Genomic DNA, 57,671 nt, shown 5'->3' on the forward strand with positions numbered 1-57,671 from the left:
AAGGTTTTTTCTTTTCTATAATTAAGTCGCATTTAAGCGGATCTATAACTTCTACGTTATGCTTGCGCTTTTTTGCAGCTTCAATAAGGCGTGCTGTAGAGTAAAGATTAGAGTTTCTAGATAATATCTTTAGATTCATAAGGCTTTTTGAGCGTGAGACACATCGGTCAATTCGGTGTCAACAATAAATTTTTTGGTGAGAAATTTACGACCGATCAACACCGGGAACCGCATATCTTCACGAGAACTTAGGGTAAGCGAAATTTTATATACTTTTTGAAATAAGCGAATATTACTTTGTACCACATAACGGTATTGAATCTCTCCATTACTGCTTTTAACAGCGGTAATATCATACGACTCAAATCTCATTTCTTTTCCATTATATTCCGGATGCTTGGGATCTAGAAAAGTACAAAGCAACACATTTTCTTCTTCACGTATATGGTTGCAATGAATAGACGAGGTGTAGGCGCCGGTGTCGATCTTAATATCGATATCTGCTATGCCCAGTGCAGGAAAGTCTGCGCGGTCTGTACGGCCTATTACTACTTTTTCCATATTCTGCAATTTACTAAAAGCATATTTCTTTTTTTGCAGTACCTTATTTAAAACTAGGTTAAACAATTTATCATTCAGTAATAAAGAGCTACAATTGGTCTGTAAATATACTATGTTCTTGGCAGCGCCAAAGGGTTTAATATGCTGAGGCCTAACCTGAAATAAAAATTTGTTCTTTACTGAAGCCTTAATCGCTTGATTTGAGATGATTGCCTAAGGCTTTACTTAGGTTCTGTAAAGGCAGGTTAATAAATTTTTTTAGCGCGGGATAAGCCGTAAATTTGGTTGGTATGGAAACCCCTGATTTAGAAATACAGCTTAAAACCTTGCCCAGCAGCCCCGGCGTTTATCAATATTATGATAAAAAGGGAAAACTGCTCTATGTAGGTAAAGCAAAGAATTTGAAGAAGCGTGTTTCTTCTTATTTCAATAAAAAGCACGACAACGCCCGCACACATATGCTGGTCAAGAAGATCGTTACCATAAAGCATATTGTGGTCAACAGTGAGACTGATGCACTCTTGCTGGAAAATAATATGATAAAAAATTATCAGCCTAAGTATAATGTGATGCTTAAGGATGATAAAAGTTATCCTTGGATTTGTATCAAAAATGAGCGTTTTCCCAGGGTTTTTCCCACACGCCGACTTATAAAAGACGGTAGTGAGTACTACGGACCTTACACGAGTATGAAAACGGTGCACACCTTACTCGATTTGATCAAAGGCCTCTACCCGTTGCGCACCTGCAATTACGATTTATCTAAAGAAAAGATAGAATCTGGCAAGTACAAGGTGTGTTTAGAGTATCATTTGGGCAATTGTCTGGGACCTTGCGAGGATAAAATCTCGGCAAAAACCTATCACGATAACATAGATGCGATTCGGGATATTGTAAAGGGAAATTTTAAAGATTCGTTGTATCGCTTCAGATCACAAATGAAAGCACACGCCGAAGCGATGGAATTTGAAGATGCGCAGCGTATCAAAGAAAAGATCGAGGTGCTTGAAGGCTACCAAGCCAAAAGTACGGTGGTGAATCCGTCGATCAATAATGTAGATGTATTTAGTATCGTTTCTGATGAGGGCTATGGCTACGTCAACTTTTTACAGCTATCGCACGGGGCGATCATTAGATCACATACGCTAGAACTGAAAAAGAAATTAGACGAGTCTAATGCAGAACTTTTGGCTATAGGAATCATCGAGATCAGGCAGCGCTTTAACTCGCAATCCTCAGAAATTTATGTGCCTTTTGATCTTGATTTGGGAGATGGCATTCGGGTAACAGTGCCTAAGCTTGGAGACAAAAAACGCATTGTAGAACTCTCTGAGCGTAACGCGAAGTACTTCAGAATGGAGCGTTTTAAACAGACGAAAATCGTAGATCCTGACCGCCACGTCAACCGCCTTATGGCACAGATGAAGTCAGATTTGCGCCTTTCGGTTGAGCCACGTCATATTGAATGTTTTGATAACTCTAATATTCAGGGAACAAATCCTGTTGCGGCCTGTGTGGTCTTCAAAGATGGAAAACCCAGCAAAAAAGATTATCGTAAATTTAATATTAAGACTGTAACAGGTCCTGATGATTTTGCGTCTATGGAAGAGGTGGTTTTTAGAAGATACCGAAGATTATTGAATGAAGATGAACCTCTACCACAATTGATCATCGTTGATGGTGGTAAAGGGCAACTATCGTCTGGAGTAAAGGCTTTAGAAGCCTTAGGTTTACGCGGAAAGATCGCGATCATTGGGATTGCAAAGCGTCTCGAAGAATTGTTTTACCCGGGAGATTCAATACCGCTGTATCTTGATAAGAAAAGTGAAACCTTAAAAGTAATACAGCAATTGCGTAATGAAGCGCACCGCTTTGGGATCACATTTCATAGAAATCAACGCAGTAAAGCGGCAATAAATACCGAACTTGAGACTATTCCCGGAATAGGAGAAAAAACGGTTATTGAATTGTTGCGACATTTTAGATCGGTGAGTAAGGTAAAAAAAGCTTCAGCAGCGGCTTTAAGCGAAGTCATCGGGCCGGCAAAGGCAAAAATTATAATCAATCATTATCAGCAATCTGCAAATGAAAATTAACTACAGTCTACTACTCATTTTTCTGTTGCATTGGGCGGTTCAAGCTCAAGACAGCACGACTGTAGATTTTTCAAAGATTCCGCAAGGCGAAAATTTAAAAGTAGGTCTTGTGCTTAGTGGAGGCGGAGCAAAGGGTCTGGCGCATATAGGCGTGCTTAAAGAAATTGAAGCCGCCGGAATCAAAATAGGTTACATAGGCGGCACCAGTATGGGAGCGATTATCGGAGGCTTGTATGCCGCCGGTTACAACGCACACCAATTAGATTCGATCTTTGAATCTGTAGATTTTGAAAAGCTTATTCAAGACGATTTGCCGCGTAGTGCACAATCTTTTCACGAGCGTGCAGATCGTGAGCGTTATGCGATCGCGCTTCCTTTTGAAAAATTCAAGATCTCTTTTCCTTCAGCATTATCAAAGGGTCAAAACATCTATAATCTGTTTACACAACTTACGCATCACGTTCAAGAAACCGATGATTTCACAAAATTGTCTATTCCGTTTTTTTGTGTCGCAACAGATGCAGAGAAAGGACAGGCGATTGTATTAGATAAAGGCTGCTTGCCCGAAGCAATAACCGCCAGTGGTGCGCTGCCGTCGCTATTCAGCCCTGTGGTTTTAGATGATAAAATTCTCATTGATGGGGGTGTGGTTAATAATTATCCGGTTGAAGAATTGAGAAAGCGAGGCGCTAATTTTATAATTGGTGTAGACGTTCAAGATGGGTTGCGCGATAAAGACGAGTTGAAGAGCGCTCCAGAAATGCTGCTTCAAATCAATAATTACCGCACGATCGAAGCGATGCGTGATAAGGTTGAACAAACAGATATTTACATCAAGCCTAACATCGATGGGTATACCGTGGTTGATTTTGACCGTGGGGCAGAAATCATTCAGGGCGGTCAGGATAAAGCCGAAGAATATGATTCAGCGTTTAAAAAATTAGCGCGTTTACAAGGTTCGGCGTATAAAAAACCAAATCTTAAACTGAAAACTCAAGATACGCTCCGCATTAAAAGTGTGGCGATCAATGGGAATAGATACTACACCCGCTCTTATATTTTAGGGAAATTGAAGATCAAGACTCCGGCAAAAATCACGTACACACAGCTTTTTGACGGAATCAACAATCTGGCGGCGACTAACAACTTTCAGCGTATTAATCATCGTCTAGAAAAATATGATGATGGTCAAAGTCATCTAGTACTTGATTTGGCTGAGCGTGAAGCTACTACGTTTGTGAAAGCTGGGATTCATTATGATGATATTTATAAAAGTGCAGCGCTTATCAATGTGACCAAGAAGCGCCTGCTCTTTAAAAATGATATCGCCTCTTTTGATCTGGCGCTTGGGGATAACATTCGCTATAATTTTGATTACTATAGTGATAACGGTTTTTATATCGGGTTTGGGTTGCGTTCTCGCTACAATAGTTTTGACAGTCGCGTTGATGCACGATTTGTTGAAGCGTTAAATAACCTGCCTTTAGAAAACTTCAATACACTCGCAGTAGATTATACCGACTTTACCAATCAGGTTTATTTACAAACGTTATTTCAAAAACAGTTTTCGCTTAGCTTAGGACTTGAGCATAAGTTTTTAAAAATCGATACTGAAAGTATTCGGCTAGAGAATGATAATACCGGTAAGATCTATTTTGATAACAGCCATTATTACAGCACCTACGGTAGTTTGTTGTTAGATTCGTTTGACAACAAATACTTCCCCACTTCAGGTTGGTATTTTAACGGAGATTTTCATTTATACCTTTTTTCTTCAGACTACAATGACAATTTTGAAGAGTTCTCTATTGGTAAAGCAGAGCTGAAATATGCCAAAACATTAGCGCCTAAATTCACAATGCTTTTAAGTGCCGAAGGAGGTTTTAGAATTGGTGCGACCGAAAGCACGACTTTAAACTTTGTTCTGGGCGGTTGGGGTAATGATTTTGTAAACAATCTTATTCCGTTTTACGGTTACGATTTAATAAGTAGAACCGGAGACGGACTATTAAAGTCTGAGATTACCTTTGATTATAATTTTTACCGTAAGAACCATTTAAACTTTGGAGCCAACTTTGCTAATCTTGAAAATGACTTATTCACTTCAGGAAATTGGTTAAGCTCACCTGATTTTACAGGCTATTATGTGGGCTATGGTCTGGAAACTTTGGTAGGCCCATTACAGACTAAAATTTCGTATTCTCCAGAAATTGAAAAAGTATTCTGGAACTTCAGTTTAGGATTTTGGTTTTAAGAAAATATTAGTCACATTGGCTGTTGTTTTTACGATATTTGTGAAAAACTATATCGTTTTCGAAGAATGATTTAAAATGATCAATTCTTGAAACTAAAAATTAAATGCTATGCCTTTCTATCATAAGCTGGGTAAAATTCCACATAAACGACATACGCAATTTAGAAAGCCAGACGGAAGCTTGTATTATGAGCAGCTTTTTGGGACCATCGGTTTTGATGGGATGTACAGCAATATGTACCACGAGCAGCGACCTACTCAAGTTAAAGAAATCAAAGGGAGCAAAAATATTAAGCCAAAGGTTGCCAAAGCCAATCACATTCAATCGTATCGCTTCAGAGGTTTTGAGATCAAGCCCGAAGGTGATTATCTAGAAAGTCGAAAACCGGTTTTAACCAATAGCGATTGCACGATTATTTTGGCCGCGCCAAAGAACAAAACACAAGACTATTTTTATAAAAACAGTGATGCAGACGAACTTATTTTTGTGCATCGCGGTAGTGGGAAATTCCGCAGTCATTTAGGGAATCTCGATTTTAAATACGGTGATTATTTATTGATTCCGCGGGGAACGATTTACAAATTAGATTTTGATACTGAGGATAATAGGCTCTTTATCGTTGAGTCTAGAAGACCCATTTACACGCCTAAACGCTACCGAAACTGGTTTGGCCAATTACTCGAGCATTCTCCTTTTTGCGAGCGAGACTTGCGCAGACCGTACGAATTGGAAACCAATAACGAATCGGGTGAATTTTTAATGAAAATCAAAAAGCAAGACGACCTTTTTGATATGGTCTATGCTTCGCATCCTTTTGATGTGGTTGGATATGACGGGTACAATTATCCCTATGCATTTTCAATACACGATTTTGAACCTATTACGGGCCGTGTGCATCAACCACCACCGGTGCATCAAACCTTCGAGACCGATGCTTTTGTGGTGTGCAGTTTTTGTCCGCGTAAATACGATTATCACCCAGAGAGTATTCCGGCACCGTACAATCACAGCAACATCGACAGCGATGAGGTGTTGTATTATGTTGATGGTGATTTTATGAGCCGAAACGATATCGAAGCGGGGCATATTTCGTTGCATCCGGCGGGCATTCCGCACGGGCCGCATCCGGGAGCCACAGAGCGCAGCATCGGCAAAACAGAAACCGAAGAGCTTGCGGTTATGGTTGACACTTTTAAACCCTTACAGATCTGTGAAGATGCGATGCCAATTGCAGATGAAACCTATTACAAATCGTGGCTCGAGCATTAATTTTTAAATGAGTATTAGGAGCTATTTCCTGCTTTCCGCTGTATCTTTTTAATGCTTTCGCCTTTAGGCTCAACCATTAAAAAGGATGCCGCTGCAATCAGGGCTAAAACATAAAACAATGAGTAAAGAATTGAAATCAGTCGACTACGGACTGGAAAAAATATTTGACGGAGCGCAAGACTTTTTGCCGCTTTTAGGAACCGATTATGTAGAATTCTATGTGGGTAATGCCAAGCAGGCTGCTCATTTTTATAAAACCGCTTTTGGTTTTCAATCTGAAGCTTACAGCGGTCTCGAAACCGGAAAAAAAGATCGGGTAAGCTATGTGCTGCGCCAAGACAAAATACGCTTGGTGCTTACTTCTCCTTTAGGAAGTGCGTCACCTATAAATGAGCATATTGTAAAGCACGGCGATGGGGTAAAAGTAGTTGCGCTTTGGGTAGAAGATGCACGCAGCGCCTTTGAAGAAACCACAAAACGTGGCGCAAAACCGTTTATGGAACCCGAAGTAGAAAAAGATGAGCACGGCGAAGTCGTACGTTCCGGGATTTATACCTATGGTGAGACCGTGCATATGTTTGTTGAGCGTAAAAACTATAACGGACAGTTTCTGCCGGGCTTTCGCAAGTGGGAATCAGATTATAATCCGGAGCCTACCGGTTTAAAATACATTGACCATATGGTGGGCAATGTTGGTTGGGGCGAGATGAACACCTGGGTAAAATGGTATGAGGATGTGATGGGATTTGTAAACTTCCTGACCTTTGACGACAAGCAAATCACTACCGAATATTCAGCATTGATGAGTAAGGTGATGAGCAACGGTAACGGAAGAATAAAATTCCCGATCAATGAGCCGGCAGAAGGGATTAAAAAATCACAGATCGAGGAGTATCTCGATTTTTACGAAGGTCCGGGAGTGCAGCATTTGGCTGTTGCTACCGATGATATTGTAAAAACTGTGGCTGCTTTAAAAGCCCGTGGTGTAGAGTTTCTTCCACCACCTCCGCAAGCCTATTATGATGATATTCCGCGTCGTTTGGGGGCACATATGGACACAATGAAAGAAGATCTTAATAAACTTCAAGAACTTTCAATTCTGGTAGACGCAGATGAAGAAGGTTATTTGCTTCAGATTTTCACTAAGCCGCTTCAAGATCGTCCCACACTGTTTTTTGAGATCATTCAACGTATGGGCGCAAAAGGTTTTGGTGCCGGTAACTTTAAAGCACTTTTTGAATCTATTGAACGGGAGCAAGCACAGCGCGGTACGCTTTAACTTTTGGAGAATAAATAGTGTGAGGAGCATCAGGGCAATCCTGTCAGGCATCCCCAAAGCGATCGAGATAAATCCTTAGATGCTGCCAATAAAATTTCAAAATCCCTGTTTGTATTCAAGCAGGGATTTTTAGCTTTTGCTACTTTTGGAACAACTCTTGTAAAAGCATGATATACAACGTCTTTGTTGTGCTTTAAACTAATGTCGCTATGAAAAATAAATACTTGATATTGTTAATGCTTTTAATCGCAGGATCAACTTTTGCGCAGGAGGCTGCGTTTAAAGATGGAGAGTGGTTTCGCTTTCGAATTAGTTATAGCGGCTGGTGGAAAGCCGGTGAAGCTACGCTTTCTGTTGACAATGAAACGCTGAAGGGTAAGCCGGTTTACCATGTAAAAGGCAAGGGAGTGACCACGGGAATGACCAAGCTCTTTTTTGGGGTTGAAGATTATTACGAGACCTATATCGACAAGCAAACCACCTTGCCGTATCGTTTTATCAGGAAGATTGATGAAGGTGGACATACAAAAGATAAGATCATTGATTTTGACCAGCAGGCTCGTGTCGCTACGGTTAATGATAAAAAGCATAATGAAATAAAAACCTTTCAGACAGAACCCAACATTCACGATATGGTTTCTAGCTTCTATCATTTAAGAAATGCGATAGATGCAAGCACCTTAAAAGAAGGAGATGAGACCGTGATCAACATGTTCTTTGATCAGGAAAATTTCAAGTTCAAACTCAAGTTTTTAGGCCGTGAGGTGGTGAAGACCAAATTTGGTAAAGTAAAAGCACTTGTTTTTAGGCCGTATGTGCAAGCAGGACGTGTTTTTAAAGAGAAAGAAAGTCTCACTGTTTGGATTAGCGACGACCAAAATAAAATACCTTTGCAAATCAAAGCAGATTTAGCGGTAGGCTCTTTAAAAGCAGATATTGACGCTTATAAAGGTTTAAAGCATCCATTCTATATTATACAAGATTAATGTCGTTTAAAAGCAATCCTGAAATCAATCTACAATTAGAAGCGCTTAAAGATAAATTTGATGCCATGGGGCAAAACCTGGAGCATCAACTAGAAGGCTTTGCTCACAGTAAACCTATCAATTATTGGGATTATATTCAGGTTGATTCGCTATTGAGTTTGCAAAATCAGCGCACATTACTTCCTGATGAGATGGTGTTTATTATGTATCATCAGATCAATGAGTTGCTGTTTAAGATGATCTTATGGGAGCTAGAACAAGTAGCTTATGAGCAAGACCTCACCACCGCTTTTTTTTCAGAAAAACTAAACCGCATCAGCAGGTATTTTGATATGCTCACCTCTTCGTTCAACATCATGCGCGAAGGGATGAATATGGAGCAGTATCTCAAATTTAGAAGAACCTTGAGTCCGGCAAGTGGTTTTCAAAGCGCGCAATATCGCTATATCGAGTTTGCCTCTACAGAGCTCACCAATCTTATTGATGCTCGCTTTCGCGAAAGCTTTACAGCTACCAAAGCATCAACGATCGATTATGACGAGGTTTTTGAACATCTATACTGGCAAGCTGCCGGCAAAGACTTCAAAACAGGAGAAAAAACCTATACGTTAAAAGCGTTCGAATTAAAATATAAGGAGGACTTCATTCGTTTTCTAAAACAATACAAAACCCTAAATTTGTGGACCAGATTTAAATCCTTACCACTTTCTGATCAAAAGGATGCAACATTGCTTGAAGCGATGCGTCACTACGATTATACGGTAAATATTAAATGGGTTCTGTCGCATTACCGCACGGCTTTGCATTATTTAAATCAAGGTGAAGAACCCTTAGAAGCCACAGGAGGAAGTGATTGGGTGAAGTATATGCACCCCAAATATCAGAAACGCATTTTCTTTCCAGAGCTATGGTCTGAAAAAGAGCGTGCCGAATGGGGGCAAAATGAATAAACAGAAATCATAAATTTTCAACATACCCTAAATTGAAAAAACTAAGTATCGTACTCGTTGCCTTGCTCACATTGATGAGTTGTGCAGATGATGAAACTAAAGAAAAGGAACCGGTTAAAGAGAAGGTAGTAAAGCCAGTGAATAAACGCTTTGGCTATGTGCTTGATGATTATGAGGTGGTTTCAGACACGGTTCAATCTGGAGATAGTTTTGGTCAGATCCTTTTTGAAAATGGTATTGATTACGGGACGATTCAACAAATAACAGATTCAGTTAAAAATACGTTTGATACCCGTAAAATTGTTGTGGGTAAACCTTATACGCTTTTAAAAAGTAAAGATTCTACAAACCAAGCTCAGGTCTTTATTTATGAGCAAAACAAGATCGATTATGTGGTGCTCGATTTTGCTGATGAGGTGGTAAAAGCAGCAGCAAAAAAACGTCCTGTAACGATTAAAGAACGTGTAGCACACGGTGTGATCAACGATAACTTATCTACCACTTTTGATGATTTGGGTGTTAATATTCTGGTAGCCTACGGGATGGCAGATATTTATGCCTGGACCATTGATTTCTTTAGGCTGCAACCCGGAGATAAATTTAAAGTGGTCTATACTGAAAAGTATATTAATGATACGATTCCGGCAGGTTTTGGAGAGATCAAGGCGAGTTGGTTTGAACACAAAGGAAAGCCTATTTATGCCTTTGCTTTTCAAAACGATTCGATAAGCGGTGGGCAGCGCGATTATTACGATCAGGATGCAGATAACCTGCGTCGTGCTTTTTTAAAGAGTCCGTTGAAGTTTGGTCGTATTTCTTCTCGCTATAATTTAAGACGTCGAATTGCCTATTACGGGAACCGAATCCGTCCGCATAAAGGAACCGATTTTGCCGCGCCTGTAGGAACGCCAATTATGGCTACTTCAGACGGTACCATAATCGCATCAGAATATAGAGGTGGTAATGGTAATTATGTCAAGATCAGGCATAACGGAACCTACGATACGCAATACCTGCATATGAGTAAACGAGCGGTAAGTAGAGGTGACTTTGTAAGACAAGGGGATGTGATAGGTTATATCGGGATGACGGGTAATACCAGTGGTCCGCACGTATGCTATCGCTTTTGGAAAAACGGGAAACAAGTAGATCCATTTGCTATAGACCTGCCTACATCGGCACCTTTAGAAGAACAATATCAGCCACAATATTTTGAATACATCGCGCCTATTAAAGCGCAATTAGATGCAATAACCTTCCAAAAATCAACATAAAATGCAAAAAGTAAATCCTACTCAGACTAAAGCCTGGAAAGCACTTCAGGCACATTTTGAAGACATCAAAGATGTCGAGATGAAAAACCTCTTTGAAGATCAATCAAGGGCAGAAGCTTTCACGTTAAAGTGGGAGGATTTTTATGTTGACTATAGTAAAAACAGAATCACAGAAGAGACCAAGTCGTTGTTGCTAGACTTGGCTAAAGAGATGAATCTTGAAGAAGCGAAAGCTGCTTATTTTGGTGGAGCCGAAATAAATGAGACCGAAGGTCGTGCGGTAATGCATACTGCTTTGCGTCAACCGACAGATGCAAGTGTTGAGATAGACGGAGAAGATGTGATTCCTGAGGTCAACGAAGTAAAAGAAAAAATTAAGGGCTTTTGTGATACTGTTATCAGTGGTGCGCATAAAGGCTACACAGGCAAAGCAATTACCGATGTAGTCAACATTGGTATTGGTGGTTCAGATCTTGGGCCTGTTATGGTTGCTGAAGCTTTAGCCTATTACCACAATCACCTTAAGGTGCATTTTATCTCTAATGTAGATGGTGATCACGTTCACGAATCTTTAAAAAACCTAAATCCTGAAACCACACTTTTTGTAATCGTTTCAAAAACGTTCACTACTCAAGAAACGCTTTCTAATGCGACTACTGCAAGAAAATGGTTTTTAAGTAAAGTTGCTGGAGCTGTCGAAGATGGTGAGGCTGTAGCAAAACACTTTGTGGCTGTTTCAACAAATGAAACTGCTGTTAAGGATTTTGGTATCGATCCTAACAACGTGTTCACAATGTGGGACTGGGTTGGTGGTCGTTTCTCATTATGGAGTTCGGTTGGGCTTTCTATTGCATTGGCTGTTGGCTATAACAACTTTGAAAGTATGCTTGCCGGAGCCCACAAGGCAGATGAGCATTTTAAAAACACGCCATTAGATGAGAATATTTCTGTGATGATGGCGCTTGTTACGGTGTGGTACAATAATTTCTTTGGTGCCGAAAGTGAAGCGATTATTCCGTACACGCAATACTTACACCGTTTCCCAGCATATTTGCAACAAGCGATAATGGAGAGTAATGGTAAAAGTGTTGACCGTGACGGAAATCACGTAGATTATCAAACCGGTCAGATCGTTTGGGGTGAACCAGGAACCAATTCGCAGCACGCATTCTTTCAATTGATTCATCAAGGGACTAAAATTATCCCAACGCATTTTATTGGGTATAAAGAATCATTGCACGGAGATGTAGATCACCATAACAAGTTGATGGCCAACTTTTTTGCACAAACTGAAGCATTGATGAATGGGAAAACCGAATCAGAAGCCAAGGCCGAGTTGGAAGCTTCAGGTATGGATGCAGCTGCTATTGAAAAGCTTGTCCCGTTCAAGGTTTTTGACGGAAATAAGCCTACAACAACCATTCTTATTGATAAGCTAACACCAAAAAGTTTAGGTACTTTGATTGCGTTATATGAGCATAAGATCTTCACTGAAGGAATCCTTTGGAATATTTTTAGCTACGATCAATGGGGTGTTGAGTTGGGTAAACAATTAGCAAAAAATGTGCTAAGTGATTTAAATTCAGATAGTATCGCTTCTCATGATGCATCAACAACCGCTTTGATTCAAGCCTTCAAAAAATAAATTCGGCTGCTTATTTAGATTTAGTTTTTTAACTGTTAAAAGTTAAAATAGAATAGTTAAGGGTTAAATTTTGACATTTCATGTCGAGATCTAATCCTTAACATTGCGTTAATATTTAATTAGGTCTTTATTAAGACTTTTGCGCAAAATCTAAATTTAAACAAGCACAATGAAAAAAATTACAAGTTCACTAACACTTGTGTTTCTTTTGCTTACAGCTTTCATGCAAGCTCAAGGAACTATTCGTGGTACTGTAGTAGACGGTGAAAACGGAACGCCGCTACCTGGAGTAAACGTTGTTGTTGAAGGAACAACTAACGGAGTATCAACAGACTTTGATGGAGTTTTTGAGATCCAGGTTGTTGAGAACACAGGTTCACTGCGTGTTTCTTACGTAGGTTTTAAGCCGTCAACACTGGCTTTTGATTTATCTGGTAAAAAAGTTATTGATTTAGGGACCATCAATCTAGAGATGGATTCTGATGCTCTTGACGAGGTAATCGTTAAGGCATACTCTTTAGCTATCGACCGTAAAACTCCTGTTGCGGTTTCTACTATTAAAGCTGAGACTATTCAGAATGAATTAGGAAGTCAGGAATTTCCTGAGATCCTTAAAACTACTCCTGGTGTTTATGTAACCAGAGGTGGTGGTGGTTTTGGAGATGCAGAACTTCGTATACGTGGTTTCAACTCAGAAAACGTTGCGGTAATGATCAACGGTATTCCGGTAAACGATATGGAAAACGGTCGTGTATACTGGAGTAACTGGGCTGGTCTTTCTGATGTAGCGAGCTCTATGCAGGTGCAAAGAGGTCTTGGTGCAGCGATGATTGGTCTTCCTTCTATTGGGGGTACTGTTAACATCGTAACAAAATCTACCGATATCGAAAAAGGTGGAAACGTAATGATGGCTACTGGTAACGATGGTTATACTAAGTACGGTTTTAAACTTTCTACCGGTTTATTAGAAAATGATTGGGCTGCTACTGTAAGTCTTTCAAGAACTACTGGAGAGCAATTTGTAGATGCAACTACCATTGACGCATACTCTTACTTCTTAAACGTTGCTAAGAAAATTGGTGAGAATCACGAATTGTCTTTTACAGCTTTTGGTGCTCCACAGCGTCACGGACAGCGTCAAAATAGATTGTTAATTGATGATTTTAGAAGAAGTGATCGTGGTATTCGTACTAACACAGACTATGGTTATAAAAATGGTCAGTTAGTAAATATTGAAGATAACTTCTATCACAAGCCTCAAATGTCATTAAATCACTATTGGACCATTAATGATATTTCCTCACTTACAACAGCGGTTTACTATTCATTTGGTACCGGTGGTGGTGGTGGTACTGCAGGAACTAACAAATTTGGTAAGTATGATACAGACTATCGTACTCAAGAGTTTGGTCCTGTAAACCTTGATAAGATCATTGCAGAGAATAAAGCTTTAGGTCAGGCAACAAGTGCTGAGACTTTCTTGAGAGCTTCTAGAAACAATCACCAATGGTATGGTGCGCTTTCTACTTACAATACCGAATTAACAGAATATATTGATTTAACTGCTGGTATTGATTTACGTTTTTACCAGGGAGATCACTACACAGAGTTAACAGATCTATTAGGTGGTGCATTCTATGTAGATGATAATGATGTTAATAATCCTAACAAAGTAGTACGTGTTGGAGATAAGTACAACTACAATGACACAGGTTATACTAACTGGCAAGGTTTATTTGCTCAGGCAGAGTATAACAAGGATGCGATTTCTGCAGTAATTTCTATTGCAGGAAACAATACTTCATACAAAAGAGAGGATTACTTCAAGTATACTCCAGACGATCCGTTAAGAGAAACAGATTGGGTAAACTTTACTGCTTTCAGTACTAAAGGTGGTTTAAACTATCGTCTTGATGAAAAGCATAATGTTTTTGCTAACGTAGGTTACTTTGAGCGTGCACCATTTAGTAATGCTGTATTCTTGAATAACACTAACGTAACTAATGAAGATGCAGTTAATCAAAAGATTTTCAGTGCTGAATTAGGATATGGATTCAGAGGAGATAACTTTAGAGCAGACTTGAATGTGTATCGTACACAATGGATGGATAGAACCTATACGATCTCAAGAACTGCAAACAACATTCAGTACACTGCAAACATTTTAGGTATAGACGCATTGCACCAAGGTGTTGAATTAGAATTACAGTACCGTCCTACCGAAACTTTGACGTTAACTGGTATGGCTTCTTTAGGAGACTGGCAATGGGCTAATGATGTGAATAATGTGCAGGTTTTTGATGATCAGCAAAACCCAATTGGAGATCCAATCGATATTTATCTCGATGGTGTAAAAGTGGGTAACTCTGCACAAACTACCTTTGCTGTTGGTGCTGATTATGCGGTGCTTGCTTCTACAACAGTTAGAGCTTCTTTTAACTATGCTGCTGATTATTACGCAGATTATGATGTTACAGGTCGTAGCGTACAAGGACTTCCTCAAACTTGGGAAATGCCAGATTACGGAGTGTTTGATTTAGGTTTAACACACAGATTCAATTTTGGTGGTTTCAATACACAAATCAATGCTAACGTATTTAACGTATTAGGAACTGAGTATATTTCTGATGCTCAAGACGGTGATGGTTCTGTAGCAGAAACAGCATTAGTATATTATGGTCCTGGTAGAACGTACACTATCGGAGCAACAATTAATTTCTAAAAAAATTAAGATGAAAAAATTAAATTATTTATTTACCGCAATCATCTTGGCTGTCTTAGCCATTGGTTGTGATCCTGTAGAGGATATAAATGAGCGCTTAGCGGCTAATGAGCCGGGAATCAGCACAGTGTTAGATTATACATTAACAGATGATGACTACGAAGATCTGGAGCTTAATTTTGGTAACTTCAGTAGTATGGATGATGCCCGTGCATTAATCCCGCAAGTATTAGATAATAACTTTCCTGTATTAGGAGAAGGTTCTTTAGCTAATGTAACTTTTGCTATTTATGATCCTATTCGTGTAGAGAACTACACTGTGGTTGCAGCAGACTATGAAGCTGTTGGTCTTTCCAATGCTTATTTTTCTGGCTTAGGTGAAATTCAAGATTTTCTTGATTATCAATATCCTCAAGCAGAGAATGGTGACTACGTTAGCTTAACCTATCAAGTACTTGCTGATGAAATTCAATATACTATAAACGCAGATGACTTTGATCTTATTGGAGAAGAACTGGCTGCTGCTTACCCTGATCCTGCATCTAGTGCAGCTCAGTACAGCAACTTTGATCGTAGAGAGACTCGTGATGCGTATTGGGACAATGATATGATCTTAGAGGCTATTAATGTTGTTTTAAGTGACAACTTTGATGATGTTACTGGTCAAAAATACAATGTTTCTTATGCAATATATGACGGTAGTTCTGGTACAGAAAGTATGACTGTACAATTTGACGGTAATGCATATGTAGCTGTAGGTGGCGTTTCTTACGAGTTAGATGCTGCAGATTTTGATCTTATTGGGACTGAATTTGCAACAGCTTATCCTGATCCTGCATCTAGTGCAGCGCAATACAGCAACTTTGAAAGAAGAGACGGTCGTGATGCTTACTGGAGCGATGCTATGATTTTAGAAGCAGTTAGTTTTATCATCGATACACAATATCCTGATGCAGAGGAAGGAGATCAGTTCCAAGTTACTTATGCAACATATACAGGAGCTGCTGGTTCAGAAGTGCTTTCGGTAGTTAAAGAAGGAGATGCTTACGTTGTTGATGACACCGCGTCAGTTTCTACTATTGAAGCTACTACAGTTTATGCATTCACTAACGGAAACTGGAATGAGCCATTTGCATTAGATGCTGAAGACTATACAGAAATGGGACAATCATATCCAAACTTTGATGATGAGGACGAAGCAATTTATAAGTTAGAGATTTTCTTAGGTAGAGAATTCCCTTATGCTGAGGAAGGTGACTTTGTTGCTGTAGCTTATGCATTTTATGATGGTTCTACTTCAACTGAGTATGCAAACTTCGTTTTTGAAGATGGTACTTTTGTAAACATTCCAAGTGTTATTGAGACTTCTTTACAATTTGGTAATGACGGTACAACTTGGGTTCCAGATAATACTATTGCATATAGCTTAACAGCTGCCGATTATGCATTTATCGTAGCAGAGCTTGAAGATGAGTATCCGGCTCAAACTGCTAGTATGGCAAACTACGGAAACTTAGATCGTCGTAGTGGTAATGCTGCATATTGGTCTGATGATATGATTCTTGAGGCAATGAACTTATTGCTTGATGAGCTTAACCCTTCTGCAGAAGAAGGTCAGAAGTATGCTGTTACCTTTGACATTTATAACGGTTCTAACACAACCGAAACCTTCTTGTTAATCAAAACAGACGGAGTTTGGGTTTTACAATAACCTATAATAGATAATAAGTTAAACCTCCTACCCAAAGTAGGAGGTTTTCTTTTCTATACCTATATTGAAATACAATAAAATAGAATTATGAAAAAGAATGTTACCCCTAAATTTCCATGGAGATTTTTAAGTCTTTTATCGCTGATTCTTGTTTTAGGATGTAGCGGAGGAGACGACACTACCGTAACTCCTGAGCCAGAACCTGAACCAGAGGTGAACGCGCCTGTTGCTGCTGACGATGCCTATACTATTGGAGAAAATGAAGTATTGACTATTACAGATCTTTTAGAGAACGATACCATTTTTGACTTTGGTCGTGTTTCAGAAATTGATGCTGAGTCTTCAGAAGGTGGAAGCATTCTAGACAATAGAGATGGCACATTTACCTATACACCGCCATCAAATTTTACAGGAGAAGATACTTTCAGTTATACGCTATGTGATTCTGAAACACCTGTGAATTGTTCTTCTGCAACTGTGACAATCACTGTTACTGGAGCAGATCCCGTTGCTGTTGACGATAGCTATGAGGTGACCGAAAATACTACCTTTAGAATCAATAATTATCTCGAAAATGATGAATTGCTTGACAATGCAGAAGTAACTGAGCTTGACTTAACAAATACCCTTGGGACTGCTGTGATTAATGAGAATGGTTCGATCTCGTATACTGCCCCTAATGCATATGCAGGAGAAGATACGTTTACGTATACTATTTGCGATGATGATGAAACCCCGGTTTGTTCAACCGCTACTATTACCATCACTGTTATAGACGAAGGAACGCCGGTAGCTGTAGACGATGAATTTGTGTTTAGACAAGAAAATCAAACATTAACCTTAGAAGGTTTTACTGAAAATGACGATTTGATTGATGACGCCGTAGTAACCGAAATCAGTTATTCGGGATCTGGCGCTGCAACGCTTAATGAAGATGGTACGATCACCTATACTTCAACTACAGATTTTATAGGGGAGGATACCATTACCTACACGTTGTGCGATGATGATGACACACCGTCTTGTGTAACTGCAACAATAACTATTAAGCTTGTAGATGGTCTTGATGTTAATATTCCTGCGGCGCTAGAATATTATTATGGAGATTTGGCGCTTACTACAGATGAAGACTTGAATTTCACTGTGCTGCGTACGCTTACGCAGGATATGCATACCACAATTCTTACGTATTTTGAGCGTCATGAATATTTGTATGATGCAGATGAAGATTTAGATAATCCTGCAAATGTGATCTTGATGTACTCGGGCGAAAGCAGAGATCGTAGAGAATATACTTCGGGAAGTAATCCTCATACCCCGCAAACCTTCAATACCGAACATATTTTTCCGCAGTCGCGTTTAGATAGTGAAGATGCAGTGACCGATTTACATCATTTACGATCGGCAGACGATGCTATAAATTCGCTTCGTTTGAATTATCCATATACAGATGGTAGTGGTCAATACGAGCTTGTAAACGGAAATTCTTGGTTCCCGGGAGATGAGTGGAAGGGAGATGTAGCGCGTATGGTGTTGTATCTTAATGTACGTTATGGAGAAGATTATACTAAAGTGGGTACGTTAGATCTATTCCTGAAATGGAATCGTGAAGATCCGGTTTCTGACTTTGAGCGTCAGCGAAACGAAGTGATTGAAGGAGCTCAGGGCGTTCGTAATCCATTTATAGATAACCCGTATCTTGCGACCTTGATCTGGGGAGGAAATCCTGCCGAAAACACTTGGGAGTAGGTGAATATTATCTTATAATTTTAAAACCCTTTTCAGCTTTGAAAAGGGTTTTTGCTTTTAACGCTTAAGATTTGAATGGCTTTTAATGCAAAAAGTTATCTTTGAGATTCAAAAATCAGACTATGTATAATACCATTCAATTTGTACACTCGTATTGGGCTTATTTAGTGCTCGCAGTACTTACCATAACTACCATCAACTCTTTAGTTTCTTACTTCGGAAATAAAGAGTTTAGCGCACGTGATTTTCGATTAGCCTTATTTACGTTGATCGTAACACATATTCAACTGCTTATTGGTATCGTGCTTTATTTTGTGTCTCCTTTAGGAGCAAAAGCGATAGCTTCTCAAGGAATGAGCGCAGCGATGAGCGATCCTAATTTACGTTTGTATGTTGTAGAGCATCCGCTGGCAATGATCATCACGATTGTTTTTGTAACGGTAGGTTACAGCAAGCATAAAAAGAAATTGACCTCAAAGCCTAAGTTTAAACTCTTAGCTATATTCTATACGCTAGGACTTCTTGTAATGCTTACCAGAATTCCTTGGTCAAACTGGTTTTAAATTAGATTCAAGACCTAAGTATTTAGATAAAAAAATCCCTTGATTAGTCGGCAAATCAAGGGATTTTTAATTTTGTCTAACGTCTACCTAGCGATTCATCCAGTCTTCGATCTCTTCAACTTCTAAAGGAATGTTATGCATTAAGTTGAAAGGTACACCATTTTCCTGAATAACCACATCGTCTTCCAGGCGAATTCCAAATCCTTCTTCAGGGATATAAATACCCGGTTCTACCGTAAATACGTTATTCGCTTGCATAGGTTCGTGAAGCAGTCCATAATCGTGTGTGTCTAGACCGATATGGTGTGACGTGCCGTGCATAAAATATTTTTTATAAGCCGGCCAGTCTTTGTTCTCATTTTGAACATCAGCTTTATCTAGTAAGCCAAGCCCTAACAATTCTAAAGTCATTAATTTTCCTACCTCTTCGTGATAAGGTCCCCAAAGTGTTCCCGGAGTGAGCATTTTTGTAGCTTCCTTTTTAACGCGTAAAACCGCATTGTAGACTTCCTTTTGACGATCGGTAAATCTTCCTGAAACAGGAATAGTACGGGTCATATCACTGCTGTAATTCGCATATTCAGCACCAATATCGAGCAGGATTAAGTCTCCCGCTTTGCATTTGGCATTATTCACCACATAATGCAACACATTTGCGTTATTTCCTGAAGCTACAATTGGAGTGTATGCAAAACCTTTGGAGCGATTTCGCAAGAATTCGTGCATAAATTCGGCCTCGATCTCATACTCCATAACCCCAGGTTTGGTGAACTGCAACACACGTTTAAAACCTTTTTCGGTAATGTTGCAGGCTTGCTGCATAATGTCGAGCTCGATCGGATCTTTTACCGAGCGTAAACGCTGTAAAATTGGGTTGCTCTTTGCTACACTATGCGCAGGGTATTGTTCTTTTATTTTTTTATTGAAACGAGCTTCTCGTGTTTCGGTCTCAACATTAGCGCGATAGTGCTCGTTGGTGTTGATGTAAATAGTTTCAGCTTGGGTCATAAGTTCGTAAAAAACTTTATCCCATTCCTGAAGCCAGTACACCGTTTCTACGCCGCTTACTTCTAGTGCTTTTTCTTTAGTCAATTTTTCGCCTTCCCAGACTGCAATATGCTCATTCGTTTCTTTTAGGAATAAAATTTCGCGGTGCTTTGCTTTTGGGCAATCCGGAAAAAGAACTAGTATGCTCTCCTCTTGATCAACGCCGCTCAGGTAGAATAAATCTCTATTTTGCTGAAAAGGCATTGTGCTGTCTGCGCCTATCGGATAAATGTCGTTGCTGTTAAAAACGGCAAGGCTGTTTGGCTTCATGGCATCCATAAAACCTTTACGGTTTTTAATAAACAGTTGGCGATCTATAAGGTCGTATTTCATATCTAAATTGAGTTTTTTCAAAGGTAAAAGAAATTAAACCGATGCTGAAATAAACTGAAGCACATCCCCTCCAAACCTCCCCTTCTAAGGGGAGGCAAGACAAAGTTTTGTGTACAGACTACTTTGTTTTTGAAGGTTTTGTTAATTTTAGAAATGGCTAATAAGATCATTCCATATCGAAAAGACCTGAAACCTTTAGCAAGGCTTCTAAGAAAAAATCAAACAGAGGCAGAAAAGCATTTATGGGGTGCGTTGCGTCGAAAGGCATTAGGTGTTGAATTCCATCGGCAAGTTCCTATTCTTGATTACATAGTAGATTTTTATTGTCACGATATAGGGTTAGCTATTGAAGTTGATGGAAGCATACACAACACTCAGTTTCTGGAAGATTCCAAAAGAGCTGAGGAAATAGAGTATTATGGGGTTGTATTCTTGCGATTTACAAATGAGGAAGTTCTCAGTAACGTAAAAAATGTTGCTGATACAATAAGGAATGAAATAGAGCAATTACGTTGATAATGTTAAGCTGTATTTCCCTCCCTTTGAAGGGAGGGTCAGGGAGGGATGTTTTCATTTAATTTACTTAGCAATTCTTTAACTAAATGGTTATTTTTAGAAGCATAAAACCTTTCTCTATGCAAACACGATTATTTTTCTCCATTTTTCTTTTCAGTATTTGTTTGTCTTACGCGCAGCAGCCTGCAACAGGAGCGCAACAGGTAGAAGCCTCTCTTGAGACCAAAGACCAAATGCTGGCAAATTCCATTGTAAAAAATGTTCCGTTTACTAACGTTGGCCCAACAATTATGAGTGGTCGCGTGGTTGATATTGAAGTGAATCCAGAAAACAGCACCGAGTTTTATGTAGCGTACGCTACGGGCGGTGTGTGGCACACCTCTAATAACGGAAATACATTCGACGCTGTTTTTGATACTGCTCCTACACAAAATGTGGGTGACATTGCGGTAAACTGGTCGGCAAATATTATCTGGGTAGGAACAGGAGAAACCATTTCGTCTCGCTCTTCTTATGCCGGTATCGGAATTTTAAAAAGTATCGACGGCGGAAAAACCTGGGAACAAAAAGGGCTTTTAGATTCGCATCATATCAGTGATATCGTTCTTGATGCGAGCAATCCTGATGTTGCAGTAGTAGGTGCTTTAGGGCATTTGTATTCTGATAACGCAGAACGCGGAATTTTCAAAACCACAGATGGTGGTGATACTTGGGAGAAAACCCTTTTCATAAATGAGAAAACAGGAATTATAAGTCTGGCTGAAGCCCCAGATAATCCTTCAGTGATGTATGCGACTGCTTGGGAGCGTGAACGAATGGCCTGGGATTTTGTAGGTTCAGGAGAGAATTCAGGAATTTATAAATCTACCGATGCCGGAACTACTTGGGAGTTGGTGACCACAGGTAATGGTTTTCCGCAAGGAAAAGGCGTTGGTCGTATTGGTGTTGCTGTGGTTGATGCAAATACTGTTTATGCCGTTCACGATAATCAAGATATACGAGAAGAATCTAAAGAGGAAGGGCAAGAGCAGGATGATAAAGCATTAAAGCCTGAACAATTTAAATCTATGTCTAAGTCAGATTTCTTGGCTTTAGAAAATGAAAGCCTCGCTGATTATTTGCGTTCTAATCGCTTTCCAAGACAATATGATGTTGCTAAAGTAAAGGCTATGGTTAAAAGCGACGAACTAAAACCATCTGATTTGCATTTGTATACGTATGATAAGAATGCTGCAGATACTGAAGGTGAAGTCATTGGAGCCGAAATTTATTTAACCGAAGATGGTGGAAAAACCTGGAAGCGTACGCACGATGGTTATATCGACGATTTCTTCTTTTCATACGGATACGTTTTCACAGAGATGGATGTAAATCCTCAGGATCGAGATGAGATTTATCTCGTGGGTGTTCCTTTGATCAAATCTACAGATGGTGGAAAAACCTTTACCTACATCGATGAACCTAACGTACATGTTGATCATCACGTGATCTGGGTAGATCCTGATATGCCTAATCATTTGATTAATGGAAATGATGGTGGATTGAACATGTCTTACGATGCCGGAAAAAGCTGGAATAAACTTAACTCGATAGCTTTAGGACAATTCTATGCGATCAACGTTGATTATGAAAAACCGTACAATGTTTACGGAGGTTTACAAGATAATGGGACTTGGAAAGGTCCGCACACGTATTCTTATTCTAAAGACTATGAGGCCGAAGGACAATACCCATACAAATCTATTGGAGGTGGTGATGGGATGCAGGTGCAAATAGACCGCCGCAATAGCAATATTGTTTACGCAGGTTCGCAGTTTGGGTATTATAATCGTATGAATTTAGAGACCGGCGAGCGTAAGTATATCAAACCAAGTCACGGTTTAGGAGAAGCGCCTTATCGTTTCAACTGGGAGACTCCTATTTTACTTTCTCCGCACAATCAGGATATTCTGTATATGGGAGGAAATAAATTGATGCGCTCTATGAATCAGGGTGATGATTGGACGCCAATTTCGCCAGATTTAACAGCAGGCGGTAAAAAAGGAAATGTACCTTTTGGAACGCTGACCAATGTTACTGAGTCGCCTTTTCAGTTTGGACTCCTTTATACCGGAAGTGATGATGGGGTAATTCAAGTTACTCAAGATGCCGGCGGTAGTTGGGCAATTATTTCAGAAGAGTTACCTCAGGATTTATGGGTGAGTAAAGTACTTGCTTCTTCTCATAAAAAGGGCCGTGTTTATGCCACGCTCAACGGGTATCGTTACGATGATTTCAAGCCTTACGTTTATGTAAGTGATGATTTTGGAGCCTCGTGGAAAGATATCAGCAGTAACCTTCCGTTATCTCCTGTGAATGTGATTATCGAAGATCCGGTAAAAGAAAATATTTTGTATTTAGGTACTGATGATGCAAGTTACATAAGCTTTGATCAGGGATCAAGTTGGGAGCTTTTAGATGGAAGTATGCCCAATGTTGCGGTTCATGATATGGTGGTTCAAACCGAAGCAAATGATCTTGTAATAGGAACTCACGGAAGATCGATCTATATCACAAACCTTAATGAGATCCAGAATTTTGATGCTGGTAAAGCTTCAGATTTACAGCTTTTTGAGTTGGATGCTGTTGACTATTCAACCAATTGGGGACGTTCTTGGAGTGCTTGGCGCGCAGCAAATGCACCAGAAATTAAAATTGCTTTCTATGCTCCGCAAAGCGGGAAAGCAACATTTGAAATAATGAGCGCTGCAGAAAAAACGGTAAAGTCTTGGGAGGTAGCTGCTGAGAAAGGCTTTAACTACATTCCTTATGATTTAACTATCTCTAAAGCCGGAAAGAAACAGCTTGAGAAAGAAACTAAAGACCTTAAAATTGCTAAAGCGCAAAACGATGTATACTACATCACTCCGGGAAGTTATCAAGTTCAGATTAAGGTTGCAGGAAAAACAGCTTCTACAAAGCTTAAAGTAGATGAAGGAAGCCGTCGTCGTGACTGGGCAGAGGCAGGAGCCAATGCTCCTGAAGAAGATTAATTTTCATGGAGTTAAATCTGAGTATTCCTGCGTTATTGTTTCCGGCGATTTCCTTGACGATGCTAGCGTATAACGCAAGGTATTTAGCCATTGCAGCTTTGATTAGAGAATTGCATAAGCGTTATCAAAACCAATCTTCAAGTCCTGTAAAACGGCAAATAAAGCAACTGCGCAGGCGACTTGGAATTATAAAAGCGATGCAAGCCATGGCTATCATCAGTTTTTTGCTGGCTGTGATCACCATGTTCTTTATTTATATCGAGAAAATGGTCTGGGCAAATATTGCTTTTGGGGTTAGTCTTGTAGCCTTAATGATCTCGCTGTCACTTTCTTTTCTTGAAGTGCAATTGAGCACGCAAGCTTTAGAGATTCAGTTGAATGATATGGATGATTTATAAGGAAGATTTCTCGAGGTGCAAACGATTGGCACGAGATCAAAAATATCGCCTTTTAGGTTGAAATTAACTCAAAATCATTCGTTGGTGTTCAAAAAAGTGTTTAAAGAAAACCCTAGGTTTCAAAGGTTTTCGGTTGAATTGTTGAACGTTTTTGTACGCTATTTAAAACGATTCCAAAAGCTGTAGGAATGTTTGTGAAACAATCTGCTGGACTGTATTTTTGTAGTACTAAATTAAAAACGTAATTAAATGGGAATCATTTCCTCTTCTATCGCCAGAAAAGTTGCTATGGCACTTTCTGGTTTGTTCCTTGTATTGTTTTTAGGTCAGCATTTTACAATTAACCTCACGTCGACCTTCAGTCCTGAAACATTTAATGAGTTTTCTCATTTTATGGGAACCAATTTTTTGGTACAGGCAATTCTTCAACCTGTATTGATTTTTGGGGTTGTTTTTCACTTTGTAATGGGTTTCATTCTAGAAGCGCGTAACCGTTCTGCTAGAAAAGTAAGCTATGTGAGTTATAAAGGAAACGCCAATTCTAGCTGGGTAAGTCGTAATATGATTTATACCGGTATCGTGGTTTTGGCCTTTTTAGGTCTTCACTTTTACGATTTCTGGTTTCCTGAAATCGCTTATAAGTATATCGAAGCAAACCCAAGTGACGCTACCCGTTATTATGGTGAGTTGGTAGAAAAATTCCATAGCCCTGTAAGAACCGGATTGTACGTGCTTTCATTTGTATTCTTGGCGTTGCACTTGTATCACGGTTTTGCGTCTTCTTTTCAATCGGTAGGCTTTAACAATAAATACGCGAGAGGACTTAAGAAATTTGCTAAGGTTTATGCAATTGCAATTCCGGCCGGATTTATTTTCATCGCGTTGTTTCATCATTTTAATCACTAGACGATGTCAGAATTAAAATCAAATATTCCAGAAGGTCCTCTTAAAGATAAGTGGACAAAACATAAAAACGATATAAACCTAGTTAACCCTGCTAACAAACGTAACATTGATGTTATCGTGGTAGGAACAGGTCTTGCCGGTGGTAGTGCTGCCGCAACACTTGCAGAGCTAGGGTATAATGTAAAGACATTTTGTTATCAGGATTCTCCACGTCGTGCGCACTCTATTGCAGCGCAAGGAGGGATCAATGCAGCAAAAAACTATCAAGGTGACGGGGATTCTAACTATCGTCTTTTTTATGATACTGTAAAAGGAGGAGATTATCGTTCGCGTGAAGCTAACGTATACCGCCTTGCTGAAGTATCTGCAAATATTATCGACCAGTGCGTAGCGCAAGGGGTTCCTTTTGCTCGTGAATATGGTGGGTTGTTAGACAACCGTTCTTTTGGTGGAGTTTTAGTTTCCAGAACCTTTTATGCTAAAGGACAAACTGGGCAGCAGTTGCTTTTAGGAGCATACTCTGCGATGAACCGCCAGATCAACCGGGGTAAAATAGAGGCTTTTAACCGCCACGAGATGTTAGATCTAGTTCTTGTAGACGGTAAAGCACGTGGAATTATAGCAAGAGACTTAGTGACCGGTGAGATCGAAAGACACTCGGCACACGCAGTAGTATTGGCGAGTGGAGGTTACGGAAACGTATTCTTTTTGTCTACTAACGCGATGGGAAGTAATGTGATGGCCGCTTGGCGTGCACACCGTCGCGGTGCTTATTTTGCAAATCCTTGCTACACGCAAATTCACCCAACGTGTATTCCTGTTTCTGGAGATCATCAATCTAAACTGACCTTGATGTCAGAGTCTTTGCGTAATGATGGTCGTATTTGGGTGCCAAAGAAAAAAGAGGATGCAGAAGCGATACGTGCAGGTAAATTAAAACCAACCGATCTTAAAGAAGAGGATAGAGATTACTATCTAGAACGTCGTTATCCTGCCTTTGGTAACTTGGTGCCACGTGATGTAGCTTCTAGAGCAGCAAAAGAACGTTGTGATGCCGGTTTTGGAGTAAATAAAACAGGAGAGGCCGTTTATCTTGACTTTAAGAGCGCGATTATGCGTTATGGTAAAGAGGAAGCCTTGATTCACGGAAATCACAATCCTTCAGATAAAGAGATTTACGACTACGGTAAAAAGGTAGTTGAGAATAAATACGGAAACTTATTTCAGATGTACGAGAAGATCGTTGATGAAGATCCGTATACCACACCAATGATGATTTATCCTGCGGTACATTATACTATGGGAGGTCTTTGGGTGGATTACAACTTACAAACCACAATCCCGGGTTGTTATGCGGCCGGTGAGGCAAACTTCTCAGATCACGGGGCAAACCGTTTAGGGGCTTCGGCATTGATGCAAGGTCTTGCGGATGGATATTTTGTACTTCCATATACGATTGGGGATTATCTTTCAAAAGATATCCGTACCGGAAAAATACCTACAGATTCGCCGGAATTTGATCAGGCAGAGAAAGACGTTCGCGACCGTATGACCAAATTGATGAATGGTAGCGGTAAGCATTCTGTAGATTATTACCACAAGAAATTAGGTAAGATTATGTGGAATAAATGTGGAATGGCACGTAACGCAAAAGAACTTCAGGAAGCTATGGATGAGATTGCTGAATTGCGTGCAGATTTCTGGGAAAATGTAAAAGTACCGGGAAGTTTAGACTCTAAAAATGCTGAATTAGAAAAGGCCGGAAGAGTGGCAGATTTCTTAGAATTGGGAGAGCTTTTTGCAAAAGATGCCTTAACAAGAAATGAATCTTGTGGTGGTCACTTTAGAGAAGAGTATCAGACTCCTGAAGGAGAAGCATTGAGAGACGATGAGAATTTTAGTTTTGTTTCTGCTTGGGAATACAATGACAATCCAAGAGAAGCAAAATTGCATAAAGAACAATTAACCTTTGAAAACATCGAGGTTAAAACACGTTCTTATAAATAACATTTAACAACTAAAGTTTATGAAACTTACGTTAAAAATATGGCGTCAGGAAAACGCTAAAGCTAAGGGAGCAATGAAAACCTACCAGATCGATGGTATTGAAGGTGACATGTCTTTTTTAGAAATGCTAGACGTTTTAAATGAAGACTTAATTAATAAAGGAGAGGTGCCTGTAGAATTTGATCACGATTGTCGTGAGGGAATTTGCGGTAGCTGCTCATTACAAATTAACGGGGAACCACACGGGCCAGATCGTTTAGTAACGACCTGCCAGTTGCATATGCGTAAATTTAACGATGGTGATACCATTACCATAGAACCGTTTAGAGCAACAGCTTTTCCTGTGATTACTGATTTAATTGTAGATCGTACTGCTTTTGATCGTATTCAGCAAGCAGGAGGGTATATCTCTGTGAATACCTCAGGAAACACGATTGATGCAAACAGTATTCCTGTAAACAAGCATGATGCAGACGATGCTTTTAGTGCCGCTACGTGTATTGGTTGTGGAGCTTGCGTTGCTGCTTGTAAAAACGCAAGCGCGATGCTTTTCACTTCCGCTAAAGTTTCTCAGTATGCGTTATTGCCGCAAGGTCAGGTTGAAGCTGTAGAGCGTGTAGAGAATATGGTACGTCAAATGGATCTAGAAGGTTTTGGTAACTGTACCAATACCGGAGCTTGCGAGATAGAATGCCCAAAAGGAATTTCTCTGGAAAATATCGCGCGTATGAACCGTGAGTATCTAAGTGCTACTACAAAAGGATAAAAGTGTATTGGCACCGTCAAAGGATTTAATACTGCGAGGGGTGCCTCGAAATTGAAAATTCGTTCGCAAGCAGTCTCGTGGTCTTGCCCAGAGCTAGTTTACTTTTAAACATAAAAAAGAGCTTGTGAATTCACAGGCTCTTTTTTTATGCGCAATATTCGAGCTATCCAAATAACCATTCTACCACATCGTTCATTTTAGCAACGCGTACGATGGTGATGCCGTAATTATTCTTCGGCACTTTACAGTATTTAGAGATCATTATGGTACCGAAGCCTAACTTTTCTGCTTCAAGAATGCGTTGTTCTACACGTGTTACCGGTCGTATTTCTCCCGCGAGACCTACTTCGGCGGCAAAACAAATGTCTTTGGCTACCGAAATATCTTCGTTACTCGATAAAATAGCGGCAACCACGGCGAGATCTATAGCAGTATCATCTACTGAAATTCCACCGGTGATGTTTAAAAAAACATCTTTTGCACCTAGTCTAAAGCCTGCACGCTTCTCTAAAACGGCAAGAATCATATTCAGGCGTTTGGCATTGTAGCCGGTAGCGCTGCGTTGTGGTGTTCCGTATACTGCTGTGCTCACAAGCGCTTGAATTTCTATCATAAGCGGGCGCATACCTTCAAGTGTCGCAGCGATCGCAGTTCCGCTTAAGTCTTCATCATTTTTAGAAATCAATATTTCTGAAGGGTTAGAAACCTCTCGTAATCCACTGCCTTGCATTTCGTAAATCCCGAGTTCGCTGGTAGAACCAAAACGATTCTTATGTGCGCGAAGAATTCGATACACATGGTTTCGGTCTCCTTCAAACTGAAGCACGGTATCTACCATATGTTCCAGAATTTTGGGACCGGCGATATTTCCATCTTTGGTGATGTGGCCGATTAAAATTACCGGTGTTGCGGTCTCTTTAGCAAATTTGATGAGTTCTGTAGTCGTTTCTCGTATTTGTGATATACTTCCCGCACCGCTTTCAATATAATCGCTGTGCAGCGTTTGAATGGAATCGATGATCACGATATCCGGATTCACCTCTTCAACTTGCTTAAAAATGTTTTGCGTTTTGGTTTCGGTTAAAATCAAACAATTTTCTGCCGTGGGATTGATGCGTTCTGCACGCATTTTAATCTGCTGTGCGCTTTCTTCTCCCGAGACGTAAAGCGTGGTGTAGGGCAGGGTTAATGCAATTTGAAGCATCAGCGTACTTTTACCTATTCCTGGTTCTCCACCTAATAAAGTAAGTGAGCCCGGAACAAGGCCACCTCCTAAAACGCGGTTGAGTTCATTATTTTCAGTATTTAAACGTGCATCTTTTGTGGTGTCAATTTCCTTGATGCGTTGTGGTTTTGCAACACGTTTTGTGGTTTGTGTTTCGGTTTTCCAGCCGGTTTTTTCAGCTTTTTGTACCACTTCTTCTGCGATGGTATTCCATTCTTTACACGAGGTGCATTGCCCTTGCCATTTGGCAAATTGAGCGCCACAGTTTTGACAGAAAAAGGTTGTTTTAACTTTTGCCATTAATATCCAAAATCATCTTTAATTTGTTGCGCACGGGCAACAAGTATATCTTTATTAATATCGCCGATTTCTTTTAAAACGAGTGCGCCTTCATACGTGCGCATCGCTTTTTTAGGCTCTCCGTTTCCTTCGTAAGAGCGTCCTAAATAGTAAGGGCCTAAAATTGTTTCGGGATATTCTTTGCTGGCTAATTTGCCTAAATTTTCAAAACCATCCCAATCTGATTTTCGCTCGAGCGCCGCGGCAATTGCAATAAAATCATTAATTCTGATTTTATCGTCTAAGCCGAAAAGATTCTGCATCGTATCATATTTTTCGATTAGATAGTCGTAAGGCGCGTCTACTTTGAGAATTTTTTCGGTGAATTCTTTTTTACTGATGGGCCTGTATACTGCAAAAACTTTCTCTAAAGCGCTGGGAATGGCACGTCCTGCAAGGGAATAATGTGTAGCATCTTGAAAATCATCAAAATAATAATAAAAATTTTCATTTTCAATTCCATTTAAAGCTTGATGCAAAGCGAGTGTTTCTTCTCTTAGTGAAGGAATATCTTCGGTGCTTGTAGCTTGGTAATAAAAGATCTGCTGTTCAGTCTGAGTTAGAATAGTAGTGAGACGATCACTCATTTGCGGAGCTAAATCAGGACTCAGCGATATGTAGGCTTGAAACAGAGGTGGATTTTTCATCAAATAATAATTTGCAAAACCCGCGGTTGCGTCGTGGCCTACAACTACATTAAAAGGAGCGAGACGGTATTGTTTGTTGAGCCACGGAAGAAGTTCCATTCCTAAAAACTCAAAGAAATCGGCTCCTTGGTCTGTGGGGAAATAATTTGAATCATCATAAACCGTGTCATCCATTCGGTTGGGTTGCATCACACCCACAATGATGGCTTGTGGCATATCTTCCCAATAGCTGTAATAGTCGGCATTTCCGGCTACGGGCTCAAAAAGATAATCGCCATCAAGCACAAGAATTACGGGGTAATTCTTGTCTTCGTTAGCTTCGTAATTACGGGGTAGCTGAATTTTGACATTTCGGGGTTCGTCAAATTTTGAAGAAGGAACCGACTCATAGATAACTTGAGCCTGAATGCTGCTGTAAAAAAGCAGCATAAGGAATAGTGTTTTTTTCATAGAAAGGTAGATTAAGGTAGTGTGAATTTAAGGATTATTCACAAGCTAATCACAAGGCTTTTCCTAAAGTGATGTTCCTATTTTTTACGATTGAGAATAGGTAGGAATAAAAAAGAAAGCGCTCCAAGTACCAAAACAAGTAGGGTTTGCGATCCCCAAACGATCCAGCCAAAGGCCTCGCCTCCTTCTTTGCTGTAACCAAAAAAGACAAACAGCGCTCCAATGCTAATTGGGTAAACGCCAATACCTCCATTGGTGACCGAGATGGCAAAGGAACCGATCACAAAAGCAGCGAGAATCACTGCAGTGGAAGCGTAAGAAATTTCTGGAATAGTAAATTTAATAACCCAGAACATCAGGACATACATAACCCAAATAAAAAGCGTGTGACCAATAAAGGCCCATTTATTACGCATATTTAGAATGCTCTGCATTCCTTCGATAAGGCCGTTCATGAAGTTTTTAAGCTTCACTAAAATGCCTGTTTGCGCCCGTTGAATAATTTTGAAGCCGATGACGATTCCGCCTACGGCGAAAATAAGAAAGGCAACAGTGTAAAGCGGATTTATGTTTTGCTCTTTAAGGTAGGTCAGAAGCATATCGGTTTGTAAAGTGATGGCAAAACCTACCACCAGGAGCAGCATTATAAAATCTGCAATACGCTCTGAAATTATAGTGCCAAAAGCTTTCTCAAAAGGTACCTCTTCATAAGTGGTTAGTAGAGCTCCGCGCAGGAATTCGCCGCTTCGCGGAATTCCCAAATTGGCAAGATATGCAGCCATAACCGCCATAAACCTATTGCTTAGTTTTGGGTGATACCCCATAGGTTGTAAAAGATACTGCCAGCGGTAAGCTCTTGACAAATGACTCAATGTGCCAAAAACCAAAGAAGCAGCGATATAGACGGGGTTGGCGCCTTTAATGTTTTTCCAAAGGGTGGCGCGTTCTTTAGGAGTGGCAGCACTTAGCGAATAGTAAATCACCAAAATACCAATACCTAACGGGATCGCAACCTTTAAAAATTTTATGAAGGATTTTTTGCTCAATTTAGTTGAGCAAATTAGTTTCTTCGTTTGGGAAAACCAGAGAAGGCTTAAATGCTTTAGCTTCTTCCAGCTCCATAAAAGCATAGGTGATTAGAATAAGAATGTCGCCTTTAGCTACTTTACGAGCCGCAGCACCATTTAGGGTGACTTCGCCGCTCTTGCGAGGTCCCGGTATCGCATAGGTTTCTAGGCGTTCACCGTTGGTAACATTTACGATTTGTACACGTTCGCCTTCGATCACTCCAGCGGCATCCATAAGATCTTCGTCTATGGTAATGCTACCAATATAATGCAATTCGGCGCCGGTAACTTTTACTCGGTGTATTTTAGATTTTACAACGTTAACTAACATGGTGTAAAAATAGGTTTTTTAATTTAGGGCAATATTGTCGATGAGTCGCACATCACCAGCAAAAACGGCTATAAATGCCCGGTATTTTTCATCCGGTTTTTTTTGGGTTGTGTGCGCAAGAGTTGCTGCGTGAGCGATCTCAAAATATTCGAGTTCGAGTTGCTCTTTACTTGCAAATTCCTGTTCAACAAAATGTACAACATCTTCAACGCTTTGGTCGTTAAAATGTTCTTTAGCTTGCATTAAGGTTTTGTAAATAAAGGGAGAGGCTTCACGCTGTTTTTCAGTAAGTCTGGTGTTTCTTGAGCTTTCGGCAAGACCGTCTTCATGTCGGCTAATGGGGCAGCCAATGATTTTTACAGATAGCTTTTCGATCTCAACCAACTTGTTAATGATTTGAAGCTGTTGATAGTCTTTTTCTCCAAAGAACGCCATGTCTGGGTTTACGATTTCAAAAAGATATTTCAATACGGTTGCGACTCCTTCAAAATGACCCGGTCTAAATGCGCCTTCCATCACTTGATTGAGTCCTTCAAAATCAAAATCTAACGCTTTGACGTTGTTACCATAAATCGTTGTCGTGCTTGGTGCAAAAACGAGCAATTCTGGGTTAATGCTTTCTAAAAACTCCAGATCTTTCTGCAAATCTCTAGGATAGGTCTCCAGATCTTGTGGATTGTTAAATTGGGTTGGGTTTACAAAGATGCTCACCACTACCACATCACAATTTTTGAGCGCGAAGTTAAATAGACTGGCATGGCCTCTGTGCAAAGCGCCCATAGTAGGTACAAAACCTATTTTTAAGCCATTTTCTTTGTGTTTTGCAACAGCGCTAGAAATTTCTGGTCTATTGGTGTATACGTGCATCCCGATTAATTTAACAGGCGGCAAAATTACTATATTACTGGCAATCTGCATAAAATTTAGTAATTTTGCGTGTTTTTTAGCCTTAACAGAAACTTAGAAGCACATTTATGAAAAATAAGAGGATATTGTACGTATCATCTGAAGTTATACCGTATTTGCCAGAGACAGAGATCGCATCTATGTCGTTTGAGGTTCCTCAAATGGTAAATAGTAAAGGAGGTCAAATTCGCATTTTTATGCCTAGATATGGTAATATTAATGAGAGAAGACACCAGCTTCACGAAGTGATACGGCTTTCCGGAATGAATTTGGTCATAAATGACTTTGATATGCCGCTTATTATTAAAGTAGCCTCTATACCTAAAGAGCGTATACAGGTTTATTTTATTGATAACGAGGAGTATTTTAAGAGAAAAGCTACGTTTACTGATGAGGATGGAAACTTATTTGCAGACAATGATGAGCGTGCGATATTTTTTGCAAAGGGTGTGGTTGAGACCGTAAAAAAACTCAATTGGGCTCCAGATATCATACATGTTCACGGTTGGTTAGCTTCATTACTTCCTTTATATCTAAAGCAGTTTTATGCGAGCGAGCCGCTTTTTAAGCAAAGCAAAATTGTGACTTCTGTTTATAATACAGGATTTGAAGACACGTTAAATGAGCAATTAATTGATAAAATAGCTTTTGACGGAATAGAAAAAGATTCAATTGCTGAGCTTGAAAAGCCTTCTTATGAGAATTTGATGAAAGTGGCGATCAAAAATTCTGATGCTGCGATCATTGGTTCTACAGACCTAAATGAAGAGCTTGCTCAATACCTGAATACTACTAAAATCCCTGTGCTTCCTTACAAAAAACGCGAGGAGTTTGCGCAGGCGTATGAAGAGTTCTATACCACCAAAGTGCTGGATTAAAAAAACAAAAAAACGAATGAAATTGAATACGGTGTTGACAAGAACATTAGGATTACTAATGCTTCTTTTTGTTTTCTTTTCTTGTGAGGATGATTTTCTTGAAGTAGGTAGTGGTATTGTAGATGATAGTAATTTTACATCTGGTAACGAGAATTATCCTGTTGTAGCTTATAGTGAGCGTTTTTTTGACTCTGTAGGTGTTCAAACAAATGGCTTGAGTGCAGGTGCGCTTGGTTTTTATCAAGATTCTATTTATGGTACGACTACGGCTTCAACACTTAGTCAGGTAGATTTAGGTACTTATAATTCTACTTATGGTACAGATCCTGTTATCGACTCTGTGGTTTTTGAAATGCCTTATTACAGCACAGCAAGTTTAAACAGCGATAATGAGACGGTTTATGAATTAGATTCGGTTTATGGTACCGCGCCTATTCGCTTGACCGCATTTCGATCTAACTATTTTCTGAATAGCAACAGCGCGCCAGATTTTGAATCTGGGGCGGTATATTATTCAAATGAATTGACCGAATTGAATGGTGTTGAGGGAGATACCTTGTTTCAAGAAACTTTTGCGCCATCAAATGAGCCGGTTGTTACTGTAATCGAAGCGGCATCAGAGGCTGAAGATGATGAAATAACAACTTCATCGCCGCGTTTACGTCTACGCTTAGATCAGACCACTTACGGGGAGACTTATTGGAAAGAAGTCATTGTTGATCGTTCTGGAGATGATGTGTTATTTAACTCAAATTCTTTCAGAAATTATTTTAGAGGAGTTTATTTAAAAGCTGAAGCTGTAGATAATACAGGTTCATTCTTCTTGTTTGACAAGGCAAATACTACAATAGCGATTTATTATACCTCAGGAGCAGAAGATTCTAGAAGACAATCTAGTATTACTTTAACTTTTGGAGGAAATTCTGTCGTAGGTTATGAGAATGACTTCAAAGAAGCCATCAAAACCGAACTTACCGGGATCGACAAAGAGAACGGGGAAGAAAACCTATTTTTAAAAGGAGGCCAGGGTAGTATGGCTGTGATCGAACTTTTTGAAGATGTAGATGATGACAACAATGGTATTCCTGATGATCTTGATGCGATGCGAGCGCAACAGCGTCTTATAAGAGAGGCAAATCTTGAATTTTTTGTTGATCAAGATAAGATCGCGGCATATGCAGGAAATGCTGTTTCAGAGCCACAACGTGTTTATATTTATAATTTAGAAACGAATCAGCCTTTAGTCGATCTTACAGCAGATGCAACAATCAGTTCTTCTGGTGCGATTACTTCAGTAGGTACAACGCATTTAGGTCCTTTAGAATTAGATGATAATGGTCAGGGTGTTAGTTATAAAATAAGAATTACCGAGTTTTTAAAGGATTTACTAGATCCTGAGAATGATGATCCGGCGACAAAGTTAGGATTGGTGATTACTCAAAATGTGCTTTCAACTTCTACGGGAGCTATTGAGGGAAGAACCGATACAGACACGCCCAATCGAGTGCCTTACGCATCGATTATAGCGAATAGAGGAACCATTCTTTACGGAAGTAATGTAAATGTTCCTGAAGCAAAACGACTGAAGCTAAAAGTTTTTTATACCGAAGCTTCTAATTAAATTTGTTTTATGTGCGGAATTGTAGGTTATATTGGTCATAGACAAGCGTATCCTATTGTTATTAAAGGATTGCAACGTCTTGAGTATCGTGGTTATGACAGTGCCGGTGTGGCCATTTATGACGGAGACGAAATTCAACTTTGTAAAACAAAAGGTAAGGTTGATGACCTTAAAGCAAAAGTTGATGCTACAATTAACGCCGAAGGAACTTTAGGAATTGGTCATACCCGTTGGGCAACGCACGGTGTTCCTAACGATGTCAATTCACACCCGCACTATTCTAACTCTGGCGATTTGGTGATCATTCACAATGGAATCATTGAGAATTACGACGCCATAAAACAAGAACTTACCAAACGCGGATACACTTTTAAATCTGATACCGATACTGAAGTATTGGTGAATCTCATAGAAGATGTACAGCGTAATCAAGATGTTAAATTAGGAAAAGCGGTTCAGATCGCTTTAAATGAAACGGTAGGAGCTTATGCTATTGCTGTTTTTGATAAGAAAAAACCTAACGAAATTGTTGTGGCTCGTTTAGGAAGTCCGCTAGCAATTGGGATTGGTGAAGATGAATATTTTATCGCTTCAGATGCGTCGCCGTTTATTGAATACACAAACAATGCTCTTTATTTAGAAGATGGAGAGATGGCTGTGGTGCGCAGAGGAAAGGAAATCAAAGTCTTCAATATTCAGGATGATAAGATAATCAGTCAGCCGTACATTCAAGAATTAAAATTAAACCTTGAGCAGATCGAAAAAGGAGGTTATCCTCATTTCATGCTTAAGGAAATTTACGAGCAGCCTCAGGCGATACGCGATACGTTTAGAGGGCGTATGCGCGAGAACAAAGGCATGATAAAAATGGCCGGGGTTGATGATCATATCGATAAATTTATCAATGCAAAACGTCTGGTGATTTTAGCCTGCGGAACTTCTTGGCATGCCGGTCTAGTTGCCGAATATATTATCGAAGAACTCGTGCGCGTGCCTGTTGAGGTAGAATATGCTTCTGAGTTTAGGTATCGCAATCCGGTGATCGATAAGGATGATGTGGTAATCGCTATTTCTCAGAGTGGTGAAACTGCAGATACGATGGCGGCGATGAAGTTGGCCAAAGAAAAAGGAGCTTTTGTATTTGGTGTTTGCAATGTGGTAGGTTCTTCGATCTCTCGAGAGGCACACGCCGGTGCGTATACACACGCCGGTCCTGAAATTGGCGTTGCTTCAACAAAAGCATTCACTACGCAAATCACTGTACTCACTTTATTAGGATTGAAAGTGGCTAAAGCCAAAGGGCGTATTTCAACTTCAGATTTGCATATGCATCTTGAAGAATTGCGCTTAATTCCTGAAAAGGTAGAAGAGGCTTTAAAAAGCAATGACCACGTAAAGGAGATTGCAGAAGTTTATAAAAATGCTTCCAATTGCCTGTATTTAGGTCGCGGATTTAACTTCCCGGTTGCTCTGGAAGGTGCTTTAAAACTAAAAGAGATTTCATATATCCACGCAGAAGGTTATCCTGCTGCTGAGATGAAGCACGGTCCTATCGCGCTTATCGACGAGCATATGCCGGTGATAGTTATCGCTACACGCCGCGGTCATTATGATAAAGTGGTAAGTAACATTCAGGAGATCAAAAGCCGAAAAGGTAAGATCATCGCTATTGTTACTCAAGGAGATGTTACCGTAAAAGAACTTGCAGACCATGTGATCGAAGTTCCAGAAGTGATGGATTCGATGTCTCCTCTGTTAACTACGATTCCGCTGCAGTTATTATCTTATCACATTGCAGTGATGCTCGGGAAAAATGTAGATCAGCCGCGTAATTTGGCTAAAAGCGTTACCGTAGAATAGCGATTTTCAGCTTTGTTGCGACTTCTTTTTAGTTGGCTGTATTCCTGTGCGTTATCACTTCTCATTATACTTTTGTTAACGCTAAAGAAATTCAATAAAAGTCTTTTAGGTTTTTAAATATTAAAAACTATCTTTGCACGACGAAAAAAATCGGGGATAATTAGGTTTGAATTGATTTTTTCGGCTACATATTTTGCTAAACATTAAATAGTTAAGAATGTCAAAAGTTACAGGTAAAGTTGCCCAAATTATCGGCCCTGTTGTAGATGTTGAATTTGCAAACAATGCAGATCTTCCTAAAATTTATGATTCGCTAGAAATTACTAAAGCAGACGGAAGCCTTTTAGTACTTGAAGTGCAGTCTCACGTTGGTGAAAACACTGTAAGAACAATCGCGATGGATTCTGCTGATGGTTTGAGCAGAGGTGCTGAGGTAGTTGCTACCGGTGCTCCTATTCAAATGCCTATTGGTGATGATGTATACGGGCGTTTATTTAATGTGATTGGTGATGCTATCGATGGTATCGGAGATCTTCCTAAAGCAGGAAAAGATGGTCTTCCAATTCACCGCGAAGCACCAAAATTTGAAGATTTATCAACTTCAACTGAAGTTTTATTCACAGGTATTAAAGTAATCGACTTGATTGAGCCTTACGCAAAAGGAGGTAAAATTGGTCTTTTCGGTGGTGCAGGTGTTGGTAAAACCGTATTGATTCAAGAGTTGATTAACAATATTGCAAAAGGTCACGGTGGTCTTTCTGTATTTGCCGGAGTAGGTGAGCGTACGCGTGAGGGTAACGATTTACTTCGTGAGATGCTTGAGTCTGGTATTATTAAATACGGTGAAGACTTTATGCACTCTATGGAAGAAGGCGGTTGGGATCTTACTAAAGTTGACAAGGCTGCAATGAAGGAGTCTAAAGCAACTTTCGTATTCGGTCAGATGAACGAACCACCAGGAGCACGTGCTCGTGTAGCGCTTTCTGGTCTTACCATCGCTGAATATTTCCGTGATGGAGCAGGAGACGGTCAAGGTAAAGACGTTCTTTTCTTCGTTGATAACATTTTCCGTTTTACGCAAGCAGGTTCAGAGGTATCGGCACTTTTAGGTCGTATGCCATCTGCGGTAGGTTATCAGCCTACATTAGCAACCGAAATGGGTGCGATGCAAGAGCGTATTACTTCAACTAAAAAAGGTTCTATTACATCTGTACAGGCGGTTTACGTTCCTGCGGATGACCTTACTGACCCGGCACCGGCTACAACCTTTGCCCACCTTGATGCAACAACTGTACTTTCTCGTAAGATTGCTGAGCTTGGTATTTATCCTGCGGTTGACCCGCTAGATTCTACTTCTCGAATCTTAACTAAAGAAATTCTAGGTGCAGATCATTATAACTGTGCTCAAAACGTAAAAGAGCTTTTACAGCGCTATAAAGAACTTCAGGATATTATCGCGATTCTTGGTATGGAAGAACTTTCTGAAGAAGATAAGCTTGCAGTAAGCCGTGCTCGTCGTGTACAGCGTTTCTTATCGCAGCCATTCCACGTAGCAGAGCAGTTTACGGGTATCCCTGGGGTATTGGTTGATATTAAAGAGACTATCAAAGGTTTCAACATGATTATGGATGGTGAGTTAGACCACCTTCCAGAAGCTGCCTTCAACCTTAAGGGTACTATTGAAGAAGCGATCGAAGCTGGAGAGAAAATGCTTGCGGAAGCGTAAAAATTGATTTCATTTCCACGAAGGTGGAAATCTTATCGTATTGATTTGAATAGTTTTCCGCCTACGCGGAAAAGATAAATGAAAATTTTATGCATTTAGAAATAGTAAGCCCTGAAGCAACCTTATATAGCGGAGAAGCTACTTCGGTTATTTTACCGGGAACTGACGGAGCGTTTCAGTTGTTAGACAATCACGCAGCTATCGTTTCTCTTTTAGAAGAAGGTGTTGTGAAAGTTAAAGGAGCTACGCTTTCAGATAAGGCAAAAAAGCATTTCACTGCCGGTAAAGAAGCTGGTGAGTTTGTACTCGCTATCAAATCGGGAACGGTTGAAATGAATGATAATAAAGTAATTGTTTTGGCAGATTAAGCTGAAATAATTTAAGAATAGAAAAGCGCTTAATTCTACTGAATTAAGCGCTTTTTTTATTGACACTGCTTAACGTACTTTAGCATCTATGAAGTCTGCACATACACTGGTTTTGAATCAAATGAACCGATCCTTGCTCGTTAGGGTTTTTGCAGCCTTATTATTCACCTTTGCCTGCTTTTTGATTTTCCTCATCTATTTTATCACCTTTCAAACCGTATATGATTTAAGCAAGGAAAGCGATTTTGTAAGTTGGGGAAAAGACCTTAAATCAGTGTTGGTTTTTCTAATCCTTTCCATAGGTTTAGGTTTTTATTTAGCAAAGCGAAAGCGAATCCTTTTTAATACAACAACCCATAAATACAAAGAAGAATACTACATAGGTCCATTTTACTGGGGAAATTGGTCAAGCTACGAAGGCTTGAAAATGGTTGGAATTTTTAAAAATTCAAAGAATGTTTACGAGGTGAATATTTGGTTTACCAATTCTAGACACTTAAAATTTGAAAAATTTCACAAGGAAGAAGATGCTCTAGCCGAAGCAAAATACTTGGCTAGAACCCTTTCTTTAAGCGTCTGGAATGCTTCAGATCCCAAAAATGGGCACTACCTTGACTAATCTATTATTTCTTTGCTAACCAGGCTTCGCGAGCTTTTACAGCCTCTTTCTTAGCATTGTTGTCAATAGCTATCGTAAAAGTTGGATCAGCGGTAAGTCTGACTTTGGTTTTATGTTCTTCACCAAAGCGCTCAAAGGTAACCTGAAGCACGTCATCAATATTCTTATTGCTAAGCAATTCTTTAAATGCGTCGTTTGAAGTCATCGCAATCCCATCTATGCTTGTGATAAGGTCGCCTTTATCTAAGTCAGCTTGATAAGCCGGACTGCCTTTAAACGTATTTCTCGAGATTTCTAGTCCGTTGCTGGTTTCACTAAATGAAGCTCCAAAGTAAGGCTTTGCTGTAGCGCGATTCAGTTGTAGACCTACCTGCTCAAAAAGGTTTTTGTAATCAGGCATGTTACTTTTGTAGATGTATTTTCCGAAGAAATCCTGAGCAAATTCAGCACCTGCATAATCTGCTAGTGTTGCTTCGATATTTTCAACGGTGTAGGCTACTTCGGTTTTACCGAAACGTTTCCACATCAATTGCATAAAATCGTCCAGATTCAAATCCTTTTCACGTAAGCTCAGATCTAAAGCCAGGCCTAAAACGCTTCCGTAAGAATAGTAGGAGATAAACATATTCTCACGGTTCACCGGGTCGACCGAAGTCGCTGCATCTACAAAAGGCGCTTGATTGCTCATCTCTATCGGATTGAAATACTGCAAAGCAGGCGAGTTCCAAACATAATTAAAAGTGCCGTTCAATCCTTTTACATAATCTTCTGCGCTAATAACTCCTGCGCGTTCTAGAATCAAATTGGTGTAATAGCTGGTAAAGCCTTCAGCAAACCAAAGCGAGTTACTCATATTGGCCTGATCAAATTGAAAAGGCTCAAGGTCTGCTGGCCGTATGCGCTCTACATTCCAGCTGTGGAAAAATTCATGAGATACAGTTCCGATATTCCACTCCATGCCACCTTCAGCTAAGGTTTCAGTATCGGTAAGAATGGTGCTGTTGCGGTGTTCCATTCCGTCGCCCGAAACGTTGGGCGCGTAACACGCAAGAAAGGTGTACTCACCAAAATCATAGGTTGGTAATTCGCCAAAAACCGCTTTTTCTTGAAGCACAATCGCTTGTATTCTTTCCCAATAAGTATCAAAATCACTATCAGGATTAGGATCGTGAAGTACAAACTTAACGGTCTGCCCGTCTACTTGAAATTCGCGCTCTTGATAATCGCTTATTTCTGTAGGGCTGTCCATAAAATAATACAGGTTGGGAGCAGAAAAGGTATTGTCTTCTTTGTGTTTTAATTGAGTGGCAACTTTCCAATTCAAGTCTTTTCGAGCATCAAATGTGATCTCGATAGGGCGTTCCTGCAAAGTTTCTGCATACATAAATGTTGCTGGTATATTCAGGTGCGCGTGAGTAAGATCTACTTGAGAGTACGTCCCGCCACCGCGATTAGCAAAAAGAATATATTCTACGTTGATCGTGCCGTCTGTATTGGTGATGATCCAGCTATAGGGATCGTCGCGTTTAACTTCTAGAGGTTCACCCGCTCCGTTTGTCGCTTTAAAACCGTACACATTCTTGGCAAACTCGTGAATGGCATAGCGACCAGGAGAAGATCTGCTCATTTGTACACGCAGTGTTTTTGATTTCACTTCCGGAAATGTGGCTTTGACGATAGCTTCGTGGTGCACGGCATTGTCAAAAGAAATAGTGTAAGAATTGGTTTGCGCCTGTAGTGAAAGGCTTAGAAAAAGGAATGCAATCCAGAGTTTCATTTAAAGGAAATTAAGAATAAGCTTTAAAAGTACTCAAACTGCGGCAAAACTAATCCTCAGTATAGGCCAAAATATCACCGGGCTGGCAATCCAACGCTTTGCAAATTGCTTCTAGTGTGGTAAAGCGAACCGCCTTAGCTTTCCCTGATTTTAAGATGGAAAGATTGGCTTCGGTTATGCCAACGATTTCTGCCAGCTCTTTGCTCTTCATATTTCTATCAGCCAATACCTGATCTAAGTTAATGATGATGGGCATAGTCTAAATGGTAAGATCGCTTTCCAACTTCAATTTATTACCTTCTTTGAAGATTTCGCTAAGCACGAATGCAATTAGAGCTATTATATAGAAAGTCAAATTCAAGCTAATTCTGGTCAGCTTGTATTGAGTTTCAAAATCATAATAGTCGTAGGACGAGATTATACCTATAATAAAACAATAAATTCCTATTCTTTTGAAAGCGAAAGCATTAATGTTTTCAAAAGTTTTTCGGTTTTTTACGGAAGCTATAACTTTTCCAAACAACCGTATTGACATAAAAATCAATGATGCGCTCACAGTGAATTTTATATAATTGAAATAAAGTGATAATGTTGAAAAATTTATAAAGTTTGGCTTTTGTGGGCTTACAGTTTCTGAATTCTTTGAATAATCTATTTTTGATTCAAGTGAGATGATGGAGCTGCCGCTTTTTTGGTCTATAAAATCCCAATTTTGGTAAGCCGATTTGTCTAATTGAAAATGTATGAATAGTGCTGTTGCTGTAATTATTGTGATAAGAATTATTGCATTTATCAATTTACAGGCTAAGCTGGCTATAGATAGGAGTGTATTTTTCTTCATAATGAGCGTTTTAAACAGTTAAATCATTTTCTTCTTTCAGCTTTAATGCCCTTGCAAAAGCATCACTAAGCAATAAAAATAATACGCCTACGATAAGCAGAAATAAAAGCATGCTGAAGTTGGAGATGCCAAATGTGATGCTGATCTTTCCTTCATTCGTTAATAGCGCATTTATTCCTACAAAAACGAACGAGCCCAGTCCGGCAGCTGTAAAAAATTGACCGACTTTCTTTGTGCTTTTAATAACTTCTGATGAGAATGGCTTCTTTTTTAGAAGTTGACTTGCGAATTTTCTCAGTTGAAAGAAACCGGCAAAAAACAACAGGAAAAGTATGAAGAAGCAAATTGTGAAAAGTAGTGCGCCGCTTCCAAAACCTTGCTCGGTATAGGGTATGTTCACTTTAACAATGCTCTGCTGCGGAAACATAAGAATGTACAAAATGGTACCCGGGAAGAACACCACAACGGGTACCATCAGGTAAAACGCCAGGTCGATGAGCCCTTTAAAAATAGAATTCAGTTTCATTTATTATTGTTTTTCGATAACAAATATAAGATAATTATTGAAAAACAATAATTTTATTGGCGCCGCCAAAGGGTTAATACTTCCGAGGCTTGCCCTTAGATAGTTTTCCTTCATTTTTTGTTTCTCTCAAACTGTATCTTTGCCCAATGCTGCCCAAAAAATTACAGGATAAACTCAATCAACGTCGTGAAGCAAATGCCTTGCGCCAACTGAAAGTACCCGATGCTGAACTGGTTGATTTTTCATCTAATGATTATCTGGGATTTTCTAAAAATTCGGCTATTTTTTATCGCGCAAGCGAAATTTTAAAAGAGCAAGATCTGGAGTTGAACGGTGCTGCAGGATCACGCTTACTTTCGGGAAATCATAAATTGTATGAGCTGACCGAACGTTTTATTGCTAAAACACATCAGGTAGAAGCAGCGCTCATTTTTAACTCGGGTTATGATGCTAATGTGGGTTTTTTTGGATCTGTACCACAGCGCGGTGATGTGATCTTGTATGATGAATTTATTCACGCCAGCATTCGTGATGGCATCCAAATGAGTCACGCAAAAGCCTATAAATTCAAGCACAACGATCTAGAAGATTTAGAATCAAAACTGTCACTTCGAGCGCAGTCGAGAAGCTTAGACAAAGTCGGTGATTGTCAAATCTACGTAGTCACCGAATCGGTTTTTTCAATGGACGGGGACAGTCCTGATCTTTTAAAGTTGGTAGACCTCTGCGAGCAATTTTCAGCTCAAGTTTTTATTGATGAGGCACACGCCATTGGAGTTTTTGGTACAGGGATCATCGATGACCTCGGGTTGGGGAATCGTGTTAGCCGACTCGTAACTTTTGGTAAGGCGATGGGGTGTCACGGCGCAGCGATTTTAGGTTTTGAAATCTTAAAAAGCTATCTCGTTAATTTTGCCCGCAGCTTAATTTACACCACTGCATTGCCACCACATAGTGTGGCGACTATTTTGGCTTCCTATCAACACGCGGCGTCTGATGCAAAAAAGCCAAATTCCGCTTTCAAAAAGATGCGCGAAAACATTCAATATTTCCAGAAAGAGCTCAAAAAGCAACAGCTTGAGGAGTTTTTTATCAAGAGTGATTCGGCGATACACTGTGCAATTCTTCCGGGTAACGCGCGCGTAAAGCAAATTTCAGCAGCATTATTAGATGCAGGTTTTGATGTCAAGGCCATTCTTTCGCCTACAGTTCCGGCAGGTCAGGAGCGCTTACGAATTTGTTTACACAGCTACAATTCGCAAAGCGAAATACAAACTGTGCTTTCGCTTCTGGTAAAATCTTTAGAATGATTTTCTGTAGATAAAGTTCGCCGCAGTACCTTTGCAGCACTATGGAAAAACAAACGTTCTTTATCACAGGAATTTCTACCGAAGTTGGAAAAACAGTAGCCTCTGCAATTGTAACCGAAGCTTTGGAGGCCGATTATTGGAAACCCATTCAGGCAGGCGATTTAGACTATTCGGATACGCATAAAGTCAAAGAATTTGTTGGGAATGACAAAACCGTTTTCCACGATAACGCCTTTAAGATGCGTACGCCTATGAGTCCGCACGCGGCGGCAGAGATCGATGGCGTTTCCATAAAAGCTTCAGAAATCAAAAGACCGGAAACCGAAAATAATTTGGTTATCGAAGGAGCCGGTGGATTGCTTGTGCCGATTAGTGAAACCGAAACGATTCTCGATTTGATTCAGCCGGAAGATAAAGTGATTGTGGTTTCCAGACATTATCTGGGAAGCATCAACCATACGTTGCTTACGATTGATAAACTGAAACAAGCCGGTAAAACTATTCACGGAATCCTGTTTAGCGGTGAAGAACATCCCACAACCGAATCGGTCATTGCAAAAATGAGTGGTGTAGCCATTTTAGGTCGAATAGATGAAGAACCTTATTTTGATAAAATGGTGGTCAAAGAATATGCAGAGCTTTTGAAAGCTAGTTTGCAGTAAGCAGAAGTTTCTAATAAAACCCTAGAATTTTGAATCTAACAGAACGCGATAAACAACATATTTGGCATCCTTTAACGCAGCATAAACTGCATCCTGAAGCAAAACCTATTGTGAAAGCAAAGGGCGCATTGTTGTTTGATGAGGAAGGTAAAACCTATGTAGATGCTGTTTCTTCCTGGTATACGGCAATGTATGGGCATTGTAATGATTATATCGTCGAGCGGGTGCATCGTCAAATGCAGCAGTTGGATCAAATCATTTTCAGCGGATTTACCCACGAGCCGGCGATAGAACTCTCTGAAAAATTGATGGCCATTTTGCCTGATAATCAGCAGAAGTTGATGTTTAACGATAACGGTTCTACCTCTACCGAAATCGGGATCAAAATGGCCTTGCAATATCATCACAATAAAGGTCAAACCCGCAAAACGCTTCTGGCTTTTGAAGAAGGTTTTCACGGAGATACGTTTGGAGCGATGTCTGTGAGTGGTTTGTCGGTGTATAATGGTCCGTTTGAGGAGTTTTTCATTGATGTAAAACGCATTCCGCTGCCTACCGCAGCTAATCAGGAAGAACTCATAAAAGCTATTGAAGCATTTCACGCAGAAACTCCGCTTGCAGGATTTATCTACGAACCATTAGTACAAGGTGCAGCAGGGATGAAAATGTATCAGGCAGCGCATCTGGAGCCAATTTTACAGAAATGTAAAGAACTTGGTATTATTTTGATCGCTGATGAGGTGATGACCGGGTTTGGCAAAACCGGAAGCTTTTTCGCTTCAGATTTTATTGAAGTGAAGCCAGATGTCATTTGTCTTTCAAAAGCGCTGACAGCCGGTTTGGTGCCTATGGGCGTCACCACGTGTACACAGGCTATTTTTGATGCGTTTTATGATGATGATATAGGCAAAGGCTTGTTTCACGCGCATACCTATTCGGCAAATCCTATTGCTTGTGCTACTGCGATCGCTGCGCTCGACTTGCTTCAGTCTGAAGAAATTCAGCAGAATATAAAACAGATTCAAAGCTGGCACGCTGCTTTTGCTTCAGAGATTGTAGAGCATCTCAAAGTGCATTCAACGCGACAACAGGGAACCATTTTTGCCCTAGAGCTTGATGTGCCGATGGAGCGCTACGGAAACTTGCGTTATCAAATTTATGAGCGCTGTATGGCAGAAGGTGTGTATTTGCGACCGCTGGGATCAACTATTTATATTTTGGCGCCTTTTGTGACTACTCAAGAGCAAATGCAGAAAGTTTACGCGGCTATTAAAAAGGTTTTAGACAGCTTCTAATGTAAAAGGTACAGATTGACTTTTTTATGGCATAAATCGTGATTGGCAATTAGTCTAAATCTCATTTATGAAAAAACTTCTACTCTTAAGTATCTTCATCCTAAGCATTTATTCCTGTCAAAACGATCAGAAAGCAATCGAACTCACCAGTCTGCTCAGTGAATTGGGGGATGAGACGCAGAATTTTACTGTTTCTTCAGATTCCGTTTCTGAAATTATAGGCAAGTATGGTACTAGAATAGTGGTAAATTCGGGTGATTTGGTTCATGAAAATGAGCGTTCTGCTATTGGTGAAATTAGATTGGAGCTTACCGAATTAACAACTAAAGAAGCTTTAGTAAGACACAATGCACAGACCCGTTCTGGTGATGAATGGCTCATATCTGGAGGCGCTTATAATATTCAATTTTTTGATGAGTCTGGTGCTCAGCTTAGGCTGCGTGATGGTAAAAGTCTGGAGGTTCAATTTCCAAAATTAGTTGATGAACCGATGCAACTTTTTTCAGGTTTAAGAAATGATGAAAGTGTGATGAACTGGCAGTTGTAGGATATTGATTTTGAAGAAAAACGATACCAAAGCTTTTTAGTAACTGACACCGTGGTTCTAGATTGTGAATTAACAAGGCGTTATCGGGTGGATACTTATAAGGCAGTTAAAATGGTTGAGAATTTAGGATTGCGAACATTCCGTGAATTGAAAACATTAAAGAATGATATTGATTCGCCAAAAGGTGATTCTTTATATTTCTCAAATGATACCTTGGTGCGTTATAGATATATTGATTATTCCGATGACTTTGGCGTAATTGATGAAGAAGTTCTTTCTAAAAAAAATATTGATAAAATTGTAATTGAGAAAGTGAGACTTGATTCAGTAATGTTCTCAATTAGAAATCCAATAGATTTTATAGCTTCTGAATCTCCTTGTGACCTTATTGCTAATTCTGGCAGTTTAGGAATTAGCCAAAAATATAAATTTGAATCAGTTTTGTATAAAAGCATTCAATTAGCTAAACTAGGTTGGATCAATGTAGATAGATTTTATCCCGATATCGAAGAACGTCTTGAACTGCAGATCAGTAATGGCGATCAACTTACATTATTATATATCATTGACGAATCAAACAATACGGTTTTGAATGTGTACGCGGATGAGAGTAAAAAAATTTTACTACCTCAAGGCAAGCAATTTAAAGTATTAGGTTTTTTTCTGGATGGCGAGCAACTATTTACTGCTATGAAGCGTATTCGCCTTGTAGAAGATCGTAAAATAGAATTAAAGATGAAGCCTGTTGATTTTAATGAAGTTGGAGGTTATTTAAAATAACTTCTAATAATCCCCCTGATCCAACTGGTTTTGGTTTAAATTGATAAGTTCTCCGGTTTTATCAACTTGAACCTCGAAGATCTCGTAGATCAACGCATCATCACTTCCTGAGGTTTTTACGTGTAAGGTAGCGGTGCCGTTAGGCCCTTCAATAGGAATGGTCGCTTCGCTGGTTTTGTGTCCGTTTTTGTAGTTTACCGAGTAACTGCCCATTCCGTCTTTGGTTATGGGTTCGCCGAGGACTTCTATTACTTGCGGGTTGCTTTTTGCAATTTCCAGAGCATCATTGCCGCCACTGTCATTTTGAACACTTTTCACAAATCCAAAAATGGCACCTCCAAGAGCCAAAACACCTATAATGATAAAGGTGAAACAACCGCCTACGGGCACGACCCATTTCCAATTTCTTGACCACCAGCTGCGTTCTTCCGTTACGAGTTCGTTCATTTTAAGTTCTTTTTGATTGATGTTACTAAACTAAGCGTTTTTGATCATTCTCGATATTTGATGCCTTATTTTTGCAGCAGATTAAATGGATTTCTGTCTTCCTTTTAGGAAACAGTAATAGAATAATATCTGCGGTGCAGATAAAGATTGAAGATGTGAAGCATGTGATCGCAATTACCGGAATGGCTGCAATTTCTGCAGCAGATACCACTGAAAACCAGCTTGGAAAACACGCCCTGTCCTACGACGGCCAACTTGAGGCTTGGGTAGGCAAACTTCCGTCAGCACTCAAAACTAAGGTTGAAGCCATTCGCACAGAAAACCGAAATTACCAGGCTTTGGATGCTTCAGTATTGTATGCGATGTATGTCTCAAGATTGGCGACGCAACAAGCCGGTTGGCAACAAGGAAGTGATTTTGGGATCAACATGGGTTCGTCTCGCGGTGCAACGCAGCTTTTTGAGCAGTATTTTGAGCATTTCCTTCAGCATCATAAAAGCGAACCATTAGCTTCTCCAACAACAACATTAGGAAATCTTTCTTCTTGGGTTGCGCAGGATTTACAAAATAACGGTCCTGACATTTCGCATTCCATTACCTGCTCAACGGCTTTGCATGCGATGCTCAACGGCGTAGCCTGGTTGCAAGCCGGGATGTGCGATAAATTTTTAGTAGGAGGTAGTGAGGCGGCATTGACGCCGTTCACCATCGCACAGATGAAAGCCATAAAAACGTACTCAAGAGCTTCAGCAGATGCGCAGTTCCCGTGTTTGGCTTCAAATCTTGATAAAACTGAAAATACAATGGTTTTGGGCGAAGGTGCTGCTGCAGTTTGTCTTGAAAAGGGGCGAAATGAAAATGCATTGGCGTATATCACCGGAGTAGGTTATGCGACTGAAAAGCTCAAACACGCGGTATCCATTTCTGCGGAAGGATTATGCTTTCAAAAGTCGATGCGTATGGCGATTGAAGCTGCTTTTGGAACTGATCAAGACGGTCAGATTTTGACCTTTGCAGAAATGACCAAGAAAGTAGATGCAATTGTGATGCACGCGCCGGGTACGATTGCCGGTGATAAAACCGAATATCTGGCTATCAAAAAAATATTTGGAGAACGTCTTCCGTTATTAACAACCAATAAGTGGAAGATTGGTCACACCTTTGGAGCGAGTGGTTTGCTAAGTTTTGAAACGGCGATGCGCATGCTGCAACATAACGAATATGAGGAAGTTCCTTTTATTTCGGCTCAAGAGTCACCTCAAAACATAAAAAATATCCTGGTGAATGCAGTTGGTTTTGGCGGTAACGCTGTGAGTATTTTAATAAGCAAGGCATAGTTTGCCCTAGTTATAAACAACATATTTAGTATTTTTGAAACCGCTTCCAGAACTTAAACTTCATAAATTCTGATTTTGAAGATTTGGGTTTTTAAGTATAAAAATGATTTACATGAGACACAATTGGACCCGCGAAGAAATTCTAGAGATTTATAATAAACCCTTGATGGAATTGCTTTATGAAGCTGCCACTGTACATCGTGAGTTTCACGATCCCAATACGGTACAGGTTTCAACCCTACTTTCAATAAAAACAGGTGGATGTCCCGAAGACTGTGGGTACTGCCCTCAGGCAGCGCGCTATCATACAGATATCGAAGGGAATGATCTTATGGGAGTGCAGCAGGTTAAAGCGCAGGCTTTGCGCGCCAAAGCAGCCGGAAGCTCACGTGTTTGTATGGGAGCTGCCTGGAGAAATGTAAAAGACGGTGAAGAGTTTGATCAGGTTTTAGAAATGGTGCGTACCATTAATAAACTGGATATGGAAGTATGCTGTACGCTAGGGATGATCACCGAAAATCAGGCGCAGCGTCTGGCAGAGGCTGGTTTATATGCATACAATCATAACTTAGATACTTCTGAAGATTATTATAAAGATGTGATCTCTACTCGTGCCTTTCAGGATCGCTTAGATACTATAGGCAATGTACGTAAGACCAATGTTACGGTATGTAGCGGTGGAATCATAGGAATGGGAGAAAAAGTAGAAGACCGTGCAGGAATGCTGGTGGCGCTGGCTACTTTAGATCCGCAGCCCGAGAGTGTGCCTATCAATGCGCTTGTAGCAGTTGAAGGAACTCCGATGGAAGATATAGAACCTATTTCTATTTGGGAAATGGTGCGTATGGTTGCCACTACCCGTATTGTAATGCCGCAAACTCAAGTGCGACTAAGTGCAGGACGTACACAGATGAGTAGAGAAGGGCAGGCCATGTGTTTCTTTGCCGGAGCAAATTCGATTTTTGCCGGTGATAAATTGCTTACCACACCTAACCCTGATGTGAATGAGGATATGGAAATGTTCAAGCTGTTAGGATTAAATCCACAAGCACCTTTTGTGAAAAAAGCACAACCGGAAACTGTTGAAGCAGCAGATTCTCAACATTTGCCTAAAGGCGAAAAACCAAAATGGTCACGACCAGGGCATACCATTCCGCGTAATGAAGAAGCAAAGGCAAAGGCTAAAGCTTAATTAAATTTTAGAGCATACTTGAAACTTACCGAAATACATAGGGTAAAAAGCATTACCAAAGCGGAGTTTGTAAAAAACTACCTCAAGCCACAAAAGCCGGTGGTTATAGAGAATCTCATAGGAGATTGGCCGGCCTATGACAAGTGGAGTTTAGATTATATAAAAGAGATCGCCGGCGATAAAGAAGTGCCGCTCTATGATGACCGCCCGGTAACGCACGAAGATGGTTTTAACCAGGCGCATGCTAAAATGAAAATGGCCGATTATATCGATTTGCTAAAGCGCGAACCTACCAACTATCGTATTTTCTTGTATAATATTATGAAGGAAGTGCCTTCACTTAAGAAGGATTTTAAGTTTCCGAAAATAGGATTGCGGTTGATCAAGCAGATCCCGATGGTGTTTTTTGGGGGTGAGAACTCTAAAGTATTTATGCACCACGATATCGACTGGGCAAATATTTTACACTTTCATTTCCACGGAAAAAAACGCTGTATTTTATTTCCGCCAGATCAAACAGAAAACCTGTATAAAGTGCCACATTCTTTGATAACAAGAGAGGATATTGATTTTGACCATCCGGATTATGAGAAATTCCCTGTGCTTAAAAAAGCTGAAGGTTTAGTGTGTGATCTGAAACACGGGGAAACTTTATATATGCCCGAAGGCTATTGGCATTATATGAAGTATGTAACGCCCGGATTTAGCATGAGCTTGCGTGCATTGCCTAGAAAGCCTAAACACCTCTTACAAGCCGTGTATAACGTTTTTATCATGCGTCATTTTGATAACTTGATGCGTCGCCGTAAAGGACAAGCCTGGATTGATGAGAAAAACGAGCGTGCTATTGCAGAAACCCATAAAAAACACGGGTTGGCGGTTTAAGGAATCAACGCTTTAGCCTTTTCATAAACCCAATCTCCCGGCCAGCCGCGGTACATTAAGTAGTCGGCTAATTTTTTACGCTTTTTGTATTTGTCTTTTTCGGTGAGTTGGTCAAAACGCTTTTGAGCCAGTGCGTCAAACGTATTTCGGTATTCTTCTTCGGGGATTTCGGTAAAAGCTTTGTTGATGAGATAGGTGCCTATTTCGCGTTGCTTCAATTCTTGTTTGATGCGGTTTTTTCCCCATTTTTTATGGCGAAATTTTCCGCGAGCAAAACTGCGCGCAAAGCGTTCTTCATCTAGAAATTTATGCTGGAGTAAGTGGTACATGATCGCGTCTACAGCATCGGGGATCATTCGCATTTGAATCAATTTTTCGCGCACCTCTTTATGACAGCGATCTTGGTAGGCGCAATAGGCCTCAAGCTTGCGCTTGGCTTCTTCTACAGTATAGGTTTTTGTGGGTTGTTGATTCAAAATTCAAAGTTGAGAATTCAAATTTAAGGTCTTTTTACGCCAATACATACCGGACGGATTAAAAGGTTTCAACCGCTCTTCTTCAGGAGCAATGCTTATTAGAGTAATAAGGGTCCAATAAAAAACCCCCACCGTTTGCACGATGAGGGTTGTTTCAGTTTATCTAATTTCTTTCCCGTCTTTTGTAAAACGGTACTCGAGATACGTGTAAGCATCTCTGGGCATTATCTTAACCCATTTTTTTGTGTTCTAAAAACCATTTAGAACGTACTGAAGGGAAGCCTTTTGTCAAGAAGGCTGCTATAAACGGATGCGTGTGTAACGTGATCTTTTTATAGTCTTTTTTGAATAGTTTGATCAAATCTGCTTGTATGCGATTTACAACACTAATAGGCGCTTCGATCTCACCGTCTCCGTTAGGGTCTTTTTCGCGAGTTTTTATATTCATCTCGGGACGCACACGTTGACGTGTGATTTGTATAAGACCAAATTTACTAGGCGGTAAAATTTTATGCTTGGCACGATCGTCGCTCATTTCATCACGCAAGTGATTAAACAGTTTTTTGCGATTTTCGGCTTTGCCCATATCGATAAAATCTACAACAATGATCCCACCCATATCACGCAGACGTAGCTGTCTTGCGATTTCGGTGGCAGCGATCAAATTCACTTCTAAAGCAGTGTCTTCCTGACTTTTTGCTTTGCTTGAACGATTACCGCTATTTACATCTATTACGTGAAGGGCTTCGGTATGTTCTATTACCAGATAAGCGCCTCTACTCATAGAAACGGTTTTGCCAAACGAAGTTTTTATTTGACGCTCTATGCCATGTTTTTCATAAATAGGCACAGTGTTTTGATAGAGTTTTACGATACTTTCTTTGTTAGGTGCAATCTCTTGCAAGTAATCTTTGATTTGGTAGTACAATGTTTCATCATCTACGCAGATGTTTGTAAACGAGTCATTAAAGAGGTCTCTTAACATAGAAGAGGCTCTGTTCATCTCGCCTAAAACTTTACTGGGTAAATGAGCATTGTGTAATTTTTTACACATGGCGGTCCAGCGGTCCACCAAGTTTTGTAGATCTTTGTCTAACTCTGCAACCATTTTTCCTTCAGCGACTGTGCGCACAATTACGCCAAAACCTTTTGGCCGTATGCTTTGCATCAGACGTTTAAGTCTTGCTTTTTCTTCGCGGGACTCTATTTTTTGAGAAATAGAAATTCGGTCAGAAAAAGGAACGAGAACCACATATCTCCCGGCGATAGAAAGCTCACTGCTTATTCTGGGGCCTTTAGTTGAGATGGGTTCTTTTACTACTTGAACAAGAATTGACTGGTTAGATTTAACAGCATCCGCTATTTTTCCGTTTTTGTCAATGTCTTTTTCTGCAGGAAAGTTTTTTAAGGAAAAATCCTTGAGTTTACCTGTGCTTACACGTTTTACAAATTTCAAAAGAGTGGGAAGCTGAGGTCCTAAATCGTGATAGTGCAAAAATGCATCTTTCTCGTAGCCAACATTGACAAATGCGGCATTAAGACCAGAAACCGTTTTGCGTATTTTGGCGATAAAAATATCACCTACACTAAACTGGTTGTCTTCCTCATCCTTATGTAATTCTATTAGTTTACCATCTTTTAAAAGGGCAAAATCAACTGAAGTGGAACTGGATCGAATTATTAATTCATTATTCACGCTTCATTAAATTATATCCACAGCATCATCCACAACGGATTGCTGCAAAAGATTAAACATTATTTTTCACAGGATTTTGTGTTTACGATAGGAGATATTTGTTTTCTAAAATAGCTTCAGAAAATTATCTCCAGATGTCAATGAACAGTATTATACGAGATGTATAATAAAAGAAAAAGTAGTGCTAGACTACTTTTTCTTTTTGTGACGGTTAGCACGACGACGTTTTTTACGCTTGTGCGTCGCTACCTTGTGTCTTTTTCTTTTCTTACCACTTGGCATAAGAACTCAATTTAAAATTAATAGTTAGTTTTCGTCTACAGATACGTTAGACTTAACGCCTTCTACAAATACCTTTGCAGGTTTGAATGCAGGGATGTTATGTGCTGGTATCTTGATTGTAGTGTTCTTAGAAATGTTACGGCCGGTTTTCTCAGCACGAGTTTTAATGATAAAACTTCCAAAACCTCTCAGGTAAACATTGTCACCACCTTCTAATGAATTTTTAACTTCAGTCATGAAGGTCTCAACAGTTGCTTGTACATCGTTTTTCTCGATTCCTAGTTTCTCAGAAATTTTGGCAACAATATCTGCTTTTGTCATTACTTGTTATTTTAGGGGTTAAAAATTTTCAAGGGTGCAAATATACATATTAATAAATCAATATTTCAAGCGTAAAAGATTAAAATATAACTAGATAAACGGTTAATTTGACCAAAAGGTATTTTTTGTGTTAAACTTTTCTAAAAAACTCATACACTGGTATTTACAGAATAAGCGCGAATTGCCCTGGAGGCAAACTAAGGACCCTTATAGAATTTGGCTGTCTGAAATCATACTTCAACAAACGCGAGTAGAGCAGGGAATGCCCTACTATTTTAGCTTTGTAGAGACCTATCCTGATGTAAAAGCATTGGCTGATGCTCCCGAAGATGACGTCCTTAAATTATGGCAGGGCTTAGGTTATTATTCACGCGCTAGAAACCTGCACGCTACAGCAAAAAAAGTGGCTTATGAACACAAAGGCATTTTCCCTGATACGTATAAAGAATTAAAGAAGCTTAAAGGAGTGGGTGATTATACGGCTAGTGCTATTGCTTCTATTTGTTTTGACGAGGCGGCTGCTGTTGTTGATGGCAATGTATATCGCGTGCTCTCCCGAATTTTCGGAATAGACACTCCTATTAATAGTACACCTGGCGCTAAAGAATTTAAAGCTTTGGCACAGGAATTAATAGATGAGAAGGATCCCGCCACGTTCAATCAGGCGATTATGGAATTTGGTGCGACACAATGTAAGCCTAAGAATCCGTATTGTTTGCATTGCCCGTTCAATGAAGGGTGTATTGCTTTTCAGCAAGGAAAAATTTCCGATCTGCCCGTCAAGAAAGGAAAGATCAAAGTGAGAGATCGGTTTTTTAACTATTTGATCTTTATAACGCCAGATGGTCAAACCATGCTTCAGCAGCGGGAAGGTAAAGGGATATGGCGTGGACTTTTTGATTTTCCGCTTTTGGAGACGGAAAAGGATTTGCCGGAAGCGCGCTTCCGCGAAAGCGTAAATTCCTTAAAGATCACCACAAAAGAAAAAAGTATACGTTTTAGCGATTTGCCGGTAGAAGAGGTGATACTTCAACAACGAGACCCTATTATTCATAAGTTGTCGCATCAAAAACTACACGTAAAGTTCTGGGTGGTAAAGCTTAGTGAAGCGCCTGGTTTGCAGACGATCGCCTATGAGCGTTTAGGTGATTTTGCAGTGCCCCGGGTAATCGATCGCTTTATGGAAGACTTTGATTTTAAAGACTTTTTATAATAAAATCAAGAATTTTGACCCGTATTTATTGTGAGGTGTTAACGCCATTTTAGTTGAGCAACTCCTTAATTTTAGTTACTTTTGACCTCTAAAACTTAGAGAATATGTCTGGTACGCTAAATAAAGTAATGCTCATAGGGCACACGGGTGATGATGTAAAGATGCACTATTTTGAAGGTGGCGGGGCGATAGGTCGTTTTCCGCTTGCGACAAATGAGACGTATACCAACCGTACCACCGGTGAGCGCGTAAGTAATACCGAATGGCACAATGTAGTTGTGCGTAATAAAGGTGCAGAAATCTGTGAGAAATACCTGAAAAAGGGTGATAAGGTTTATGTAGAAGGAAGAATCAAAACCAGAAAATGGCAAGATGAATCTGGTACTGAACGTTACAGTACAGAAATTCAATGCACAGACTTCACGTTCTTAACGCCTAAAGATGCAAGCGGAATGACCACACAGTCAGGAGGTGCGCAACCTGCACAGAGTACCGCTCCGGCAAGTACACCAAAACCATCACCTTCTCCGGTAGCTCCCGGCTATGACGATGATGATGAAGACGATTTACCATTTTAATTATACCGACTAAACAAATTAATTGCATTGGATCCTGACCCCCCAAGTTTATTAATTATTCAGCAAGGTTTTTCTATGACCACGGTTGTAGAGATCATTGCGGTTCTTATTTTACTTATTTGCTCGGCATTGATCAGTGGTACAGAAGTGGCTTTTTTTGCACTTACTCCAGCTGATCTTGAACTTGATGTAGAGAAGCAAACCAGAAAACAAAACCTGGTGGTGCGTCTTCTTGAGAAGCCCAAAAAATTACTTGCGACTATTCTTGTGGCAAATAATTTTATAAACATTGCGATCGTCCTCATTTTTGCCAGCCTCGGTGAAACCCTCTTTGCCGGTCTTGAGCAGTATCAATTCTGGATCATTAACCTTCGCTTTCTAGTTGAAGTTGTCGCGGTTACTTTTTTGATCTTGATGTTTGGCGAGATTTTGCCTAAGGTTTATGCAAGCAGAAATAAGGTGCAGTTCTCTGGTCAAATGGCTTACCCGATGGTGGTTTTAGATACTTTGATCTCCCCGTTGAGCGTTCCTATGCGCGCAGTTACTTTGTTTTTGCAAGACCGATTTGGTAAGCAAAAAGCTAACATTAGCATAGATCATCTGGGGCAAGCGCTTGAGCTTACCAGTGAAGAAGATACCTCGATCGAAGAGCAAAAAATTCTTAAAGGTATCGTGAGTTTTGGTAATACCGATACCAAGCAAGTGATGAAACCGCGTATGGATATTTTTGCGCTTAATGAAGAATTGACCTATCAGGAAGTGATTCCGTTGATAATAGAAAATGGGTATTCGCGTATCCCTGTTTTTACTGAAAACATTGACAATATTGCCGGGATTCTTTACGTAAAAGATTTGCTTCCGCATATTGACAAAGAAGACTTTGCGTGGACGAGCCTGTTGCGCGATCCCTACTTTGTTCCCGAAAACAAAAAGCTTGACGACTTGCTTAATGAATTTAAAGACAAGCGTAATCACCTCGCGATCGTTGTTGATGAATATGGCGGAACAAGCGGATTGATCTCTATGGAAGATATTATCGAAGAAATCGTGGGAGACATCAGCGATGAGTTTGACGACGAAGATATTATCTTCTCAAAACTTGATGATAATAACTATATATTTGAAGGTAAAACTTCACTGAAGGATTTCTATAAAGTTATCAAGTTAGAAGACAATACTGCTTTTGAAGATAACAAAGGAGAGGCTGAAACGCTAGCCGGTTTTTTACTAGAAATTTCTAAAGGTTTTCCGCGGAAGAATGAGATACTAAATTTTGAACATTATGCGTTTACTATTGAAGTAATCGATCAAAAGCGTATCAAACAAATTAAGCTTACGATTAAAGATATCGATTAGCTGTAAATACAGTCTCTTGAAGCAATTCAGTATTTATTTTTTTACCAC

At 39.9% G+C, this 57,671-nt stretch carries 51 protein-coding genes and 1 pseudogene (2 of these 52 only partly in view); 36 read left to right on the top strand and 16 right to left on the bottom strand.

Features of this window, described 5'->3' with window-relative positions:
• Both rimK and WA338_RS00950 read right to left on the bottom strand, forming a co-directional pair.
• Positions 1-139: the 5' portion of a 30S ribosomal protein S6--L-glutamate ligase gene (rimK, locus tag WA338_RS00945; RefSeq protein WP_009778503.1), read on the bottom strand. It extends 734 nt beyond the left edge of the window; 139 of the gene's 873 nt are visible here — the first part of the coding sequence; its start codon is at positions 137-139; its stop codon lies off the left edge, out of view.
• The gene (locus tag WA338_RS00950) at positions 136-561 is read right to left on the bottom strand and encodes an ATP-dependent zinc protease family protein (protein WP_009778504.1); all 426 of its coding nucleotides are present in this window, start codon (positions 559-561) and stop codon (positions 136-138) included. Before WA338_RS00950 ends, rimK begins: the two co-directional genes overlap by 4 nt.
• A 290-nt stretch (positions 562-851) precedes the next feature.
• On the opposite strand from WA338_RS00950, the gene uvrC reads away from it, so the two are divergent.
• From uvrC to WA338_RS01010, 12 genes are all read left to right on the top strand, one after another.
• Positions 852-2,657, top strand: a complete 1,806-nt coding sequence (gene uvrC, locus WA338_RS00955) for an excinuclease ABC subunit UvrC (protein WP_272987125.1) — start codon at positions 852-854, stop codon at positions 2,655-2,657.
• Positions 2,647-4,911: a patatin-like phospholipase family protein gene (locus WA338_RS00960; protein WP_272987123.1), complete on the top strand. Its 2,265-nt coding sequence runs from the start codon at positions 2,647-2,649 to the stop codon at positions 4,909-4,911. The genes uvrC and WA338_RS00960 overlap by 11 nt, the downstream gene beginning before the upstream one ends.
• 109 nt (positions 4,912-5,020) lie before the next feature.
• Positions 5,021-6,181: a homogentisate 1,2-dioxygenase gene (locus WA338_RS00965; RefSeq protein WP_272987121.1), complete on the top strand. Its 1,161-nt coding sequence runs from the start codon at positions 5,021-5,023 to the stop codon at positions 6,179-6,181.
• Between the two features lie 118 nt (positions 6,182-6,299).
• Positions 6,300-7,460: a 4-hydroxyphenylpyruvate dioxygenase gene (gene hppD / locus WA338_RS00970; protein ID WP_272987120.1), complete on the top strand. Its 1,161-nt coding sequence runs from the start codon at positions 6,300-6,302 to the stop codon at positions 7,458-7,460.
• Positions 7,461-7,669: 209 nt separating this feature from the next.
• A complete protein-coding gene (locus WA338_RS00975; RefSeq protein ID WP_272987118.1) occupies positions 7,670-8,446 on the top strand; it encodes a DUF3108 domain-containing protein in 777 nt (258 codons plus the stop codon).
• A complete protein-coding gene (locus WA338_RS00980) occupies positions 8,446-9,396 on the top strand; it encodes a tryptophan 2,3-dioxygenase family protein (protein WP_272987116.1) in 951 nt (316 codons plus the stop codon). The genes WA338_RS00975 and WA338_RS00980 overlap by 1 nt, the downstream gene beginning before the upstream one ends.
• A 32-nt stretch (positions 9,397-9,428) precedes the next feature.
• Complete coding sequence (locus tag WA338_RS00985) at positions 9,429-10,670, top strand: M23 family metallopeptidase (RefSeq protein ID WP_040532457.1); 1,242 nt, start codon at positions 9,429-9,431, stop codon at positions 10,668-10,670.
• Between the two features lies 1 nt (position 10,671).
• Positions 10,672-12,315: a glucose-6-phosphate isomerase gene (gene pgi / locus WA338_RS00990; protein ID WP_272987114.1), complete on the top strand. Its 1,644-nt coding sequence runs from the start codon at positions 10,672-10,674 to the stop codon at positions 12,313-12,315.
• Between the two features lie 169 nt (positions 12,316-12,484).
• Complete coding sequence (locus tag WA338_RS00995; RefSeq protein ID WP_272987112.1) at positions 12,485-15,037, top strand: TonB-dependent receptor; 2,553 nt, start codon at positions 12,485-12,487, stop codon at positions 15,035-15,037.
• Positions 15,038-15,047: 10 nt separating this feature from the next.
• Positions 15,048-16,748: a hypothetical protein gene (locus tag WA338_RS01000; protein WP_272987110.1), complete on the top strand. Its 1,701-nt coding sequence runs from the start codon at positions 15,048-15,050 to the stop codon at positions 16,746-16,748.
• 87 nt (positions 16,749-16,835) lie between these two features.
• Entirely contained in the window at positions 16,836-18,497 is a 1,662-nt protein-coding gene (locus tag WA338_RS01005; RefSeq protein WP_272987108.1) for an Ig-like domain-containing protein, read from the top strand.
• A gap of 122 nt (positions 18,498-18,619) precedes the next feature.
• Positions 18,620-19,060, top strand: a complete 441-nt coding sequence (locus tag WA338_RS01010) for a hypothetical protein (protein ID WP_009778516.1) — start codon at positions 18,620-18,622, stop codon at positions 19,058-19,060.
• Between the two features lie 87 nt (positions 19,061-19,147).
• Here the strand turns inward: WA338_RS01010 and WA338_RS01015 are convergent, their stop codons facing one another.
• The gene (locus WA338_RS01015; protein ID WP_272987261.1) at positions 19,148-20,440 is read right to left on the bottom strand and encodes an aminopeptidase P family protein; all 1,293 of its coding nucleotides are present in this window, start codon (positions 20,438-20,440) and stop codon (positions 19,148-19,150) included.
• A 153-nt stretch (positions 20,441-20,593) separates the two neighbouring features.
• Between WA338_RS01015 and WA338_RS01020 the strand changes: the two genes are divergently transcribed.
• From WA338_RS01020 to WA338_RS01045, 6 genes are all read left to right on the top strand, one after another.
• On the top strand, positions 20,594-20,956 hold the full coding sequence (locus WA338_RS01020; RefSeq protein WP_272987106.1) for an endonuclease domain-containing protein: 363 nt from the start codon (positions 20,594-20,596) through the stop codon (positions 20,954-20,956).
• Positions 20,957-21,075: 119 nt separating this feature from the next.
• Entirely contained in the window at positions 21,076-23,988 is a 2,913-nt protein-coding gene (locus WA338_RS01025) for a glycosyl hydrolase (RefSeq protein ID WP_336091704.1), read from the top strand.
• Positions 23,989-23,993: 5 nt separating this feature from the next.
• Complete coding sequence (locus WA338_RS01030; RefSeq protein WP_009778520.1) at positions 23,994-24,386, top strand: DUF2721 domain-containing protein; 393 nt, start codon at positions 23,994-23,996, stop codon at positions 24,384-24,386.
• A 249-nt stretch (positions 24,387-24,635) separates the two neighbouring features.
• On the top strand, positions 24,636-25,292 hold the full coding sequence (locus WA338_RS01035) for a succinate dehydrogenase cytochrome b subunit (protein WP_009778521.1): 657 nt from the start codon (positions 24,636-24,638) through the stop codon (positions 25,290-25,292).
• 3 nt (positions 25,293-25,295) lie between these two features.
• The gene (locus WA338_RS01040; protein WP_009778522.1) at positions 25,296-27,299 is read left to right on the top strand and encodes a fumarate reductase/succinate dehydrogenase flavoprotein subunit; all 2,004 of its coding nucleotides are present in this window, start codon (positions 25,296-25,298) and stop codon (positions 27,297-27,299) included.
• Positions 27,300-27,318: 19 nt separating this feature from the next.
• A complete protein-coding gene (locus WA338_RS01045; RefSeq protein ID WP_009778523.1) occupies positions 27,319-28,065 on the top strand; it encodes a succinate dehydrogenase/fumarate reductase iron-sulfur subunit in 747 nt (248 codons plus the stop codon).
• A 163-nt stretch (positions 28,066-28,228) separates the two neighbouring features.
• Here WA338_RS01045 and radA read toward each other — a convergent pair whose 3' ends face one another.
• The 5 genes from radA to panC form a co-directional block, all read right to left on the bottom strand.
• Positions 28,229-29,590, bottom strand: coding sequence for a DNA repair protein RadA (radA, locus tag WA338_RS01050; RefSeq protein ID WP_009778524.1), 1,362 nt, complete (start codon positions 29,588-29,590; stop codon positions 28,229-28,231).
• Complete coding sequence (locus WA338_RS01055; RefSeq protein ID WP_272987101.1) at positions 29,590-30,726, bottom strand: alpha/beta hydrolase; 1,137 nt, start codon at positions 30,724-30,726, stop codon at positions 29,590-29,592. The genes radA and WA338_RS01055 overlap by 1 nt, the downstream gene beginning before the upstream one ends.
• A 77-nt stretch (positions 30,727-30,803) precedes the next feature.
• Complete coding sequence (locus WA338_RS01060) at positions 30,804-31,772, bottom strand: lysylphosphatidylglycerol synthase transmembrane domain-containing protein (RefSeq protein WP_272987099.1); 969 nt, start codon at positions 31,770-31,772, stop codon at positions 30,804-30,806.
• Between the two features lies 1 nt (position 31,773).
• Entirely contained in the window at positions 31,774-32,124 is a 351-nt protein-coding gene (gene panD / locus WA338_RS01065; RefSeq protein WP_072981173.1) for an aspartate 1-decarboxylase, read from the bottom strand.
• An 18-nt stretch (positions 32,125-32,142) separates the two neighbouring features.
• Positions 32,143-32,991, bottom strand: coding sequence for a pantoate--beta-alanine ligase (gene panC / locus WA338_RS01070; RefSeq protein ID WP_272987096.1), 849 nt, complete (start codon positions 32,989-32,991; stop codon positions 32,143-32,145).
• A 107-nt stretch (positions 32,992-33,098) separates the two neighbouring features.
• Between panC and WA338_RS01075 the strand changes: the two genes are divergently transcribed.
• From WA338_RS01075 to WA338_RS01100, 6 genes are all read left to right on the top strand, one after another.
• Positions 33,099-33,908 carry a glycogen/starch synthase gene (locus WA338_RS01075; RefSeq protein WP_040532462.1) on the top strand — a complete coding sequence of 270 codons (810 nt, stop codon included), beginning with the start codon at positions 33,099-33,101 and terminating at the stop codon, positions 33,906-33,908.
• Positions 33,909-33,924: 16 nt separating this feature from the next.
• Entirely contained in the window at positions 33,925-35,529 is a 1,605-nt protein-coding gene (locus tag WA338_RS01080; RefSeq protein ID WP_009778530.1) for a DUF4270 domain-containing protein, read from the top strand.
• Positions 35,530-35,538: 9 nt separating this feature from the next.
• Entirely contained in the window at positions 35,539-37,389 is a 1,851-nt protein-coding gene (gene glmS / locus WA338_RS01085; protein WP_009778531.1) for a glutamine--fructose-6-phosphate transaminase (isomerizing), read from the top strand.
• 217 nt (positions 37,390-37,606) lie between these two features.
• The gene (atpD, locus tag WA338_RS01090) at positions 37,607-39,115 is read left to right on the top strand and encodes a F0F1 ATP synthase subunit beta (protein WP_009778532.1); all 1,509 of its coding nucleotides are present in this window, start codon (positions 37,607-37,609) and stop codon (positions 39,113-39,115) included.
• 89 nt (positions 39,116-39,204) lie between these two features.
• Entirely contained in the window at positions 39,205-39,483 is a 279-nt protein-coding gene (locus WA338_RS01095) for a F0F1 ATP synthase subunit epsilon (RefSeq protein WP_009778533.1), read from the top strand.
• A gap of 88 nt (positions 39,484-39,571) precedes the next feature.
• Positions 39,572-40,102: a hypothetical protein gene (locus WA338_RS01100; RefSeq protein WP_272987093.1), complete on the top strand. Its 531-nt coding sequence runs from the start codon at positions 39,572-39,574 to the stop codon at positions 40,100-40,102.
• 4 nt (positions 40,103-40,106) lie between these two features.
• Here the strand turns inward: WA338_RS01100 and WA338_RS01105 are convergent, their stop codons facing one another.
• Genes WA338_RS01105 through WA338_RS01120 form a run of 4 tightly spaced genes read right to left on the bottom strand, consistent with a single transcriptional unit; the run spans position 40,107 to position 43,246 of the window.
• Positions 40,107-41,879 carry a M61 family metallopeptidase gene (locus WA338_RS01105; protein ID WP_272987091.1) on the bottom strand — a complete coding sequence of 591 codons (1,773 nt, stop codon included), beginning with the start codon at positions 41,877-41,879 and terminating at the stop codon, positions 40,107-40,109.
• 49 nt (positions 41,880-41,928) lie between these two features.
• Complete coding sequence (locus WA338_RS01110) at positions 41,929-42,135, bottom strand: helix-turn-helix domain-containing protein (protein ID WP_272987089.1); 207 nt, start codon at positions 42,133-42,135, stop codon at positions 41,929-41,931.
• A gap of 3 nt (positions 42,136-42,138) precedes the next feature.
• Positions 42,139-42,720, bottom strand: a complete 582-nt coding sequence (locus WA338_RS01115) for a DUF2975 domain-containing protein (protein WP_272987086.1) — start codon at positions 42,718-42,720, stop codon at positions 42,139-42,141.
• 10 nt (positions 42,721-42,730) lie between these two features.
• Positions 42,731-43,246, bottom strand: coding sequence for a DUF2975 domain-containing protein (locus tag WA338_RS01120; protein WP_272987084.1), 516 nt, complete (start codon positions 43,244-43,246; stop codon positions 42,731-42,733).
• 146 nt (positions 43,247-43,392) lie between these two features.
• Between WA338_RS01120 and WA338_RS01125 the strand changes: the two genes are divergently transcribed.
• The 5 genes from WA338_RS01125 to WA338_RS01145 all read left to right on the top strand — a co-directional run bounded on the left by WA338_RS01125 (position 43,393) and on the right by WA338_RS01145 (position 47,840).
• Positions 43,393-44,556: an aminotransferase class I/II-fold pyridoxal phosphate-dependent enzyme gene (locus WA338_RS01125; protein ID WP_272987082.1), complete on the top strand. Its 1,164-nt coding sequence runs from the start codon at positions 43,393-43,395 to the stop codon at positions 44,554-44,556.
• A gap of 41 nt (positions 44,557-44,597) precedes the next feature.
• Positions 44,598-45,218: a dethiobiotin synthase gene (bioD, locus tag WA338_RS01130; RefSeq protein WP_272987080.1), complete on the top strand. Its 621-nt coding sequence runs from the start codon at positions 44,598-44,600 to the stop codon at positions 45,216-45,218.
• 29 nt (positions 45,219-45,247) lie between these two features.
• On the top strand, positions 45,248-46,513 hold the full coding sequence (bioA, locus tag WA338_RS01135) for an adenosylmethionine--8-amino-7-oxononanoate transaminase (RefSeq protein WP_009778543.1): 1,266 nt from the start codon (positions 45,248-45,250) through the stop codon (positions 46,511-46,513).
• A gap of 67 nt (positions 46,514-46,580) precedes the next feature.
• On the top strand, positions 46,581-47,060 hold the full coding sequence (locus WA338_RS01140) for a hypothetical protein (RefSeq protein WP_009778544.1): 480 nt from the start codon (positions 46,581-46,583) through the stop codon (positions 47,058-47,060).
• 87 nt (positions 47,061-47,147) lie between these two features.
• Complete coding sequence (locus WA338_RS01145) at positions 47,148-47,840, top strand: hypothetical protein (RefSeq protein ID WP_154648882.1); 693 nt, start codon at positions 47,148-47,150, stop codon at positions 47,838-47,840.
• A 3-nt stretch (positions 47,841-47,843) separates the two neighbouring features.
• On the opposite strand, the gene WA338_RS01150 is transcribed toward WA338_RS01145, so the two are convergent.
• Complete coding sequence (locus tag WA338_RS01150; RefSeq protein WP_009778546.1) at positions 47,844-48,287, bottom strand: cytochrome c oxidase assembly factor Coa1 family protein; 444 nt, start codon at positions 48,285-48,287, stop codon at positions 47,844-47,846.
• A 71-nt stretch (positions 48,288-48,358) separates the two neighbouring features.
• Here WA338_RS01150 and WA338_RS01155 point away from each other — a divergent pair, with 71 nt between their 5' ends.
• The 3 genes from WA338_RS01155 to WA338_RS01165 all read left to right on the top strand — a co-directional run bounded on the left by WA338_RS01155 (position 48,359) and on the right by WA338_RS01165 (position 51,701).
• Complete coding sequence (locus WA338_RS01155) at positions 48,359-49,624, top strand: beta-ketoacyl synthase N-terminal-like domain-containing protein (RefSeq protein ID WP_009778547.1); 1,266 nt, start codon at positions 48,359-48,361, stop codon at positions 49,622-49,624.
• A 103-nt stretch (positions 49,625-49,727) separates the two neighbouring features.
• Positions 49,728-50,816, top strand: coding sequence for a biotin synthase BioB (bioB, locus tag WA338_RS01160; protein ID WP_040532466.1), 1,089 nt, complete (start codon positions 49,728-49,730; stop codon positions 50,814-50,816).
• An 18-nt stretch (positions 50,817-50,834) separates the two neighbouring features.
• On the top strand, positions 50,835-51,701 hold the full coding sequence (locus tag WA338_RS01165) for a cupin-like domain-containing protein (RefSeq protein ID WP_009778549.1): 867 nt from the start codon (positions 50,835-50,837) through the stop codon (positions 51,699-51,701).
• Here the strand turns inward: WA338_RS01165 and WA338_RS01170 are convergent.
• The 3 genes and pseudogenes from WA338_RS01170 to WA338_RS01180 form a co-directional block, all read right to left on the bottom strand.
• Entirely contained in the window at positions 51,698-52,177 is a 480-nt protein-coding gene (locus WA338_RS01170) for a regulatory protein RecX (RefSeq protein ID WP_009778550.1), read from the bottom strand. The genes WA338_RS01165 and WA338_RS01170 overlap by 4 nt on opposite strands.
• Before the next feature lie 159 nt (positions 52,178-52,336).
• A pseudogene (locus WA338_RS01175) lies at positions 52,337-53,873 on the bottom strand (Rne/Rng family ribonuclease).
• A gap of 306 nt (positions 53,874-54,179) precedes the next feature.
• Positions 54,180-54,476 (bottom strand): HU family DNA-binding protein, encoded by a 297-nt coding sequence (locus WA338_RS01180; protein ID WP_009778552.1) that lies wholly within the window; start codon positions 54,474-54,476, stop codon positions 54,180-54,182.
• A 127-nt stretch (positions 54,477-54,603) separates the two neighbouring features.
• Between WA338_RS01180 and mutY the strand changes: the two genes are divergently transcribed.
• The 4 genes from mutY to gldD all read left to right on the top strand — a co-directional run.
• Positions 54,604-55,689: an A/G-specific adenine glycosylase gene (gene mutY, locus WA338_RS01185; RefSeq protein WP_009778553.1), complete on the top strand. Its 1,086-nt coding sequence runs from the start codon at positions 54,604-54,606 to the stop codon at positions 55,687-55,689.
• A 104-nt stretch (positions 55,690-55,793) separates the two neighbouring features.
• A complete protein-coding gene (locus WA338_RS01190; RefSeq protein ID WP_009778554.1) occupies positions 55,794-56,267 on the top strand; it encodes a single-stranded DNA-binding protein in 474 nt (157 codons plus the stop codon).
• 27 nt (positions 56,268-56,294) lie between these two features.
• Positions 56,295-57,623 carry a gliding motility-associated protein GldE gene (locus WA338_RS01195; protein ID WP_009778555.1) on the top strand — a complete coding sequence of 443 codons (1,329 nt, stop codon included), beginning with the start codon at positions 56,295-56,297 and terminating at the stop codon, positions 57,621-57,623.
• A 16-nt stretch (positions 57,624-57,639) separates the two neighbouring features.
• A protein-coding gene (gene gldD, locus WA338_RS01200) for a gliding motility lipoprotein GldD (protein WP_050759307.1) crosses the window boundary here: on the top strand, positions 57,640-57,671 show its 5' portion. Its footprint extends 535 nt past the window's final position; the window shows 32 of its 567 coding nt (coding positions 1-32); it begins with the start codon at positions 57,640-57,642; its stop codon lies off the right edge, out of view.

Source organism: Leeuwenhoekiella sp. CH_XMU1409-2, from assembly GCF_037029365.1.
Taxonomy (GTDB): Bacteria; Bacteroidota; Bacteroidia; order Flavobacteriales; family Flavobacteriaceae; genus Leeuwenhoekiella; species Leeuwenhoekiella blandensis.

Excerpts from the sequence above, each read along its gene's own strand:
- WA338_RS00950 (WP_009778504.1), bottom strand. The coding sequence starts at position 561 with ATGGAAAAAGTAGTAATAGGCCGTACAGACCGCGCAGACTTTCCTGCA.
- uvrC (WP_272987125.1), top strand. The coding sequence starts at position 852 with ATGGAAACCCCTGATTTAGAAATACAGCTTAAAACCTTGCCCAGCAGC.
- WA338_RS00960 (WP_272987123.1), top strand. The coding sequence starts at position 2,647 with ATGAAAATTAACTACAGTCTACTACTCATTTTTCTGTTGCATTGGGCG.
- WA338_RS00965 (WP_272987121.1), top strand. The coding sequence starts at position 5,021 with ATGCCTTTCTATCATAAGCTGGGTAAAATTCCACATAAACGACATACG.
- hppD (WP_272987120.1), top strand. The coding sequence starts at position 6,300 with ATGAGTAAAGAATTGAAATCAGTCGACTACGGACTGGAAAAAATATTT.
- WA338_RS00975 (WP_272987118.1), top strand. The coding sequence starts at position 7,670 with ATGAAAAATAAATACTTGATATTGTTAATGCTTTTAATCGCAGGATCA.
- WA338_RS00980 (WP_272987116.1), top strand. The coding sequence starts at position 8,446 with ATGTCGTTTAAAAGCAATCCTGAAATCAATCTACAATTAGAAGCGCTT.
- pgi (WP_272987114.1), top strand. The coding sequence starts at position 10,672 with ATGCAAAAAGTAAATCCTACTCAGACTAAAGCCTGGAAAGCACTTCAG.
- WA338_RS00995 (WP_272987112.1), top strand. The coding sequence starts at position 12,485 with ATGAAAAAAATTACAAGTTCACTAACACTTGTGTTTCTTTTGCTTACA.
- WA338_RS01000 (WP_272987110.1), top strand. The coding sequence starts at position 15,048 with ATGAAAAAATTAAATTATTTATTTACCGCAATCATCTTGGCTGTCTTA.
- WA338_RS01005 (WP_272987108.1), top strand. The coding sequence starts at position 16,836 with ATGAAAAAGAATGTTACCCCTAAATTTCCATGGAGATTTTTAAGTCTT.
- WA338_RS01010 (WP_009778516.1), top strand. The coding sequence starts at position 18,620 with ATGTATAATACCATTCAATTTGTACACTCGTATTGGGCTTATTTAGTG.
- WA338_RS01015 (WP_272987261.1), bottom strand. The coding sequence starts at position 20,440 with ATGAAATACGACCTTATAGATCGCCAACTGTTTATTAAAAACCGTAAA.
- WA338_RS01020 (WP_272987106.1), top strand. The coding sequence starts at position 20,594 with ATGGCTAATAAGATCATTCCATATCGAAAAGACCTGAAACCTTTAGCA.
- WA338_RS01025 (WP_336091704.1), top strand. The coding sequence starts at position 21,076 with ATGCAAACACGATTATTTTTCTCCATTTTTCTTTTCAGTATTTGTTTG.
- WA338_RS01030 (WP_009778520.1), top strand. The coding sequence starts at position 23,994 with ATGGAGTTAAATCTGAGTATTCCTGCGTTATTGTTTCCGGCGATTTCC.
- WA338_RS01035 (WP_009778521.1), top strand. The coding sequence starts at position 24,636 with ATGGGAATCATTTCCTCTTCTATCGCCAGAAAAGTTGCTATGGCACTT.
- WA338_RS01040 (WP_009778522.1), top strand. The coding sequence starts at position 25,296 with ATGTCAGAATTAAAATCAAATATTCCAGAAGGTCCTCTTAAAGATAAG.
- WA338_RS01045 (WP_009778523.1), top strand. The coding sequence starts at position 27,319 with ATGAAACTTACGTTAAAAATATGGCGTCAGGAAAACGCTAAAGCTAAG.
- radA (WP_009778524.1), bottom strand. The coding sequence starts at position 29,590 with ATGGCAAAAGTTAAAACAACCTTTTTCTGTCAAAACTGTGGCGCTCAA.
- WA338_RS01055 (WP_272987101.1), bottom strand. The coding sequence starts at position 30,726 with ATGAAAAAAACACTATTCCTTATGCTGCTTTTTTACAGCAGCATTCAG.
- panD (WP_072981173.1), bottom strand. The coding sequence starts at position 32,124 with ATGTTAGTTAACGTTGTAAAATCTAAAATACACCGAGTAAAAGTTACC.
- panC (WP_272987096.1), bottom strand. The coding sequence starts at position 32,991 with ATGCACGTATACACCAATAGACCAGAAATTTCTAGCGCTGTTGCAAAA.
- WA338_RS01075 (WP_040532462.1), top strand. The coding sequence starts at position 33,099 with ATGAAAAATAAGAGGATATTGTACGTATCATCTGAAGTTATACCGTAT.
- WA338_RS01080 (WP_009778530.1), top strand. The coding sequence starts at position 33,925 with ATGAAATTGAATACGGTGTTGACAAGAACATTAGGATTACTAATGCTT.
- glmS (WP_009778531.1), top strand. The coding sequence starts at position 35,539 with ATGTGCGGAATTGTAGGTTATATTGGTCATAGACAAGCGTATCCTATT.
- atpD (WP_009778532.1), top strand. The coding sequence starts at position 37,607 with ATGTCAAAAGTTACAGGTAAAGTTGCCCAAATTATCGGCCCTGTTGTA.
- WA338_RS01095 (WP_009778533.1), top strand. The coding sequence starts at position 39,205 with ATGCATTTAGAAATAGTAAGCCCTGAAGCAACCTTATATAGCGGAGAA.
- WA338_RS01100 (WP_272987093.1), top strand. The coding sequence starts at position 39,572 with ATGAAGTCTGCACATACACTGGTTTTGAATCAAATGAACCGATCCTTG.
- WA338_RS01105 (WP_272987091.1), bottom strand. The coding sequence starts at position 41,879 with ATGAAACTCTGGATTGCATTCCTTTTTCTAAGCCTTTCACTACAGGCG.
- WA338_RS01110 (WP_272987089.1), bottom strand. The coding sequence starts at position 42,135 with ATGCCCATCATCATTAACTTAGATCAGGTATTGGCTGATAGAAATATG.
- WA338_RS01115 (WP_272987086.1), bottom strand. The coding sequence starts at position 42,720 with ATGAAGAAAAATACACTCCTATCTATAGCCAGCTTAGCCTGTAAATTG.
- WA338_RS01120 (WP_272987084.1), bottom strand. The coding sequence starts at position 43,246 with ATGAAACTGAATTCTATTTTTAAAGGGCTCATCGACCTGGCGTTTTAC.
- WA338_RS01125 (WP_272987082.1), top strand. The coding sequence starts at position 43,393 with ATGCTGCCCAAAAAATTACAGGATAAACTCAATCAACGTCGTGAAGCA.
- bioD (WP_272987080.1), top strand. The coding sequence starts at position 44,598 with ATGGAAAAACAAACGTTCTTTATCACAGGAATTTCTACCGAAGTTGGA.
- WA338_RS01140 (WP_009778544.1), top strand. The coding sequence starts at position 46,581 with ATGAAAAAACTTCTACTCTTAAGTATCTTCATCCTAAGCATTTATTCC.
- WA338_RS01150 (WP_009778546.1), bottom strand. The coding sequence starts at position 48,287 with ATGAACGAACTCGTAACGGAAGAACGCAGCTGGTGGTCAAGAAATTGG.
- bioB (WP_040532466.1), top strand. The coding sequence starts at position 49,728 with ATGATTTACATGAGACACAATTGGACCCGCGAAGAAATTCTAGAGATT.
- WA338_RS01180 (WP_009778552.1), bottom strand. The coding sequence starts at position 54,476 with ATGACAAAAGCAGATATTGTTGCCAAAATTTCTGAGAAACTAGGAATC.
- WA338_RS01190 (WP_009778554.1), top strand. The coding sequence starts at position 55,794 with ATGTCTGGTACGCTAAATAAAGTAATGCTCATAGGGCACACGGGTGAT.